This window comes from Aeromonas veronii bv. veronii (assembly GCF_000820225.1).
GTDB lineage: Bacteria > Pseudomonadota > Gammaproteobacteria > Enterobacterales > Aeromonadaceae > Aeromonas > Aeromonas veronii.
In genome coordinates this window covers 1-46536 of sequence record NZ_CDDK01000014.1, presented here as the reverse complement: position 1 = coordinate 46536, position 46536 = coordinate 1, and the positions used below count along the sequence as shown (strand labels likewise).

Annotated in this window: 33 protein-coding genes and 1 pseudogene; 10 read left to right on the top strand and 24 right to left on the bottom strand. The window is 59.8% G+C overall.

The features are described 5' to 3' along the window. Positions 1-1046, top strand: a pseudogene (locus tag BN1139_RS05875) (IS3 family transposase); the annotation flags it as partial. 88 nt (positions 1047-1134) lie between these two features. Here BN1139_RS05875 and xdhC read toward each other — a convergent pair. The 11 genes from xdhC to mocA all read right to left on the bottom strand — a co-directional run bounded on the left by xdhC (position 1135) and on the right by mocA (position 19071). Beyond that, entirely contained in the window at positions 1135-1620 is a 486-nt protein-coding gene (gene xdhC, locus BN1139_RS05870; protein WP_005352221.1) for a xanthine dehydrogenase iron sulfur-binding subunit XdhC, read from the bottom strand. Further along, the gene (gene xdhB, locus BN1139_RS05865) at positions 1617-2495 is read right to left on the bottom strand and encodes a xanthine dehydrogenase FAD-binding subunit XdhB (RefSeq protein WP_005352225.1); all 879 of its coding nucleotides are present in this window, start codon (positions 2493-2495) and stop codon (positions 1617-1619) included. The genes xdhC and xdhB overlap by 4 nt, the downstream gene beginning before the upstream one ends. After that, positions 2488-4806, bottom strand: coding sequence for a xanthine dehydrogenase molybdenum-binding subunit XdhA (gene xdhA / locus BN1139_RS05860; protein ID WP_005352228.1), 2319 nt, complete (start codon positions 4804-4806; stop codon positions 2488-2490). The genes xdhB and xdhA overlap by 8 nt, the downstream gene beginning before the upstream one ends. Positions 4807-5196: 390 nt before the next feature. Further along, positions 5197-6498, bottom strand: coding sequence for an NCS2 family permease (locus BN1139_RS05855; protein ID WP_180343373.1), 1302 nt, complete (start codon positions 6496-6498; stop codon positions 5197-5199). A gap of 397 nt (positions 6499-6895) precedes the next feature. Then, positions 6896-8212: a guanine deaminase gene (guaD, locus tag BN1139_RS05850; RefSeq protein ID WP_005336781.1), complete on the bottom strand. Its 1317-nt coding sequence runs from the start codon at positions 8210-8212 to the stop codon at positions 6896-6898. A 52-nt stretch (positions 8213-8264) separates the two neighbouring features. Beyond that, on the bottom strand, positions 8265-9788 hold the full coding sequence (locus BN1139_RS05845; protein ID WP_041202776.1) for a nucleobase:cation symporter-2 family protein: 1524 nt from the start codon (positions 9786-9788) through the stop codon (positions 8265-8267). Positions 9789-9883: 95 nt separating this feature from the next. Further along, positions 9884-12781 (bottom strand): molybdopterin-dependent oxidoreductase Mo/Fe-S-binding subunit, encoded by a 2898-nt coding sequence (locus BN1139_RS05840; RefSeq protein ID WP_005352247.1) that lies wholly within the window; start codon positions 12779-12781, stop codon positions 9884-9886. After that, the gene (ygfM, locus tag BN1139_RS05835) at positions 12778-13554 is read right to left on the bottom strand and encodes a molybdopterin-dependent oxidoreductase FAD-binding subunit (protein ID WP_005352249.1); all 777 of its coding nucleotides are present in this window, start codon (positions 13552-13554) and stop codon (positions 12778-12780) included. The genes BN1139_RS05840 and ygfM overlap by 4 nt, the downstream gene beginning before the upstream one ends. An 80-nt stretch (positions 13555-13634) precedes the next feature. Beyond that, positions 13635-14963: a putative aminohydrolase SsnA gene (gene ssnA, locus BN1139_RS05830; protein ID WP_005352252.1), complete on the bottom strand. Its 1329-nt coding sequence runs from the start codon at positions 14961-14963 to the stop codon at positions 13635-13637. Positions 14964-14993: 30 nt separating this feature from the next. After that, a complete protein-coding gene (gene ygfK, locus BN1139_RS05825) occupies positions 14994-18104 on the bottom strand; it encodes a putative selenate reductase subunit YgfK (protein ID WP_005352254.1) in 3111 nt (1036 codons plus the stop codon). Between the two features lie 319 nt (positions 18105-18423). Beyond that, the gene (mocA, locus tag BN1139_RS05820; RefSeq protein ID WP_085942030.1) at positions 18424-19071 is read right to left on the bottom strand and encodes a molybdenum cofactor cytidylyltransferase; all 648 of its coding nucleotides are present in this window, start codon (positions 19069-19071) and stop codon (positions 18424-18426) included. 1 nt (position 19072) lies between these two features. On the opposite strand from mocA, the gene yqeC reads away from it, so the two are divergent. After that, entirely contained in the window at positions 19073-19921 is an 849-nt protein-coding gene (gene yqeC, locus BN1139_RS05815; RefSeq protein WP_005352258.1) for a selenium cofactor biosynthesis protein YqeC, read from the top strand. 27 nt (positions 19922-19948) lie between these two features. Further along, the gene (gene yqeB / locus BN1139_RS05810; RefSeq protein WP_005352261.1) at positions 19949-21541 is read left to right on the top strand and encodes a selenium-dependent molybdenum cofactor biosynthesis protein YqeB; all 1593 of its coding nucleotides are present in this window, start codon (positions 19949-19951) and stop codon (positions 21539-21541) included. Positions 21542-21611: 70 nt separating this feature from the next. Here yqeB and BN1139_RS05805 read toward each other — a convergent pair whose 3' ends face one another. The 6 genes from BN1139_RS05805 to ygeW all read right to left on the bottom strand — a co-directional run bounded on the left by BN1139_RS05805 (position 21612) and on the right by ygeW (position 29190). Next, the gene (locus BN1139_RS05805) at positions 21612-22535 is read right to left on the bottom strand and encodes a DMT family transporter (RefSeq protein WP_041202710.1); all 924 of its coding nucleotides are present in this window, start codon (positions 22533-22535) and stop codon (positions 21612-21614) included. 225 nt (positions 22536-22760) lie between these two features. Continuing rightward, positions 22761-23693 carry a carbamate kinase gene (gene arcC, locus BN1139_RS05800; protein ID WP_005352264.1) on the bottom strand — a complete coding sequence of 311 codons (933 nt, stop codon included), beginning with the start codon at positions 23691-23693 and terminating at the stop codon, positions 22761-22763. A gap of 95 nt (positions 23694-23788) precedes the next feature. Next, positions 23789-25213 carry a dihydropyrimidinase gene (gene hydA, locus BN1139_RS05795; RefSeq protein WP_005352266.1) on the bottom strand — a complete coding sequence of 475 codons (1425 nt, stop codon included), beginning with the start codon at positions 25211-25213 and terminating at the stop codon, positions 23789-23791. Between the two features lie 109 nt (positions 25214-25322). Then, positions 25323-26540: a YgeY family selenium metabolism-linked hydrolase gene (locus BN1139_RS05790; RefSeq protein ID WP_005352268.1), complete on the bottom strand. Its 1218-nt coding sequence runs from the start codon at positions 26538-26540 to the stop codon at positions 25323-25325. Between the two features lie 125 nt (positions 26541-26665). Further along, a complete protein-coding gene (gene dpaL, locus BN1139_RS05785; protein ID WP_005352271.1) occupies positions 26666-27865 on the bottom strand; it encodes a diaminopropionate ammonia-lyase in 1200 nt (399 codons plus the stop codon). 137 nt (positions 27866-28002) lie between these two features. Continuing rightward, a complete protein-coding gene (gene ygeW, locus BN1139_RS05780) occupies positions 28003-29190 on the bottom strand; it encodes a knotted carbamoyltransferase YgeW (protein WP_005352275.1) in 1188 nt (395 codons plus the stop codon). A 607-nt stretch (positions 29191-29797) separates the two neighbouring features. On the opposite strand from ygeW, the gene BN1139_RS05775 reads away from it, so the two are divergent. Further along, entirely contained in the window at positions 29798-30391 is a 594-nt protein-coding gene (locus tag BN1139_RS05775; protein WP_005352278.1) for a hypothetical protein, read from the top strand. A 41-nt stretch (positions 30392-30432) separates the two neighbouring features. On the opposite strand, the gene BN1139_RS05770 is transcribed toward BN1139_RS05775, so the two are convergent. Then, positions 30433-31437, bottom strand: a complete 1005-nt coding sequence (locus BN1139_RS05770; RefSeq protein ID WP_005352280.1) for a Wadjet anti-phage system protein JetD domain-containing protein — start codon at positions 31435-31437, stop codon at positions 30433-30435. Between the two features lie 212 nt (positions 31438-31649). Here BN1139_RS05770 and BN1139_RS05765 point away from each other — a divergent pair, with 212 nt between their 5' ends. From BN1139_RS05765 to BN1139_RS05755, 3 genes are all read left to right on the top strand, one after another. After that, positions 31650-32891, top strand: coding sequence for an esterase/lipase family protein (locus BN1139_RS05765; protein ID WP_005352283.1), 1242 nt, complete (start codon positions 31650-31652; stop codon positions 32889-32891). Positions 32892-33370: 479 nt separating this feature from the next. Next, on the top strand, positions 33371-33574 hold the full coding sequence (locus BN1139_RS05760) for a hypothetical protein (protein WP_005352285.1): 204 nt from the start codon (positions 33371-33373) through the stop codon (positions 33572-33574). Positions 33575-33872: 298 nt separating this feature from the next. Then, complete coding sequence (locus BN1139_RS05755) at positions 33873-34499, top strand: heme-binding beta-barrel domain-containing protein (protein WP_005352287.1); 627 nt, start codon at positions 33873-33875, stop codon at positions 34497-34499. Between the two features lie 36 nt (positions 34500-34535). Here BN1139_RS05755 and BN1139_RS05750 read toward each other — a convergent pair whose 3' ends face one another. From BN1139_RS05750 to cmoM, 6 genes are all read right to left on the bottom strand, one after another. Beyond that, on the bottom strand, positions 34536-35063 hold the full coding sequence (locus BN1139_RS05750; protein WP_005352289.1) for a DUF6979 family protein: 528 nt from the start codon (positions 35061-35063) through the stop codon (positions 34536-34538). Positions 35064-35221: 158 nt separating this feature from the next. After that, positions 35222-35608 carry a septal ring lytic transglycosylase RlpA family protein gene (locus BN1139_RS05745; protein WP_005352291.1) on the bottom strand — a complete coding sequence of 129 codons (387 nt, stop codon included), beginning with the start codon at positions 35606-35608 and terminating at the stop codon, positions 35222-35224. Positions 35609-35867: 259 nt separating this feature from the next. Further along, complete coding sequence (gene mukB, locus BN1139_RS05740; protein ID WP_005352293.1) at positions 35868-40295, bottom strand: chromosome partition protein MukB; 4428 nt, start codon at positions 40293-40295, stop codon at positions 35868-35870. Between the two features lie 3 nt (positions 40296-40298). Beyond that, positions 40299-41018, bottom strand: a complete 720-nt coding sequence (mukE, locus tag BN1139_RS05735; RefSeq protein WP_005345759.1) for a chromosome partition protein MukE — start codon at positions 41016-41018, stop codon at positions 40299-40301. Further along, positions 40999-42333: a chromosome partition protein MukF gene (gene mukF / locus BN1139_RS05730; RefSeq protein WP_005345760.1), complete on the bottom strand. Its 1335-nt coding sequence runs from the start codon at positions 42331-42333 to the stop codon at positions 40999-41001. The genes mukE and mukF overlap by 20 nt, the downstream gene beginning before the upstream one ends. A 100-nt stretch (positions 42334-42433) precedes the next feature. Then, positions 42434-43210, bottom strand: a complete 777-nt coding sequence (gene cmoM, locus BN1139_RS05725; protein WP_041202711.1) for a tRNA uridine 5-oxyacetic acid(34) methyltransferase CmoM — start codon at positions 43208-43210, stop codon at positions 42434-42436. Positions 43211-43311: 101 nt separating this feature from the next. Here cmoM and elyC point away from each other — a divergent pair, with 101 nt between their 5' ends. The 3 genes from elyC to pfkA all read left to right on the top strand — a co-directional run bounded on the left by elyC (position 43312) and on the right by pfkA (position 46094). Then, positions 43312-44082 (top strand): envelope biogenesis factor ElyC, encoded by a 771-nt coding sequence (elyC, locus tag BN1139_RS05720; RefSeq protein ID WP_005352299.1) that lies wholly within the window; start codon positions 43312-43314, stop codon positions 44080-44082. 135 nt (positions 44083-44217) lie between these two features. After that, a complete protein-coding gene (tpiA, locus tag BN1139_RS05715) occupies positions 44218-44973 on the top strand; it encodes a triose-phosphate isomerase (protein ID WP_005336839.1) in 756 nt (251 codons plus the stop codon). A gap of 149 nt (positions 44974-45122) precedes the next feature. After that, entirely contained in the window at positions 45123-46094 is a 972-nt protein-coding gene (gene pfkA, locus BN1139_RS05710) for a 6-phosphofructokinase (RefSeq protein WP_005336840.1), read from the top strand. Positions 46095-46536: the final 442 nt, after the last annotated feature.

Here is a 46536-nt window from a genome sequence, read left to right as displayed (position 1 = left end):
AGCCAGGGGGCTTCTGTGCGCGCTGGCAGGAGCATCACCATGCCTGACCCCGACAACCAGACGCCCGAACAGCGCATCAAGGAACTCGAGCAACAGCTGGCGCTGATGAGTCAGAAGGCCCAGTTCTTTGAGGCCGTCGTCGATGTACTGAAGAATGACTACGGCGTCTCCATCGTAAAAAAGCGACCCGGCAAGTCCTCTCGCAGCGGCAAGTCGAGAGGCTGACCATTGTCAGGGCTTGCCTGTTTCTGGGGATAAGCCGGCAGGCTTACTACAAACGCAATCGGGTCGCCGACGAGCGCCATGCACAGGGATTGCAGGTGGTGCGCTTCGTGCGTCAGGTTCGACTGCGACAACCTCGGGTGGGCACTCGCAAGCTGCATTATCTGCTGCAGGGTCAGGAGGATGGCGGGCTCAAGGTCGGGCGGGACAGGCTGTTTCGGATATTGGCCGAGCACCGCCTGCTGGTGCAGCCTAAGCGGGCGTATCACAAGACCACCCACAGTTTTCACCGTTTCTACCGTCATCCCAACTTGCTCAAGGCGGGGCCAGAGCAGGTCACACCGGTAGCACCGGAGCAGGTCTGGGTCGCAGATATCACCTATCTGCCAGCCAGAAGCGGGCCGCTGTACCTGAGCCTGGTGACGGATGCGTACTCACGCAAGATAGTGGGCCATCACGTGCACGAAGGAATGCACGCCAAGTCGGTGGCGATGGCGTTCAAGAAAGCACTGAAGCAACGGCGTGGCGGCGGGGAGCTTATCCATCACTCGGACCGCGGCGTGCAGTATTGCTCGGGGCTGTACCAGTCATTACATGAACGGTACGGGGTGAAATGCTCGATGACGGATGGGTATGACTGTTACCAGAATGCGTTGGCGGAGCGGGTGAACGGGATTTTGAAAGGAGAGTTATTGTTGCAAAGCCCGCAGGATTTGGCGCAAGCGCGGGAGATGGTGCGTGAAGCAGTGGATATTTACAACGAGGAGCGGCCGCATCATGCGTTGAAATACAGAACCCCCGATGCGGTACATAGGGGGTTCTGAGTAGAGAAATGCTAGTTGAAAATGTGTAAACCTATTTCAGGACTAGACACTCACACAACAGCACGCACCACTCACGGCACCCGAACTATCACCCTTTGCAGCACTTCTTCACCGCCCGTACCACGTTCTGATAACCGGTACAGCGGCAGAGGTTACCCGACAGCCCACGGCGGATCTCCGCATCGGTCAGCGGACGGCGCTCGGTCTTGTCGAGCAGGGCCGCGCTCGCCATCACGAGGCCCGGGGTGCAAAAACCGCACTGCACCGCCCCCTCGTCGATAAAGGCCTGCTGCACGTCGGAGAGCTCATTGCCTTTGCGCTCCCCCTCCACGGTACGAATGGATTTGCCATCGGCCCAGACCGCCAGATAGAGGCAGCTGTCGATGGCGGTGCCATTCACCCGCACGGTACAGGCGCCACACTCGCCGACACTGCACCCCTCTTTCACGCTGATAAGCCCCTGCCCGCGCAGGAAGTGGAGCAGCGACATGGTGGGCGACACCGCATAGGAGTAAGGTTTGCCGTTGATTTCGCACTGGATCTCCACGGCGGGACAGGTTTGCGGTTGCATCATAGGATCTTGCCTCCGGCACGTTCGACTGCGCAGGCGACCACCCGCTGCGCCAGGGTTTTGATAAGGTGCAGGCGAAATTCCTTTTCTGCCCGCCAGGAGGATCGCGGTGCCACGTCGGCCACCACCGCCTCGGCAATGGCAGCCAGTGTGGCGCGAGTTAGGGGTTGCCCCTCGGCCGCGGCTTCCGCGTGAGGGGTGCGCACCGGGGTCGGGGCCGCCACACCATAAGCCAGCCGCAGGCTCTTGAAGTGGCCATCCTCAATCTGGCAATAGGCGGCGCAGCCGATGGTGGCGATATCCATGGCACCCCGCATGGCGTACTTGAAGTAGTGGGAGCCCACATGGGGGTGTGAGTCCGGGGCAAAGTGGAATGCCACCAGGATCTCCGCCGGTTGCAGCGCCACCTTGCCGGGGCCGGTGTGAAAACCGGCGATGGGGATGCGGCGTGTGCCGTTAGGGCCAGCAATCTCAAGCTCGGCCTCGAGCGCGACGGTAGGCGCCGCCGAGTCGGCACTGGTGGCGCCGTTGCAGATGTTGCCGCCATAGGTGGCGACGTTGCGGATCTGCGGGCCGGCGATGGTGGCAGAGGCTTCGGCCAGCATTGGCAGGCGGCGCTGCACCAGCTCGTTTTCGATGAGCTCGGTAAAGGTGGTGCCGGAGCCGATGCGGATCGACCCATCAGGCAACTCGCACACCCCTTTGAGTTCGGGCAAGTCGTGAATATCAACGATATGGCGATAGGCGGCGTTGAGGTGATGGAGCTGGATCATCACATCGGTGCCACCGGCCAGCAAACGCGCCTCGGGATCAGCCTGACGCAGGGCGACCGCCTCGGCCACGCTGTGCGCCTTGTAGTAACGGGCAATATCAAACATGGTGTTGCTCCTCCCCTGATCCCTCGCCAATCAAACCCGCCGCGACAAACTCCCGGAACAGGGTTTTGGGGGTGATGGGCAGCTCGTTGATGGCGACGCCGGTCGCCATGCGGATGGCGTTACGGATGGCCGGGCCCGGCGAAATGATCGGCGGTTCCCCCAGGGATTTGTGGCCATAGACCGATTGGGGCTCGTAGGTCTGCACGAAGTCGCATTCAAGCTCCGGCAAATCCAGCATGGTGGGGAACTTGTAGTCGAGCAGGTTGGGGTTGCGCACCACGCCGCTCTTGGCGTCGATGATCATCTCCTCGAACAGCGACCAGCCGATCCCCATCCCCATGCCGCCATGCACCTGTCCCTCCGCCAGCTGCGGGTTGAGGATCTTGCCCGCATCGTGCAGGTTGATGATGCGATTGATGGTCACCTTGCAGAGATCGATATCGACGCTGAGATCGACAAAGGTGCAGCCAAAGCTCGGCGGATTGGTGGTGGTCTTGTGGGAGACCTCGGAGGTGATCTGGCCGCCGATAGTGAGGTGGTAGTAGGCGTTGACCGACACCTCGGCGACGCTGATCAGCACCTTGTCCGGCGCACCGGCCAGCACCACGTAGCCGTCGATCAGGGTCAGCGATCCTACATCCTGATGGCAGAGTTGGGCCGCCAGCGACAGAATGCGAGCCCGCAACTGCAGCGCCGCCTGATGGATGGCAGGGGCCGCCACATAGCTCTGGCGCGAGGCGAACGAGCCCGGATCATAGGCGGTGATGTCGGTATCCTGGGTCGAGATGACCCGGATCTGCTCAAACGGAATGCCTAACGTCTGGGCCGCCATCTGGGCAAAGACGGTGTCCGACCCCTGCCCTATCTCGGTGGCACCGATCTGCAGATTGACGGTGCCATCCTGATTGAGCAGCATGCGGGCACCAGCAATTTCGACCCCCACCGGATAGGTGTTGGAGCCGTAGCTGAAACAGGCCACCCCAATGCCGCGCCGCACCCGGCTCGCCGGATCCTGCTCCAGACACTCAGTCTTGAGTCGATCCCACTCGAACATCTCGCGACCACGGATCAGGCAGTCGGGCAACCCGGCGCTGTAGATGGTCTTCTGGTTGACCTGATTGACGTCCCCTTCCCGCGCCACGTTGGCGATCCGCACATCAAGCGGATCCAGCCCCAGTTCGGCGCAGGCGTCATCCAGCATGCATTCGAGGGCAAAAATCACCTGGGGCGCGCCGTAACCGCGCATGGCACCAGCGGTGGGCAGGTTGCTGTAGAAGGTCTTGGCGTCATAACCGAAGGCGCTGCGCGGATAGAGGTAGCTGATCTTGTTGCCCCCGGCGCTGGCTATGGAGTGGCCGTGAGAGGCATAGCCGCCAGTGTTGGAGAGCACGTCGAGCTGATAGCCCTTGAGGGTGCCGTCGCGGTTGAGGCCCATCTTGCCATCGATGGCAAAACCGTGGCGGGTACGAGAGGCAAAGAAGCACTCCTCCCGGCTCAAGGTCACCTTGACCGGCACACCGCCGAGTTTGTAGCTCAAAAACGCCGCCATCGGCTCTTCCAGCACATCCTGCTTGTTGCCAAAGCCGCCGCCCATATAGGGTTTGATCACTCGCACGCTAGACCAGGGCAGGCCGAGGGACTTGGCCACCCGGCTACGCACTATCTGGGGGATCTGGGTGCTGCTGACGACGATGATGTGGTCCGGTTGATCCATGTAGGCGTAGCAGGTCACCGTCTCCAGATGGCAGTGCTGCACCACCGGCGTCCGGTAGTGCGCCTGAAATTGCAGGTCAGCGGAGGCAATGGCCTGCTCCGGGTCATTGGCGCGAAGCTGGCTTTGGCGCAGCAGATTGCCGCTCGGGTGGATGGGATAGGCACCGTCGGCCAGCGCGCTTTGGGCATCCGTCATCACCGGCAGCGGCTCGTAAGTCACCTTGACCAGCGCGGCCGCTTTTTCGGCCACCAGCGGATCGCGCGCCACCACGATGGCGACCCCATCACCAAAGTGGCGTACATGGTCGGTGAGCAGACGGCGGTCTTTCACATCCCGTTTCGCCTCATCGAGGGACCAGGCGTGACCGGCGGTGCGAAAACAGGTGGTAGGGACATCTTCATGGGTAAACACGGCTTCGACCCCGTGCAGGGCCAGTGCCTCGGTCGCATCGATGGCAAGCACCTTGCCGTGGGCAATATTGCTTCGCACGTACTTGGCGTGGCGCATCCCGAGCATGATGTTGTCATCGGTATAGCGGGCGCTGCCGGTCACCTTGGCCTCGGCATCCACCCGCTTGAGCGGTAATCCTATGGACATATGCAAGTCCTTTTTCGAATGGAAAAATCTGGAACCGGCATAAAAAACAGCAAGATATGCGCCTGTTTCCCGTCATCGTCAGGAGAATGGGGAGAAGTGTGAAGGGGATCCCATCTAGCCCGCTTTTGTTGGCCCGAAGCGACAAGCCAGGGGCAGCCCCTGAGCAAACGGGGCACATCAGCGGTGAAAAAAGCGGCAGAGCGAGGAGAGCAAGGGTGGGAGCCTATCAATCTGGTAGGAGGATTTATCAAAATGGTATCGCGATGCTCCCCAACTGCGGAGAAGGCCAAGGCGTGATAGCCAGCGTGGGTGGGGTGAACACCGCAGACATAAAAAGCAACAGACATAAAAATGGGGCCGCCAGTGCGGCCCCAAACGGGCGGGTTATCCCTAAATAGCCCACCCCCCAGCATAAAAGAGCACCAGCGCCAGGGCGATGACCACGGTGCCGACGTTGAGCTTGTGCCACTCCTTCGAGCAGATGCGGCCGATCACCAGCGAGCTGAAGCCAAGCATGATGCCGGTCACGATGTTGCAGGTGAGCACGATAAAGACGGCGCACACCAGCCCGGACATGGCCCCGACAAAGTCATCGAAATCGAGCTTGGTGACGTTGCTCAGCATCAGGAGCCCCACATACATCAGGGCCGGCGCCGTGGCATAGGCCGGCACCAGATAGGAGAGCGGCGAGAGGAACAGCATCAGCAGGAACAGGCCGCCCACCACAGTCGCGGTGAGGCCGGTTTTGCCCCCCGCCGCCGTGCCCGCCGCCGATTCGATATAGACGGCAGCCGGGGCCGCCCCCACCAGACTGGAGAAGATGCTGCTGACCGAGTCGGCACTGAGCGCCTTGCCGCTGTTGATGATATGACCATCCTTATCGAGCAGGTTGGCCTGCCCCGCCACGGCGCGGATGGTGCCGGTGGCATCGAATACCGCCGTCATCACCAGCGCCAGCACGCTGGGCAACACCAGCGGCGAGAGTGCACCCATGATATCCAGACTGAAGATGAGGGACTTGCCCTGATCATCCGAGAGGCTCGGCAGGGCGAACAGTCCCTGATACTTCACCGCCGGATCGAAGATAAGGCCGAAGATGGAGATGGCAATGATCACCAGCAGGATCCCCCCCGGTACTCTCAGCTTCTCCAGCCCGAAGATCACCGCAAGGCCGATCAGGGACATGATTACCGGCATGGAGGTGAAGGCCCCCAGCGCCACCGGCAGCCCCTCCAGCGGGTTCTTGATCACCAGCCCCACCCCGTTGGCGGCGATAAGCAGCAAGAAGAGACCAATCCCGATGCCGGTACCGTGGGCAATTCCCATCGGCAGGTTGTCGAGGATCCAGCTACGCACCCCGGTCACCGAGATGGCGGTAAACAGCACCCCCATCAGGAAGACGGCGCCCAACGCCACCGGAATGGGGATCTGCTGCCCCAGCACCAGACTGAATGCAGTAAACGCCGTGAGGGAAATAGCGCAACCGATGGCCATCGGCAACTTGGCCCAGAGCCCCATCAAGAGCGAACCGAACCCCGCCACCAGACAGGTGGCGACAAACACTGCGCCGGGGGGAAAGCCCGCCTTGCCGAGCATGCTCGGCACCACTATCACCGAGTAGACCATGGCAAGGAAGGTGGTGAGGCCCGCCAGCACCTCCTGTCTGACGTTGCTGCCCCGCTCGCTGATCATAAAGTAGCGATCAAGAGCCGTTAGCGGCTGTTGCTTTGCTGCGCTCTGGCTGGCGTCATCATTAGCCAGCTGTTCCACGCTGTTTGTCCTGCTGTTTGCTTGGGTCATACCCAACTCCTTCACACGCGCCTGAATGTTCCATGACGAAATGGCGACAGGATCTGCGGGTCTGCCTCGCGCCAGTCTGATGAGAAACAGGCGATGGTGGCAGAGGATGCGACAGACAGACCAGGGCAGGCAGCCTTGACTCAAACGTTTGCCTTGCTGGTCAAAAAAACCGGGCCATTTCACGTTCTATGCGGGGAGATCCCCTGTAGTGCGGCAAGACTGGCGCCCCTGTGGGGCACGCCAGCCGCCGTATTCGTTGGGGCTGCGCCGCGGCAGCCCACTCCAGCCCCTACCCCCGTTCATGCACCAGCTGGCCATCCACATAAGTGCGGTAGATGGATCTGTCATCCCCCAGGGTCAACAGCACAAAGAGCTTGTCCCGCAGGGTGGTGGAGTTGTCATAACGCAGCTGCTGCAGCGGGGTGGCGACCGGGTCGAGCACCACGAAGTCCGCCTCCTTGCCCACCGCAAAGCTGCCGATCTTCTCGTCCAGCCCCAGCGAATGGGCGCCGCCCAGGGTGGCCAGATAGAAAGCCTGATAGGCCGAGAGCCGTTCGCCCTGCAGTTGCATCACCTTGTAGGCCTCGTTGAGGGTCTGCAGCATGTTGAAGGTGGTGCCGGCGCCGATGTCGGTGCCCATCCCCACCTTCACCTGCTTGCGCCACGCCTTGTGCAGCTTGAAGAGGCCGCTGCCGAGATAAAGATTCGAGGTGGGACAAAACGCGATGGTGGAGCCGGTCTCCTTCAGGCAATCCCACTCCTGCTCTTCCAGATGGACGCAGTGGGCAAAGACGCAGTTGTGGCCGGTGAGCCCATGCTGGTGATAGACATCGAGATAGCCCTTGTGCGCCGGGAAGAGGGATTTGACCCAGGCGATCTCGTCCTTGTTCTCGCACAGATGGGTGTGCAGATAGGTGGTGGGAAACTCTTCGCGCAGTCGCCGCGCCATCGCCAGCTGCTCGGGTGTCGAGGTGGGGGCAAATCGTGGTGTGATGGCATAGAGCAGTCGACCATTGCCGTGCCAGCGCTCGATAAGCTGCTTGCTCTGCACATAGCTGCTCTCGGCGGTATCGAGCAGATAATCGGGCGCATTGCGATCCATCATTACCTTGCCGGCGATCATCCGCATATTGATACGGCTGGCCGCCTCGAACAGGGCGTCTACCGACTCGGGGTGCACTGTGCCGAACACCAGCGCCGTGGTAGTGCCGTTACGCAGCAACTGCTTGATAAAGAAGGTGGACATCTCGCGGGCATATTCGAGATCGTTGTAGCGCCGCTCGGCCGGGAAGGTGTGGCGGTTGAGCCACTCCAGCAGTTGCTCGCCATAGGCCCCTACCATCTCGCTCTGGGGATAGTGAATGTGGGTATCGACAAAGCCCGGCACTATCATCTTGCCGCGGTAATCCCGCACCCGCACCTCGGCCGGAATGCGATCCTTGCCCTCCTCCCACTCACCGAACCAGTCGATGCAACCGTTGCGAATGATCAGCAGACCATCCTCGATAAGGCGGGCGTTGGACTCAATCTCCTCGGGCTGATCCACCACCCGGGTGATATCGAAGAAACTGCCGCGTACCGCTTTGACAGAGTTGTCGTTTTTCATAACCGTTTCCCTGTTTTTCTTGTTCTGTTGACGTTTTTTGCCGGTTTAACCGTCAGATCCGTTCCACTTGTGGCGCCACCGCCTCCCCGGGCACTGGCTCTGGTGACCCCTCACCCTTGCTGGCCGATGGCTGGCCCGCACTGCGGGCGGTAAAGATCACATCCGGCTTGTCGCTCAGCTGGATCACTTCAACCGCCTCGGCATCCCTGACGGCCGCCTTGCGTTTGCGGCTTTGCGGCAGCACCAGATTCATGATGATGGCGGTGATGCCGCCGGCGCAGATGGGGTTCTCCACCAGCATGTAGATACCGGCAGGCAGCACCTTGAAGACGTTCGGATCATAGGAGACACCGAGCCCAAGACCCAGCGAGGTGGCGACAATCAGGGTCTCCCGCCGATCGAAACCGTGGCTGATGATGATGCGACCACCGGCGATGGCGATCATCGAGAACATGATGACCATGGCGCCCCCCATCACAGGTGACGGTATGGTGGTAAAGAAGCGCCCCACCACCGGGAAGAGCCCCAACAACACCAGAATGACGGCAATAAACTTGCCCACATGGCGTGAGGCCACCCCGGTCATCTGGATAACGCCGTTGTTCTGGGCAAAGGTGGTGAGCGGCAAAGAGCCGAGGGCCGAGGCGATCACCGAGACCAACCCATCAGCCAGCACACCGCCGGAGAGCCGTTTTTGAAACTCGGGGCCCTGAATATCCCGGTGGGAGACCATAGCGGTGGCGGTGATGTCCCCCACCGCCTCCAGCACGCTCAACAGATAGATGGTGCCCGCCAGCATAAAGGCGTGAAAATCGAAAGAGAAACCGTACTTGAACGGGATCGGTACCGTAATAAGCGGCAGATTCTCAAGGGCGGAAAAATCCACCATGCCGAGCATCAGGGCCACCGCATAGCCAACCATCAGGCCGATGGCAATGCCGCTCATCCGCAGCAGCGGACTTCGGCTGCAGTTGAAGGCGACGATAACGCAGAGCACCAGCAGCCCCAGCCCGATGTGCTCGTATTTGCCAAAGGTGCCGCTGCTCATGGCGGAGAAGCCGCCGCCAAAGTCGATGATCCCCACCTTGATAAGGCTCAGGCCAATCATCAGTACCACTACACCGCTCACGGTCGGGGTGATCACCCGCTTGAGGTAGGGCAGCACGAAGGAGGAGCCCATCACCAGAAAGGCGCCGACAAAGGAGACCCCGAGCAGGGTCGAGACAATCAGCTCCTCATGGATGCCATCTTTTTTCATGGCGCCGCCCAGGGCGATCATCACGGTCACGAAGGAGAAGTTGACCGACTGGATGGAGAGCAGCCCAGAACCGATGGGGCCATAACGGTTCACCTGCAACCAGGTGCCGATACCGGAGGCGATCATCGCCATGGAGACCAGATAGGCGGTGATCTCGGTAGAGAGGCCCAAGGCGCCGCCGACGATCAGCGCCGGGGTCACCATGGGGACAAAAATAGCCAGCAGATGGGTCACTGCTCCCATCAGGGTTTGATAAAACGGGGGTTTGTCTTCCAGCTCGTAAATGAGATCCGAGTGCTTGCGTGTTGTTTTAGACATCATGTTTGTCCCATCACACAGAATGTAGGCGGAGTACTCATTCCGCCGTCAGGCGCTGGGGGCGAGCTGGCGCCCGCCCCTCACCTTTTCTTTTGTTATGCCGACACGTTTTGCTCCAGCTTGCCCAGCTCGCGCAGGATCTGCTCCGGCGTGAAGTGCCACTTGCGCAGCCAGACACCGCAGGCGTCGTGGATGGCGGTGGCGATGGCGGGCGCCGCGCCGTTCACCCCGATCTCCGAGATGGACTTGGCGCCGTAAGGGCCGACCTTGTCATCACTCGGTACCAGGAAGGCCCGAAAGTCGCGCGGAATATCGCCAATCTTGGGCGCGCCATAGCTCTTGAGATCCCGGGTCAGCGGGATGCCCTTGCTGTCGTAGCAGATCTCTTCGGTCATGGTGTGGCCGATGGCCCGCATGGTCGCCCCGTAGATCTGGCCGAGGGCCAGCTCCGGGTTGATGGGAGTACCGCAGTCGAGCAGGGCGTAGAACTTGTCGAGGCGGATCTCGCCGGTTCTGACGTTGACCGCCACCTCGGCGAAGTTGGCGCCATACGGGAAGGCGAGCTCAGAGGTGATGTAGCTGGCGGTGCCCACCAGAATGCCGAAGCCGGTACCAGTCTCCGCCTTGTGGGCCAGCTTGGCGAAGCTCACCTCCCCCTGCTTGCCGCGCACGATCCCCGGGTGAACTAGCTCCACATCCTCCACCGGCTCGCCCAGCATGGCGGCGCCGTGGAACAAGATCTTAGCCTTGAGGTTCTCGGCCGCCATCTTGGCCGCATTGCCGGAGAAGCAGGTACCGGACGAGGCGTAGGCCCCCTTGTCGAACAGGGCGTGGTCGGTATCGCCAGAGATCACATGCACATCGCTGAGTGGGCAACCGAGCACTTCGGCGGTCAGCTTGGCCACCACGGTATCGAGGCCGGTGCCAATATCGGCGCCACCGGAGTGGACGATAAAGGTGCCGTCCGATTCCAGCTTGACCATGCAGTTGGCCTGATCGATGTCCGGGATCCCCGATTTTTGCATGATGATGGCGACGCCACGGCCGATGCGCCAATCCCCGTCTGCGGGTTTGGGGCTATCCCAGGCAATCTGTTCGCGACCCTGTTTGAGGATGGGCTCGAGGGCGCAGCTGGCGGCGTGGGGTACAGAAGTGGGCATCTTGCCCTCGCCGATGGCCCCCAGCACCTTGAGGATGTCCCCTTCATGCACCCGGTTGTGCTCCACCATGTCGAGCTGATCGATCCCCAGTTTCTCGGCAAGCTCGGCAATGGCCATGGTCAGCGCGAAGTTGCCCTTGGGCGCGCCGTAGCCCTGATAGGCGCCGGTCGGGCAGATGTTGCTGTAGTAGGTGTTGACGGTAAAGCACACGTTGTCGCACGGGTAGAGCGGCAGGGAGAGCGCCGGGCCGTTGCTCGGCACCGTCAATGAGTGGTTGCCGTAAGGGCCGGTGTTGGCACGAAAATCCATGTCGATGGCGGTGATGGTGCCATCTTTCTTGGCCCCCACTTTCACCTTCACCTTGGCCACGTGGCGGGAGGTGTTGCTGATGAACTCCTCTTCACGGGTGTAGCGGAAGGTGACCGGACGGCCGGTGACCTTGGTCGCCCAGGCGCACACCTCTTCCAGCAGGATATCCTGCTTGGAGCCAAAGCCGCCCCCTACCCGCTCCTTGATCACATGCACCTGATGTTGCTTGAGGCCGACGATGCGCGCCACCTGACGGCGCACGTGCCACGGCACCTGAGTAGAGGCGTGAATGACCAGACGATCCCCATCCATATAGGTGAAGCAGATGTGCGGCTCGGTCGGGCACTGCTGGGCCTGGGTCGATTCGTAGGTGCGCTCGACAATCTCGTCCGCCTCGGCAAAGCCCTTGGCCACATCGCCGATCTGGCCATGGACACTGGCGGCCAGGTTCTCGTGCGGGCGGGAACCAATGGGGAAGTTGATGATCATGTGCTCGTCGCCGCGGCGCACCGAGCAGGCGTTCTGCTGCTCGAGATCCGCAGGCGCACCGGCCATGTAGACGATGGGCTCGTCGTGCACCAACGGTGCATTGGGGGCCATCGCCTCATCGATGGTCATGACCGCTGGCAGCACCTGATACTCGACCTCGATGAGTTTCAGCGCCGCCAATGCGATGGCTTCGCTCTCGGCCACCACGGCGGCGACCCTGTCACCTACGTGGCGCACCTTGCGGCTGAACATACGGCGATCGAGCGGTGACGGCTCGGGAGCACTCTGACCACCCGGGGTGTAAAACACATCCGGGCAGTTGAGATAGGTAATGACATGCACTACACCCGGCAGCGCTTGCGCGCGGCTCACGTCGAGTTTGGTGATCACCGCATGGGGATGGGGGCTGCGCAGCATCTTGATGATCAGCGCATCTTCAGTAACCCGATCCTCCACGTAGCAGGGCTTGGCCTGCACCATCTTGGCGGCGTCCACTTTCGGACAGCTCTTGCCGATATGGCGCAAATCGTCGCGAAACTCCGGGGCGATCTGGCACAGGTAATCGGGATCCTTCATCCGTGAGCAGGCAAGCTCGATGGCCTGATAGAACTGCTGGTAACCGCCATCGCGGTGAAACAGGCCCGAGAGGGCATCGTCGATTTGATCACGGGTAGGTTCGGGGTGGCGATCAAGCAGGTCGGTGACGATGAGCGCCGCAGCCGGATCGTTGTAGCCTGACTGCACCACCCCCACGTCCACCATCGCCTGCTGCACCAGACTGAGCTGGTTCCAGCTACCGAGGGACTCGGCGGTGCGCACCTGCGCCCCATCCAGCTGGGCGGCGATCAGCAGAGAGGCGTTGATCACCTTGCCGTTGAAGAGAATGGCGTCGGAGCCGGCAAAGCCAAAACCGTCGTCGCTGTTGCGCACCGAGTGCATCCGGCACTGGTTGAACAGCACCCGCTGGGCATTGTCACCGGCCTTGCAGATGACGGTACGCAGGGCACCGTTCAGGGTAAAGTTGAGTTCCATCATGCTTGCACCTCCTGCTGCTGGCAATCCACCAGCAGATCCGCCACCACTACACCGGTGATATACCGCTTGTAACTCACGCTTCCCGCCAGATCCTCACGGGGCGCAATCAGCTCGCTCACGGCGGCCTCCAGCGCGGCATCGTGCAGTTCGCGGCGCTCCAGATCCCGCAGGCGCATCGGCTGCGGGGTAACACCAGCGACGGCCACCCGCATCTCGCCAATGCTGTCGAGGGCTACCGCGGCGGTCATTACCGCCAAGCCATCGGCGTTGCGGCTGATGCGGCGGGTGGCGCAGCGCAGTTCAGGCTCCGGCAGCACAATCCCCAGCACCAGGGCATTGCGCTGACCCGCCAGATAGGCGTCGATAGGTTGCAACAGGTTGTTCTCCAGCACCACCACGGCTTCGAGTACCAGCAGTACCGGCAGCAGCGGGGAGTCCTGCTGTTGGCAGGCAAGTTCGCCACCGAGGGTGGCCTGATTGCGCAGATGGCGGGAGTAGACAAACCCCAGCGCGTCGCACAGGGCGGCCGGGGTACGGGGATCCTCTTTCAGGGTCTGCAGGGTGACGGTGGCGCCGATATGGATCTGGCCGTGCTGCTGTTCAATCTGGTCAAGCCCCAGCTTGTCCAGTGAGATAGCGACCTTCTTGTCGGTGCGGGTCGGAGCGGCGTTAAGCTTGCTGCCGCCTCCCATGTAGACGGCGTCGTTGCCGAAACTGGCCTTGAGTTCCAAAGCCTGACCCAGTTGCTCGGGTCGGAAGAATTGCTCAATCATGTGTCGTCCTTACTCTTGCTGCCCGCCGTCGGGAAAATCCACAGGGCGGGCAATCCGGTCCAAAACTGTGGAGGGTGGCCTTAGGCCAGCTGATCCATCCGTTGCCACAGGCGGCTCGCCACCTTGCTGGCCTGCTCGTAAATGGGCGCGACATCGAACGGGAACTCGCGATCCTGATAGACCATGCGCCCCTCCACCATCACGCTGTTGACGCAGGCAGATCCCATGCCGAAGGCGAGATGGCCGCCGAGGTTGCGCGGCGCCAGCGGGGTCGGTGCGTCGTAGTCGCAAATGGTGAGGTCGGCCTTGTAGCCCGGCTCCAGGCGGCCAAATTTGGCGCCGAAGTTGCGTTCCAGCAGGGTGTTGCCGTTCCACAGGAAGCGGGCAAAGCTGTCGGGCCACAGGGCACCACCGGCATCCTTGTGCTTGAAGTAGGCGAACTTGAGCTCTTCGAGCATGTCGGAGCCGATGCCATCGGTGCCGAGCGCCAGATTGCGATACTCCGGCAGGTGCATGTTGTAGCCCACATGGTTGTTCATGTTGGATCGGGCGTTATGCACCAGGAAGGCATCGCGGCTGTTGAGCAGCTCGATGTCGGCCGGGCTCAGGTAGATACCGTGGGCGATCAGAGTCTTGCTGTCGATAAGGCCAAACTCGTCCAGCCGGGCGATGGGCTCCTTGCCATAGTGGTGGTGACCGTGGGCCATGTCGTAGCGGTCTTCCGCCACATGGATATGCAGCCCACGACCGGTGACCTGCACCGCTTCGCGCAGCATGGCGAGTCCCTCGTCGGGCACGGTGAAGGGGGCGTGGGCACCGATATGGGCTTCCACCAGATAGGGTTCGCTCCCCTTGGCTTTGGCCGCATCGATCTGTTGGGCGAACAGGATGTTCTCCTCTACCCCGGCCTGCAGCTCGGCGAGGCCGCCGTTGCGATCCGTGGTCTCGAAGCAGGTCATGCCGCGCAGGCCCGCCTCCATAAACCCTTTGCGCAGCACATTCAGGGAGCCCTTGATGAAGTTGGGCGACGCGTGGTGGTCGATCACCGCGCTGCAGCCGCTCTTGATCGCTTCCAGCGAGCAGATGAGGCCGCTGTAGTAGAGGGACTCTTCATCAAGCGCCCGATCCAGCCGCCACCAGAGGTTTTTCAGGGTGGAGATAAAATCCGGGCAGGGGGCGATATTGGCCATGATCCCCCGCGACAGGCCGGAGTAGAAGTGGTTGTGGGCACAGACAATGCCCGGCATCACCAGCTTGCCCCCCATCTCCCGATAGTTGGCCTCCGGGTAGAGGGCCCGCAGATTGGGCCCCACCGCTTTGATAAGCGATCCTTCGATGGCGATATCCACCCCTTCGAGCACCCGGGTCGGCTCCAGCTGGACAGCGGTGACGTTCTTCAGAATAAACATGGTTTGCTCCTTCGCTTATTCGTGGTTCGCTCAGGCCTCGACGGCCCCCAGCAGGTAGTGGTGATGAGCATGGACATGGCTGATGATCCGGCACATGTCGCCAAGGGCCGCTGGCGCATCCTTGATCCGGCTCTGGGCATCTATGGTCAGGCGATAGGTCTCGCCATCCTGACGCACCCGCAGTTCGCCGCCGTCAGCCAGATAGAAACCGGGGTTGCGGCTGTTGTCGAAGTCCTCGGGCAGGCTGAAGATGGTGACCTTGTCCTGATAGGGCTTGCCCTGCCACGGGCAGAACTGGGCGCAGTTGCCACATTCGTTGCAGTAGGCATCCAGGTGCAGGGTCTGGAACTGGTCTTTGAAGCCCGGCACCGCGATGGCGACGTTGGCCCGGTTGGGGCAGACATCCACGCACTTGCTGCAGAGGTAGTTGCACTCGAGGCAACGGTGCGCCTCTTGCGCCACGAAGGCATCGCGCTCGTTCTTGTCAACCATGGTGACGGCGATGCTCCCCTTGCGGCGGTAGATCTCATCCTTGCCCGACGGCTGGATGGTCACTTCACTCTGATGGCTGGCGATATGCTCACGAGAGAGCACCAGATCCGCGGCGCGGCGGGCACCACCGATGGCACCGACGATCGAGGATGGGCCGCTCTGCACGTCACCGATGAGGAAGACGTTGCGACGGCTGGTTTCGCCGGTCTGGCCATCCACCTCGGGCCAGCCATCGCTGCCAAGGGGAATACCCATAGCTTTGAGCACCTCGCAGTCAGGCTGCTCGCCAATGGCGGTGATCAGGGCATCCATCTGCATCACTTCGGTCTGCTCGGTGGGCACCGGACGGCGGCGGCCCTGCTCGTCAGGATCCCCCAACGCCATCATCCGCACAGTGAGCTTGCCATCTTTGTCAAAGCGCTCCGGATTGGTGAGGAAGCAGAAACGCACCCCATCCTCCACCGCTTCCAGATACTCCTCGCGATAGGCAGGCATCTCTTTTTCGCTGCGGCGGTAGATAACGGTCACATCGCTGACACCCGGCACCTTGAGGGCGGCGCGGGCGCAGTCCATGGCGGTGTTACCGGCGCCGATCACCGCCACATGGCGGCCGAGCGGCAGCGGTTTGCCCTGATTGAAGCTGCGCAGGAAGTTGAAGGACTTGTAGACCCGATCATGTCCCCCTTCGAGGCGCATGCCGCCATTCTTGTCGGCACCGATGCCGACGAAGACATAGGCAAAGCCCTGGGCGTGCAGCTTGTCGACGGTGAGCGCCGGATCGCAACCAAACTCGAACTTGACCCCGTGAGCGGCGACAAAGTCGATGTCGTGCTGGATAAGCTCGGCCGGAATGCGGAACTCGGGGATGATGTGTTTGACCACGCCACCGGCATCCGCTTCGCGCTCGAACACGGTGACAGGGTGGCCGGCACGGGCCAGGAAGTAACCAGCGGAGAGACCGGCCGGGCCTGCACCTATTACCGCAACCGGGTGCTTGTCACCGCTACCTGCCGGTTTGTGCCAGCGGGCCTTGTACCCTTCCCAGCCGCGCTCCAGCGCCACTTTTTTCAGCTCACGGATATTGAGCGCGCTGTCGTAGTCGAGACGGGTACAGTTGTACTGGCACTGGTGATCGCAGATATGGCCGGTGATGGCGGGCAAGGCGTTGCGCTGATAAATCAGCTCAAGGGCCGCCACATACTCCCCCTCGCCCATCAGGCGAATGTACTCGGGGATATCCTGATGCACGGCGCAGGCAGTGACGCAGGGTGCCACATAGCAGTCGGTCAGCGGCAGACCGCCCCCCACTTCGATACGATCGTCGGACTTCCACTCCTTCTGGGTGTAATCCATGGTGAGGGCCTTGGCGGCAAGCGCTTCCAGCTTGGTCACATCCACCTGAGCCATGCCCCAGCTGTCAGAAGTGTCGATCTCTTTGAGGCACTCGATCTGGCGCAGATAGCCACCCGGTTTCAGCAGGTCGGTGGCCATGGTGATGGGGCGGATACCGGTCTCGAAGATCTCGGCGATGTTGAACTTGCTGGCACCACCGGAGTAGGAGATGGGCAGCTTGCCATCGAAGGCACGAGACAGCACGGCCGCCACGTTGATGGAGAGCGGGAACAGCGCCCTGCCGGACATGTACATCTCATCCCCCGGCAGCGCCCCTTTGCGATTGATGGTGCCCAGGGTGTTGGTCAGCTTGACCCCGAAGGTGAGCCCCTTCTCGGCCCCCAGCGCCATCAGACGGGTCAGCATCGCCTTGGCCTGATCCAGCTTGAGGTCGTGATCGAACGACTCTTCGCTCAGACCAATGTAATCAAAGCCGCAGGTATCGAGGATCTCGCGCACCCGCGGGTAGCCCAGCAGGGTCGGGTTCAGTTTGACGAAGGTGTTGAGTCCCTTCTCCTCCAGCATGTAGCGGCAGATGGCCTCGATCTCGTTGGGCGGGCAGCCGTGCATGGTGGAGAGGGTGACGCCGTGCACCAAATTGGCCGGGATGCGATCCACCAGCTGTTGCAGGCGATCGCGGCGCGCTCCCAGCCCCAGCTCGGCGATAAACTGCCCGTCGGCCACCAACTCGCGCAGCACCTGCTGGTACTCGGCAAACTTCGGACTTTGGCTTGCATCCATCAGGCTGTGGATAAACTGCTGCATCGGTGGCTGTTTGATGCCATCGAGGTTGTAACCCACGCTCATGTTGAAGATAAAGGACTTGGCCTCTCCGTCGAGGCGCGGGTCGAACACCTCCTCCAGCAGGTAGAGAGCAAACCAGGCTTTAAGATACTCGTCGAACGCCTTGGGCAGGGTGAACTCGGTAGACCACTCGGTGTTGAAGCACTCGTCTTCGGCATCGATACAGGGCTTTTCCAGTTCGAGACGGTCCATGATCTGCACCGTCTTGAGCTCGATAAAGCGCCCGCCGGTCAGCCAGGAGGTGACGATATTCTGGGCCAACTGGGTATGGGGGCCGGCTGCCGGGCCAATGGGGGTCTCGCAGGTTTCACCGAACACCTTGATCTTGCGCTCGTCCTGCTTGCGATAGAATTGCGCGGCGGGAATACCGAAAATGCTCTGACTCTCTTTATATTCCGCAAAAATACGGGTCAGCAGGTTCTTGAACGGAACGGGTCGCATAATATCGCCCATGGCTATCTCCTTGCAGCTGTTCTGCCCATTGGCAGCATGAATAAATGGGGTATCCCGCACGGGTGTTCCCCCTTGGCAAGGAGAAGAGCAACAATCAGGCCACTACAGTTAAAAAACTATTTTTTACGGTAAAAGCGTGAGACAGCTCCAATTAATGGAGAGAATTTACGATGCCACCATTATGGGTACTGCGAGTAGTTATCAATCACTCTGGAATTTACTTAATGATCAGTTCAAAAAGAACTTGCCCTATCAGATCAAGTGCGAGAAATATCACTTTGATACGCCATTTATCTCCCCGTTATCTTTTTAAACTGGGTTATTTCGTGGGCTCGCTCTCATTTTCAAGAATGCCACCCAGCAGCGCCTGATAGCGCTCCGGGGTATCCACATCAAACAGGATGGCGGGGCTGTCAACTGGCACCATACGGTGCTGATGCCCGTGCAACCAGCGCCGTACCGACGACTGCACCGGGGCCGCTGCCAGCTCGCGGACAAGGGATTTTGGCAGCAACACCGGATGGCCCGCCTCCCCCTGCCAGGTGGGGAAAAGAGCCTCACAGCCCCGTGCCTGCCAGAGCTGTTGATAGACCTCGCGCGGGATACAGGGGAGATCCCCGTGGCTGATAAAGAGGTAGTCAGCGTCACTGGCCGCCAGAGCGCAGCGGATGGAGCTGCCCAGCCCCTGCCGATAGTCGGGGTTGTAGACGACAACAATATCCGGCCGTGATCCGTAGCGCGCTTGAAGCTCCTCGCCACGATGGCCCACCACCAGAATAACCCGCTGACAAAAGGCCTGGGCATTTTTGAGACTTGCATCAAGCATTGTCCCCTGGCAATAAGGTAGCATCATTTTCCAGGTGCCCATTCGGGAAGATAAACCCGCCGCCGTTATTATACAGTCACACTGCACTTGTTCCTGGCAACGTTGTTTTCCACTCCCTTTGATATTTATTTTGGTCGTCATTATGTCGCACCCACACGTTGTTGCTGTCGCATTTCCAGATATAGATCCGCTATTAAACTCGCTCACCAAAAATATTGATAGCCATACCACCTTAATTAGCCTCTGCGGGGCCGGTGGAAAAACCAGCACCCTGTTCTGGCTGGCGGAATATTTTTATCAACAGAGTAAAAGGGTGCTAATTACCACCACCACCCGGATGTTTCTGCCTGCCCCGTCACACTATCGGGAATTGATTATCGAGACGGATCCCGTTCGTCAACTTACCCGCTGTCAGCAACTGCCCGATGAGCCGACCCTGGTCGCCCTGTTCAGCCATATCGATCAGGCCAGCGGCAAGGTGGCGGGCCCCACACCCCAGCAGATTGATCTCATCAAGGGGCAGCAGCGCTTCGATCTCATCCTGGTCGAAGCGGATGGCGCCAATCACAAGTTATTGAAAGTGCCCGCTTTGCACGAACCTTGCATTCCCCAAAGCAGTGATTGGGTGATCGCCCTGACGGGCGGCGCCATGGTAGGGGCCAAGGCCGACCCGCAGCAGATCCACCGCTGGGCAGAGCTTCAGGCCCTGTGCGGGATAGTGGCCGGTGACCCCCTCGACTGGGCCCTGTTTCACCAACTGCTCTCCCACCCCGAGGGGCTGTTCAAAGGCACCCCGGCCAGGGCGCGCCGGATCTGGTTTATCAATGGGGATTATCAAAATGAGGCGTCGTGGCTCGATGAATTGATAAAGCTGCATAGCCGCCACCCCGAGATCTATGCCATCTGGCAGGGGGCGGTTCGCGAGCCACAGCCCATTCGCCACGCACTCGGTTACTTCGCTCATGATGGGGCACAGCCGCCTCGCCCATGATGGTTTAAGGATAAGAAGAGGTACCTTATGAATCTGTTTGCACACGCAGCCCGACTGGAACAGGAGAACACGCCGTTTGCCATGGCCCAGATCATCGAGAGCCGGGGCTCCACCCCGCGCCATCAGGCCCAGATGCTGGTGATGGCCGATGGCCAGATCCTCGGCACCATCGGCGGCGGCATGATCGAGCGGCTGGTGATCGAAGAGGCCATGGCGGCCATTGCCGAGCGCAAGCCGCGCATCTTCCACGGCCGGATGGCCCGCAACGGCGAACATGCGGTGGGGTCGGATTGCGGCGGCGCCATGTCGGTCTATATCGACGTCTACGGTCTGCGCCCCCGTCTGGTATTGATTGGCGCCGGTCACGTCAACCGGGCGCTGGCCCATGCTGCGGCCCCGCTGGGTTTTGATATCCATGTCGGCGACTGCTTTGAAGGGAGCCTCAACCCCGACCACTTCCCCGCTGGCACCCATCTCAAGCAGGCCGACTCCATCAGCGCGGTGATCGAGGCGCTGGCCATCGAGCCCGCCAACTTCGTCATCATCGCCACCAACCATCAGGACAAGGAGGCGCTGGATCGGCTCATCACCCGTCCCCTCGCCTATCTGGGGCTGCTCGCCAGCAAGCGCAAGGTACAGACCTTCACCCAGGCACTGCGCCAGCAAGGGGTGAGTCAGGAGCAACTGCAGCGGCTGCATGCCCCCATCGGCTACAACATAGGTGCCGAGACCCCCGAGGAGATCGCCATCAGCATCCTCGCCGAACTCTTGCAAGTGAAAAACGGCAAGGCAGGTGGCCTGATGCAGGACGATGTGCGCCTCAAGCGGGATCAACTGGTGGTGATGCGCGGCTCCGGCGATATCGCTACCGGCGTGGCGCTGCGCCTGCACAATGCCGGCTTCAAGGTGGTGATGCTGGATCTCGACAAACCCACGGTGATCCGCCGCACCGTCGCCTTCGCGCAAGGGATGTTTGATGGTGAAACCAGCGTCGAGGGTGTGAGCGCCAAGCGGGTCGAGAGCGTCGAGCAGGCGTTCGAGCAGCTGGATCGGGGCATCATTCCGCTGCTGGTTGACCCCGACTGTGCCACCCTCGCCGAGCTCAAGCCCCGCTACCTGGTGGATGCCATCCTCGCCAAGCAGAATCTCGGCACCCACAAGGAGATGGCCCCCATTACAGTGGCCCTCGGCCCGGGGTTTGAGGCGGGGCGCGACTGCGATGCGGTGATCGAGACCAACCGCGGCCATCATCTGGGCCGGGTCATCTATCAGGGCCCCGCCCAGCCCAATACCGGCATTCCCGGGGTGATCGAGGGGCACTCCGCCCGCCGGGTGGTGCGCGCCCCTGTCGCCGGGGTGATGAAGAGCATTATCAAGCTCGGTGATCTGGTGCAGGAGGGGGATGTGATCGCCCATGTGGGGGACGCTCCCATTATCGCGCCGCTCTCCGGCATGGTGCGAGGTCTGCTCAGCGATGGCATCGAGGTGACCGTCGGCTTCAAGATCGGTGACATCGACCCCAGAGGCGAGCGGGCCGACGCCACCACGGTATCGGACAAGGCACGCGCCATCGGCGGCGCCGTGCTGGAAGCCATGATGCATCTGGCCCAGCGCAGATAAGAGAGTGTTCTTAAAACCAAAAGGGCCCGCCATGATGGCGGGCCCTTTTATTTCGTTGCCAGCAATCGGCTCAACCGTGTTTGATGCGGGTCTCTCCTGCGACCGACACCACGGAGCGTTTGCCCTTGCGGCTAATCACCAACAGCGCCAGCACGATAAGGGCGATGCCGCTTCCTTCCACCGGCCCCGGATTTTCGCCGAGCAGCCACCAGGAGAGCAGCACACCGGTCACCGGCACCGCCAGAGTACTGAGGCTGGCAATCCCCGCCGGCAATTTTTTCAACACAAACAACCAGAGACTCCAGGCGATGGCGGTGGCGAAGATGGCGCTATAGGCCAGGGCGCCCATCACGTAGGGTTGCCAGTCGATGGGACGCTCCGGCACCAGCGCGGCCACCAGTGTCATCACCAGGGTGGCGTAGATCATCTGCCAGGTGGTGAGGGACATCAGATCCACCCCGGGATGGCGGGCATACATCCGCTTGGCGATGATGGCGCTGATCCCCCAGCAGATGCCGGAGAGGATCGCCAAGAGCGCACTCTTGAGGGACTCAAGATGCAGCAACCAGGGCTGGATCACCAACAGCAGGCCGCAGGCCGCCACCCCGACAGCCAGATAGTGCAGCTTGCGCATCCGCTCGCCGAGAAAGAGCGCTGCAAAGATCACCACCCAGAACGGCATGGTGTAACTCAGAATGGCCACCTTGCCCGCCCCGCCGCTGATCAGCGCCCATTGTGCCAACCCCACCATGCCGCAGGTCTGGAACAGGGCGATGGCCAGGGTATAGCGAAACGGGGTGGGTTTGAGATAACGGCGCCCGCGCAGGGCCAGCACCAGCAACAACACCAATGAACCGCACAGGCAGCGCAGGGCGGTGAACTCGAAGGCCCCCGCGTAGAGCATTACCTGCTTCATCACGATCCAGCTGTAACTCCAGATGGCGGTGAGCAGGACCAGTCCCCCCAACGCCGCCATATTGATCTTTCCACTCATCTCTCACCACGCATTGCTCTGCCTTTCGCCTCTTGTTCCGATGGGCCAACCCCTTATCGGGGTGGCTATCTTACCCCTGTGCTGGCGGGCTGCCCATTCCCTACGGGTGAATAGCCTATGGGCAAATTGCCTGTGAGCAAATCGACCTCAGCCACAGTAGCGCCCTAGCCAAAAACAGCAGGGGGCCAAGGCCCCCTGTCTATCAACCCGTCATCACGTTGCACGCTACAGGCTGATCACGGTACCGGTCTTGCCAGCGATCCCCTCAGCTGCCTTTTCCAGCAGGGTGATGAGGGATTTTCGCCCCGGCAGGGCGGTGGCGAACGAGAGCGCCGCCTCCACCTTGGGCAGCATGGATCCCTTGGCAAACTGCCCCTGGGCAATAAAGCTGTTGGCATCAGCCACGCTCAGGGTATCGAGCCACTGCACATCGGGCTTGCCGAAGTTGATGGCGACTTTCTCCACGGCGGTAAGGATGATCAGCATGTCGGCGTCGATCAGTTCCGCCAGTTTGGCACTGGCCCAATCCTTATCGATCACCGCACTGGCACCGCGCAGGTGGTTGCCCTCCCGCAGCACCGGAATACCGCCACCCCCGACGGTGATCACCACCTGACCGGCAGCCAGCATGGCAGAGACGGTCTCTTTCTCGATGATATCGACGGGTTTGGGGGATGCCACTACCCGGCGATAGCCGCGACCGGCATCCTCTTTGAGCCGCTCCCCCTTGGCCATCAATGCTTCGGCCTCCTCCTTGCTGAAGAAGCCGCCGATGGGTTTGCTCGGGTCGAGGAAGGCGGGATCGTTTTTATCCACCTCAACCTGGGTCACCAGAGTGGCGACCGGCTTGTGGATGCCGCGTTCAAGCAGTGCCTCGCGCAGGGCATTTTGCAGGTCATAACCGATATAACCCTGACTCAGGGCCACGCAGATCGACATGGGCAGATGGGGCGCCTTGGGATCGTGGCGGGCCGCCACCTCGAACGCCTGCTGGATCATCCCTACCTGCGGGCCGTTGCCGTGGGTCACCACCACCTCATGCCCCTGGGCGATCAGGTCGGCAATGGTGCCCGCCGTGCTCTGCACCGCCTTCATCTGCTCGGGCAGGTTGTTGCCCAGCGCATTGCCACCAAGGGCCAGTACGATTCTCTGTTTCATCTTGTTATCTCCAGTGATGGGACAAGCCGGCGCGATACCGGCCCACCTTTCGTTGTTCACATAAGCTTGCTGCTCTGCGTGTTTCGAACGGATTGTCAGCCTGCAGCCGCGGGGCAAGGCGAGTGCAGCTCCGGCGCCAACGCCGGATCAAAGGGTGCCCTGGCCAGAAAGCGGCCATGACCACGCCGCCCCAGAAACTCGCCATCGCGAGCGACTATCTCGCCACGGCTCAGGGTCATTCTGATCTGGCCGGGGCAGCGCATCCCCTCGTAAGGGCTGTAGTCGCCGTTGTCGTGCAACTGTTGATGGGAAATCAGGGTGTCACCACGGGGATTCATGATCACCAGATCGGCATCAGACCCCGCTTGCAAGTTGCCCTTGCGCGGCCAGAGGCCAAACAGGCGCGCCGGGTTAGCGCTGGTGAGGGCCACGAAGCGGGACGGCGAGATGCGCCCGCCCAATACCCCGTGGGCAAACAGCAGCAGCATCCGGTTCTCGACGCCCGGCAAGCCGTTGGGACAGCGGCTGAAATCGCCACCCGAGAGGGTCATGCGCTGGGCGTGGGAGAAGTTGCAGTGATCGGTCGCGACGGTGTCGATGTCGCCCGCGGCGATGCCGACCCACAGCTTGTCCAGCTCGCTGCGCCCACGCAGTGGCGGGCTCAACAGGAAGTCGACTCCGTCTTCGCGGTAGTAGCAGGCGTCATCGAGCAGCAGATACTGCGGGCAGGTCTCGACCCAGACCGGCTGACCCTGACGGCGCGCCAGCTTGAGGTACTCCAGCCCCAGGCCGTTGGAGAGGTGGACGATATAGAGCGGCGCACTGCCCGCCAGATCCGCCAGATTGATCATCCGGGCGATCGCCTCCGCCTCGCACTCCAGCGGACGGCTCTGCGGGTGATACCAGGGTTCATGGTGGCCGGCGGCCAACAGGGCCGCCCGGCGCGCCGCGATGGCGGCGTCGTTCTCGGGATGGACGGTGGCGAGCGCCCCCACCTCTTTGAGGCGGGCCAGCGCGCGCAGCACGTCATGGTCCCCCAGCTTGTACTGGTAGGTGAGATAGAGCTTGAAGCTGCTGATCCCCTCCTCCTGCACCATGGCGGCCATTTCGTCCAGGATGGCGTCATCCACATGCTGGATCACGCCGTGAAAGCTGTAGTCGATCACCGCCTGATCGGCGGCGTAGTCGTGATAGCGGGCCAGCTGGTGATGCAGATTGCACCCCGCCGGGCCAAATCCCATGTGGTCGATGATGGAAGTAGTACCACCACAAGCGGCGGCACGGGTACCGCTGAAAAAATCATCGCAACTGCGGGCGATGCCCACATCGATGTTGAAGTGGGTGTGGACATCGATGCCGCCCGGCATCACATAGCAGCCGCTGGCATCGATCACCTCGGTCTCGCCATCGGGCTGGATATCGGCAGCACGGGCGCGGATCACCCCGTTATCGATCAGCAGATCCTGACGATATTCCCCTTGTGGATCGACCAGCACACCGTTTTTTATCAGCCGTTTCATCCCCACCACCTCGAATGCTTTTGCCTTCAAACAGCAAGGCCCCGCCTCAATGGAGACGGGGCACTTTCAACAGCTGGGCGGCGATGGCAGTCACCACCCGGCAGACCCCTTACTTGTCCAGCTCGGCCAGATAGAGCATGGGGATCACGGCGTACATGGCGGCGCACTTGACCAGATGCTCTTTCCAGGTCTTCTCGTTCGGGGCGTGGGCTTCCGGCTCTTTACCCGGGCCAAAACCGATGACCGGAATACCGTGGCGACCCATGATAGAGACCCCGTTGGTAGAGAAGGTCCACTTGTCGACCACCGGCTCTTTGCGGAACAGCTCGCGATAGGCCTTGGAGAGGGTCTTGACCGTGATGTGATCCTCTTCCACTTTCCAGGTCGGGAAGTAGCACTCGGTCGGGTAGACCAGACCGGTGTAGGCCGGACGATCATACTGGTACATGGAGACTTCGGCACCGGCCGCTTTTACCGCAGGCAGGGCGCGGATCTCGTCCAACGCACCTTGCCAGGTCTCGCCCCAGGTGAGACGACGGTCGATGGAGACAGCACAGCTGTCGGCCACGGCGCAGCGGCTCGGGGAGGTGAAGAAGATCTCGGAGACGGTCAGGGTGCCCTTGCCGAGGAAGTCGTCATTGCCAAGGTTGTGGCTGAGCTCCTGCAATTCGCCCAGGATCGGGCCCATCTTGAAGATGGCGTTGTCACCGCGCTCCGGCGCAGAGCCGTGGCAGCTCACCCCTTGCACCTCGACGCGGATCTCCATACGGCCACGCTGGCCACGGTAGATCTGACAGTCGGTCGGCTCGGTACTGACCACGAACTCGGGGCGGATCTTGCTCTGCTCGATGATGTACTGCCAGCACAGACCGTCGCAGTCCTCTTCCTGCACAGTCCCGGTCACCAGCAGGGTGTACTGATCTTCCAGCCCCAGATCCTTGATGATCTTGCCGGCATAGACCATGGAGGCCATGCCCCCTTCCTGGTCGGATGCGCCACGGCCGCCGATGATCTCGTGATCTTCCATGCCCTCATAGGGGTCGAAGGTCCAGTTGGCGCGGTTACCGACACCGACGGTATCGATGTGGGCATCCATGGCAATCAGGCGCGGGCCATGGCCGATATAGCCCAGCACATTGCCCATAGGGTCAATCTCTACCTTGTCGAAACCAACCTTCTCCATCTCCTGCTTGATGCGCAGTACCACCCGCTCTTCATCGCAGCTTTCGCTCGGGATAGCGATCATGTCGCGCAGGAACTGACTCATCTCGGCCTTGTACTGGTAGGCCTTCTCCAACACCATTTCAAACGGAATTTGCTTGCTCATTGTGATTCTCCATAACAACTGAGAGTGCGCGGCCTGTTCGTCGGCAGCGCCCTGTGCCCGTTACCGCACCCCGTTGGCGAGGTGCGATCAGTTCTTCAATTCGTGTCTCTGCTCTGGCGGGAGAGTTAGTCGCAGGCAGGATGTTTGCCTTCCCACACCACTTCCCGGTAGTGGGTCACATCGGTGTCCCCTTCGGTGTTGATGATGAGTACGACCGAGTTGCTATCCAGCCCGAGGCGAGCCATCAGCGCCGCGCGATCCGGGTGGTGACGCACTGCCGCCAACACGCCGGTACCGACCGAGCCGGATTCGCCGGAGATGATGCGCGGATCATTGCCCAGGGGGTTGCCCAGCACCCGCATACCCAGCGCCGACACCTTGTCGTGGCAGGAGATGAACTGGGTGGTGCAGCTTCTGAGCAGCGGCCAGCCGAGCGGATTGGGTTCACCACAGGCGAGACCGACCATGATGGTGCGCATATCGCCTCCCACGTTGACCATCTCCCCCGCCACACCGGAGCGGTAGATGCAGTCGGCCTGAGCCGGCTCGACCACTATGCTGTGGAGGTTTTTCGCCCCGAAGCAGTCCACCAGATAACCGAGCACCCCGCCCGCCAGCGCCCCTACCCCGGCCTGCAGCAGCACGTGGGTCGGCTGCTTGATGCCCATATCCTGCATCTGCTCGACTGCTTCGTCGGCCAGGGTGGAGTAACCCTGCATGATCCAGGTCGGGATCTTGGTGTAACCCTCCCAGGCGGTGTCCTGCACTATGTGCCAACCGCGCTCTTCGGCCATTTTCATGGTCAGACGCACGGTGTCGTCATAGTTCATGTCGGTGACGATGCACTCGGCACCGAGATTGAGAATGTGGTCAACCCGCTCCTGGGCGGAGCCCTTGGGCATGTAGACCACTGCATGCTGACCCACCTGTTTGGCGGCCCAGGCAACGCCACGACCGTGGTTGCCATCTGTGGTGGTGGCGAAGGTCATCGGCTCCTTGATGGTGCGTTTGATGAGATCGAAGGAGAAATCCTCGATGGCCACCCCGTACTTTTCACAGAGCAGGTTGGCGATGGCGTAGACGCCACCCAGCATCTTGAAGGCATTGAGGCCAAAGCGCTTTGACTCATCCTTGACCAGAATATTTTTTACCCCGATATAGGCGGCCAGATCTTTCAGGTCGCACAAGGGGGTCGGTTCATAACCGGCCAGTTTTTTATGAAAAGCGCGAGCCTTTTGTGCTTCGGCGCGAGAAAACAGCGGAGATGGCTCGGCAGTAAAAAAGCGGTTATCGGCAATATCCATCTTCAAAGAAAATTGGGACATGCTTACCTCACTAGGCGTTACCTGACAAAGAGCTGCCTCGCCGGGAGATCCGTTATTCAGATACCACGGAGAGAAAACTCAAAATAATGGGTTCGACAGTGTGGGCAGGATGAATATTCACCCTGCCCTGCCGTTATTTATTTCACCCGCTTTTGCGCCTCTTTAATCAGATTTTCCAGGGTTTCTGCCGGGGCGGAGAATTTACGGGCCATGATCATGGCGGCGATAATATAGGGCTTCCAGCTCGCCTCTTTGTAAGTGGCGATACGGTATTTCTCGAATACCCCTTCGGTTACTTCGCCCTCTTTGCAGGAGACGCCGGAAATATCGGCGGGCAGGCAGTGCATATAGAGCGCTTCGCCACCCTTGGTAAGCTTCATCATCTCCTCGGTGCAGTGCCAATCCTTGTGCTTGGCGTTCTGCTCAAGACAATGTTTCTCCAGCTCCTTGAGGCCAGCGTGGTCATTGGCACGCAGCAACTCGGTGCGCTGCTCCATCACCTTGTAGGGGGCCCAGGACTTGGGATAGACGATATCTGCATCCTTGAACGCCTCTTCCATGGAGGTGACCTGACGGAAGCTGCCACCGGAGGCCTTGGCATTCTCTTTGGCCACTTCGATCACGTCCGGGATCAGGTCATACCCTTCCGGGTGGGCCAGGGTCACGTCCATACCGAAACGGGTCATCAAGCCGATGATGCCCTGCGGCACGGAGAGCGGCTTGCCGTAGCTCGGGGAGTAAGCCCAGGTCATCGCAATCTTCTTGCCCTTGAGGCTATCCAGGCTGCCGAAGTGCTCCTGCAACCAGGCGAGATCAGCCATGGACTGGGTCGGGTGATCAATGTCGCACTGCAGGTTGACCAGCGCCGGACGCTGGGGCAGCACTCCCTTCTCGAACCCTTCATCCAGTGCGGCGCCCACCTCGCGCATGTAGGCGTTACCGGCGCCCAGATACATGTCATCGCGGATCCCGATGGCATCGGCGCAAAACGAGATCATATTGGCGGTTTCACGGACGGTCTCGCCGTGGGCGATCTGGGATTTGCCCTCATCCAGATCCTGCTGGGCCAGACCGAGCAGGTTCAGGGCAGAGGCGTAAGAGAAGCGGGTTCGGGTGGAGTTATCGCGGAAAACCGAGATACCGAGCCCGCTGTTAAACAGTTTGGTGCAGATATTTTCGGCGCGCAGTGTCTTGAGGGATTCGGCCAGTTTCAATACCAGCTCCAGTTCCTGAGGCGTTTGCTCCCAGGTCAGCAGAAAATCTTTTTCATGCAGGTTGGATTTGAGTGCTCTGATCTCTTTGATTAATTCGTTAACTGCTTTCATCGTTCGCCCCAATCATTGGATGAGATATGGATAGCTCCCCTTTCACTCACGATGTCACCAGCATCCCGGTTGTGGGTGAGCGCGTCGGTTAGCGTCGATATGAGGCAATCAATAACCGTGCCAAACCAATAAAATGCAGGCAGATACTAAAAAATGGCGAAAGTGTGTGATGCCACCCACAAAATCAGTGGCTATTTAAGCGGTTTATTTAATAAAAAGGTGAGCGGATCAACCAAGCCATAAAATAGCAAGGTGATAATAATCAGAGGCGATATCTCGGCATCGGTGATAATTATCATCAAAGGTCAGTTTCAAGGGCTGAAATGATATCAGTGGGGCTGTCGTTATCATTATGATAATGCCGTGCAGCGACTTGCTCTTTTGTTACGACCTCTTCTGCAGAAATGTCTCGGCCATCTCGCCTCCCCTGCACTCCCGTATCACCTCTCGCCTTATCTTCCGGCCACATCGCTAGGCGCGGTTGGCCCAAGGTGCTAACGTGAATACGCCAGCTGCGCATCTGTATCGGATGCTCAGGAGAGGCCGACGTTCACTGCCGCAACTGCGCGGATGAACCAGCATGACTTACATCTTTGAGGGATTATCTATGTCCAGGAATGCTGCTCTGCTCATCACCCTGACCCTGCTCGGTATAGCCCCTGCCCAAGCCATCAGTGCCAAATATGCCGAGCAACTGGAGCGATCCGGCTGCACCCAGGTCACCGAGGCACAGGGCTGTGACATTCACAAAACCAAAGCGGAAAATGCCAAGGCGGGATTTGGCACGGCCGCCCCGGCCGCGGAGGGCGGTCTGAATCTGAGCTATGAGCAGAAGCTGGAGCGCTCGGGCTGCACTCAGGTGAGCGAGCTTAATGGCTGCGATATCAACAAAACCAAGGCTGAGAACGCCGCAGCCGGTGTTGGCAATGCTCCGGCCGCAGCAACCAGCGCCAGTCCCTATGCGGGCAACTGGATCGCCACCTTCCCCCAAACCGGCGCCACCGTGGCCAATATCCGCATCGATGGCAAGGATCAGGTGTGGGTCAACGACAAGAAGGTCAATGCCAAGAAATCTGATGGCGCGCTGGTGTTCAAGGATGGCATGGTCATCTACACCATTCAGGGGGATCGCCGCATCAAGGGTGAAGATGGCTGGGTCGATAATGATGCCGGCACCAAGGGGCCCATCAACGCCAAGTAAGCAGCTGACCACGAAATGACGGGGAGCGCGGGCTCCCCGTTTCACCCCTGATTGCCCATCGCGTCCAATGACCAGCTCCGCCAGTGAGGGGCCAGAATCAATACCTCCTGCTCCAGCCAAGTCCCGTCTGTGATCAGTTTATCGAGCCAGGGAACGCCTGCCGGCGCGCCATGACCATCAACCTGATCAGCCTGCGTCGTCACACGCCAGGGCACCTTGCCACTGTCCGTTGCAAAGGTGCGAACAGGGCGGGCATAGTGCTCCAGATAAGGTTGCAGCTCACAGGGAAGCCAGAGCATGGCCGGTCGATTTAGCTCACGCGCCAGCTCGATGGCAATATCGATACCCCGTTGATCGAGATCGCCAAAATGGGCCCACTGCACGCCTGCAGGCAGCAGCGGGATCAGCTGTTTGGCCAAGGTGGTATTGCGACCGGGGGCAAAGAGCAGCAGTTGCCCGGGTTGCAGCGGGTAGTCGACAAAGGCCCCCTTGTTCTCCACCGTAATCACAAGCTCCCCTTGCCAGCCGATGGCCGCCAGCGTGCCCAGAGTCCGCTCCGGCAACGCCAATTCCCCCAGCAGCGCCATCATTGCCGTCATATCGTGCTGCTGACCCTGCTGATCGACCAGTGAGAGCGGTTCGAGGGTACGGATGCGGATCACCTCATCCTGCGTGAGCGACAATTCCACAAGCTGTGGCGCGGCAAGGGATGCTGACCGCGAATGCTTGCTGTCCCCATGCCAGAGGGCATAAAAGCAGGCCTGATTGAGCCGTGCAGGTAAACTCACTCCCATTCGTTGCAGCTGCTCCCCCTTGTCCGGTTCGGGGGGCGCAGCCCGTGCCAGTTGTCCGGTCAGAAAAGTCCGCCCCGCGTCGGTCAACACATAATGAGCACCACGGCCAACCGGCTTGATCCCGCCCACCGCCTGCAACAGATCCTTCAACTCCCTACCATGCCGGCTCTCAAGGGAGCAGCCCTTCTCGTTCTGGCTATCGAGCAACCGTGCACACAAATCCTGTACCCGCACCTCATTAAACAGCGACATCCTCACCTCTCCATGTGGCTTCATATGACGAAGTAGAGGTGATTTTCCCTGTCATTACCGTGACCGGCTTCGCAAGCGGTTCTTATCAACCCCGCCATGCATGGCCCGTTACTGGTAAACCCGCCACAAAGGGCGCAAGCTGGTTTGATATAGAGATACGCTGCACTCTTCGCGGCACGACAACGCGATACCCGCTTCCACAAGGGCTTGCCATGACCGACGCCACAGACCCCTCGCCATCCTCTTCCTGGCATCTTTCGGATATCCGCGAGCTGGCGCACCTGCTGACTCTGGCGCTGCCCGCCGCGGTAGAGATCACCGAAGCGGTACATCAGGCGGTACTGAGCGGTATGGGGCTCAAGGGACGGGATGAGGGAAAAACAGCCGGGATCACCGGGCTGGTCTACAAGGGGGTACATGGCACCGCCAACAACCTAAGCAGCGGCATCAACCATCTGCTCAGCCGCCTGCCAGCCACACCGCCGCCCCACCAGATCCCCGAAACCCCGAAACGCGCGGCCCTGATCGCCACCCTCAACGGCGTGTTGGGGGACAAGCTGGTCGAGCACCACAATGCTCTCGCCACACCCATGACCCTGCGCTATCAGGGCAAGCCCCTCGATTGGCAGGCGATACCGGAGGATCTACTCCGCGAGGGACGGGTGCTGCTGATGATCCATGGCCTCTGCATGAACGATCTGCAGTGGCAGACCGAACATCAAGGCAAGCCGGTCAATCACGGGGAGCAACTTGCCGCCGTGCTTGGCTATCAGCCTCTTTACCTGCGCTACAACTCGGGCCTGCCCATCACACAAAACGGGCAGCAACTTGCCCTGTTGCTGGAGCAACTGTTCGCCCACTGGCCGGGAGAGCTCAAAGAGATAACGATAATTGGCTACAGCATGGGCGGACTGGTTGCCCGCAGCGCCTGCCACCATGCCGGCGTGACCGGGCTCACCTGGCCTGTACGCCTTGTCAACCTGATCTTTCTCGGCACACCACACCACGGCGCGCCGCTCGAACATGCAGGTCACTGGCTGGAGCAGTTGCTGCCCGCCACCGCCTACAGCGAGCCCTTCGTCAGGCTGGCGCGGCTACGCAGTGCAGGCATCAAGGATCTGCGCCACGGCAAGGCGATCGAGACGCTCGCCCCACCCAACCCCGCAGTGCCCTTGCGCGATCCCCGCGTTCCACTCCCCTTACCCTGCAGCGTCAACTGTTATGCCATTGCCGCGACCACTGCCGCCAAGCGCAGCCTGCTGGCCGACCGGCTGATTGGCGATGGACTGGTGCCGCTACGCAGCGCCCTCGGCCAGCACAGCGAGGCGCGCCATCAGCTGGCTTTTCTTCCTGCCCATACCCTGATTGTCTATCGCACCAGCCATATGGCCCTGCTGGCCAGCCCGCAGGTTGGCCAGCAACTGCTGCGCTGGCTCAGCCCCTTGCAGTTATAGCGAACTGGCTATTAAAGCAACAGAGTGCTGGTTCACAAGGTATCCCTGTGGCACTCTGGGACGTCAAAGGGAAGACCCACACTGACATCTGATGTGTCCCCACTGCAAAGGAGCGCCACCGATGGCCAAAGCAAGCAAGAAAGAGATCAAGAAGAAGATCGCCGCTCGTCTTGAGAAAATTGCCAAGCATGAAGGCAAGATCAAGAAGCTGAAGAAGGCCCTGAAGTAGGGCCCATCGAATAAGAAAAACCGCCAATAGGCGGTTTTTTTATCCCCCTTTCGCCCCTTTACCATCGTTTTGATACCAATGGCCTTGATGTAAACGCCTCAAGCGCACCTCAGCAGAACAACCCGACTGAAGCCATACGCGTTCTCATCACCGCTATTTGGTCTAACAGCGCCAATCGGGCGCCGCGCGCCCCCTTGCCAGCAACTACCTTCAACGGAGTGTTTGATATGAGCCAGCAGTGGAGCGCCATATGTACTCTTACACCCTCACCTTCAAGGAAGATGTCGATCGCCTGACCGCCCCCGAGCAGGAAATCACCTTGCAAAGCCCCGCTCAGGCGGGGGATTTTATTATCCTCTCCGACGGCAGCCGCCATCAGGTGATGTTTGTCACCCACCGCGCCCACTACAGCAGCCTCTATCTCGATAAAGGGGTCAGGGTGCCGCAGAGTTAGTGGCTATCGCCTTCAATTGATGGGGCTGAGTGAAATATTCACGCTGTTGACATAATAATCATCGCATCATGTCAATGTTCCTTTATCTCTATCACGATATATCTGAGGAAACGCGATGAAAAAATACAACATTGTCTTATATCAAATTCAATTTATTTAGCCACGAAAAAGCAAATCATACCTCACAAAAACGAACCACCATCACTCAATATCATTGACCACATCCTTGGTCCGTTATAACAATTACTTTGCTGAACATATTTATTCGCAAGTCATTATTAGTGATGGAGTTATCATAATGAATAAAGTTATCTTACCCATAGCATTAATTACCTGTGCCACGCTCGCTCACGCAGAGTCCAGCACTATTATCAACGGTCTGGATTTTGGTCCATTAGCTCAGTTGGCTGGCACATGGAAAAGCACCGATGCTGGTGGTGTAGATGTAGCACCCGGCCAGGAGGGTAGCAAAGTTGGCAAAGGGGGGCCGGCAGTGGAACCCTTTTACGAAGTCATTACTTTTGAACCGGCTGCCGATGCTAAAAATGCCAGCGAACAATATCTGGTAGCCATGTATTACAAGCAGGAAGTATTCAGAAAAAGTGATAATGGGAAATTTCATGACCAACGCGGCTATCTGATTTATGACAAGACTAATCAGCTTGTTTACAACTCATACTGTATACCCCGTGCAGTCTGTGTGGTCACTGAAGGCAAAGCGGGTAACAAAATCGAGTTCAAGGCGGGCAAGCGCGGTATTGCGGAAAGCAATTATATGACCATTAATGATTCCACCACGGATTTCTCGATGACTCTGGACTTCTCAGAGAAAGATCTCCTCAAATACAGTCAAACCACCAACCTGATGGTGTATGGCAAGCCATTTGCACACTCCGATAGTGCATCCCTGACCAGAACCAATTGATGTTTCATGGCCAAGGTATTCATTACCTTGGCTTTTTTATATTCGTCGATAGTCTATCCTGATGGCATCCCTATCCCACTCGGGATTAAGCACACCGGCATACCAGAGTGTCAGAATGACATCCATCTGATTGTTATGCTTAACAACCTTGCCGCTCTTACAGGCCGAGATCACCTCCAGCCATAACTGCTCGGGATTGATCGGCTTGGTAATATCCTTGTGTGACAATAAATCAATGGCAGCTAACACATATGCTCTGGTTTTGGTCGCAGCTACATAATGAACTGGCATGATGCAACTGATACAACCAAGACTGCAAAGAGTCAAAAAAGTTACCTTTGGATTATTTTTGAATTTTCCTGTACTGATATCACCACCAAATGCTTCAGCAATAGCCATATCCCAGGCGGTGGCATGCCCATAATTATTCTGCACCATCAGATGAACAGCTCTCAGCGCTGCACCACCATATTTACCATAGATAATCATCACTAACCCCTCCTTTTGCCCCATAGTAAGGCCGAACAGGCGAGATAAGCTAAAATAAATATCAATCACGATCATCGATTTTTTCCATTGATAACAAATCCATTTTTAGCTGAATTAAATATTGATCCATATCAATGTTATATCTTTATCCACCGAAAGGCTGACTGGTCGATGTCAGCCTGCCAATATCATTCATCAACATCCATTTTCGTGTATAAACGGGTTCACCCAGCCTAGAGCACCTCTATTTTTACTTTGATAATCCCGTCACGAATATTGCCGATGGTGCTAAAAGCCGATTTGGAGAGATCGATAATACGCCCTTTTTTAAAGGCGCCACGGTCATTGACCTTGACCACTACGCTCTTGCCGTTGGCGAGGTTGGTGACCCGCACCATGGCGCCAAAGGGCAATTCCATATGGGCGGCGCTATTGAGGTTGTTGCGATAGATCTCGCCGCTGGCGGTCTTTTTGCCATGATAACGGTCGGCATAATAGCTGGCATAGCCGGTTTCGCTATAGCCGCGCCAGCTGCCGCCGTGGCTCTCGTCATAACGGCTGCTACAGGCCGCCAACAGTAGGCAAAGAGATAACAGCAGCCCTTTCTGGATATGTTGCACCTTTCCCCTCTCCTCTCTTCTTCTTTTCGCTATGCGCAATTTTTCTTCTTCGATACGGCAGGTGACGCTTGCGACACGTTTGCAGGCGGTAGATCTCACCTTGCCATAGCTCCAAGGCACTCACCATGTTACTCGCCTTGTTGTACGGCAGCAGCGACCGTGCGGCTACTTTGCCATATCTTCCATGTAAAAAGGGAGGCAAATGCCTCCCTTTCAACTAGTTACCGGTCATCCTGTGCCGGGATGAGCCAGAGACTTCTCAGGCGATCAGCTTGTCATCGGCAAAGCCGAAGCCGCGCAGGCCTACCACATGCACATGCTCGTGCTTGCCCTGTACCTTGCGGATGAGCTTGTAGGTGGTGCCCTTCTCGGGGCTGATGTTCTCGGGCGCCGCGATAAGCAGCTGCATATCCTGCCGCTCGCACAGCTCGAACAGGGTGGCGATGGATTTGCCATCCAGACGGGCCGCTTCGTCGAGGAACAACAGACGGCAGGGGGCGATATCCTTGCCGCGCAGACGGCGGGACTCCTCCTCCCAACTGATCAGCACCATCAGCAGGATGGCCTGACCGGTACCGATCGCCTCGCCGGTGGAGAGCGCACCGCTCTCGGCCCGCAACCAACCATCGGCCCCGCGCTGCACCTCAATCTCCAGCTCCAGATAGTTGCGATAGTCGAGCAGCACGTCGCCCATCACCTGATAGCTGCGATCCCCCTGTTCTATCTGCGGGTTGAGGCGCTGGAACAGCTTGGCCATCGCCTCGGAGAAGCTGAGCTCCTTGTCGGCGAACAGATCGTTGTGCATGGCGGTTTGATCGGCCAGCGCCGTCAGCAGACGGGTATGGGCCTCGCGGATATTGACGTTGAGGCGCACTCCGCGCACCAGACCAAAGGCGATGTTTTGCAAGCCCTGGTTGAGCACCCGGATGCGGTTCTGCTCGCGGCGGATGATGTTGGTGATCTTGGCCGCCACCTCGTGAGAGGAGAGCGACAGATGGGTTTCCCGCTGCTTGAGCTCGTCAGCCAGACGGGCCAGCTCGATCTCCATCTCCTCGATCGCCTCGACCGGATCATCGGAGCGGATGATGTCGTTGCGGATGCGATCCTTGAGGTAACGGTAAACCTGCACGTAGAAGGCCACCTTCTGCTCGGTGCTGCGATTACCCTCGGAGAGACGCAGCGCATCGCGCAGGGCTTCGTCGTGGGCCACCGCCACCCGCAGGGCGCCGAGGGCCTTGTCCGACATGGAACGCAACTCGTCGCTGTCGAGATAAGCCAGCTCGCGCTTGTTGAGGCGCTTCTCGACATCGGTCTCCCGCGCCAGGCGCACCACCCGTGACCAACTCGCCTTGTGACCCACCAGAGATTTACGGGCGCTGTAGTAATCCTTGCCTTCCAGCTTGAGACGGCCGCCAAGGGATTCGATCTCTCGCTTGGTGACCTGCAACTGGGCCTCGGCGCTGGTGCGACGGGAACGGGTGCGGATCAGCAGCTCTTCAATCTCTTTCTTGTGGGCGCGCGCCTTCTCTTCCATATCGTCAGAGAGGGTCAGCCCCATGGCCGCCAGCTCCTGCTCGAACTCGGTCAGGGTCTGCCGCTTGGCCTCGACGCTGGAGTTCAGCGCAGTGCGCAACTGCAACGCCTCGGTGTGGCGCTGGGCAATCTGCTTGTGCTGCTCGCCAGCGGTGCGGGCCGCCAGCTCAGCCGTTTTCAGCTTCTCTTTGAGTCGCTCACTCATCTCGGAGGCCTTGCCCAGCAGGTCTTGTGCATCCTGATAGGCAAAGTGCGGCAGACGAGCCACCAGCTGATCGAGGGCGTAGCAACGGCGCTTCTGCTCGGCCAGCAGGTCGCTCACCTCATCATAAGCCGCCTGCAGCGCGGCCAGATCCTGCGGATCCTGACGCAGCACCTGCACCATGGTTTCCAGTTTTTCCAGCGACTTGCCGTGCTTGGCGATAAAGGCTTCGGCCTGTTTCAGCGCTTCCACATCGGCGTGAGCCGCCTCGAGGCGGGCGGCCAGGTCTGTCTCGGCAAACAGGTGGGCAAAGGGCAGCATCCCCTGCACCAGCTGGATATGGCGGGTCAGCTGGGCGGCCGCCGCTTTGGCCTCGGCCAGCTGCTTGTCGCACTCGCCAATGGCTCCTTGCAGCGCGCGCAGCTCGGCCTGCTTGCCCTGCACTTCGGCTTCCGGGTCGGGGCGGAAGGCGATATCCAGATGCTGACCGATAAAGTCGCGGAAGTGACCGTAGAGACGGTGATACTTCTGTTGCTCGAAGGCGGCCTTGGCGTAACCCTCGATGAGCCCTTCTCGCTCAAGGTCGAGCTGCTCGATCCGTTTTTCCCGCGCCGCGCGGCCAAACAGCGGCAGCTCGGGGTAGCGGGAGAAGCGCACCTGACGCTTGCTGGTGCGCACCAGCACGGCATCGCCCAGCTCGTCCGCTTCCACCAGATCCTCGTCAAAGGAGTCGGGGTTGCCCTGAATCAGGTAAATATCTTCCGGGCAATCTTCCAGCTTTTTCAGCCGCTCGATGGCACCCTCAAGGTCCAGCACCACCAAAGCGCTGCGAGCCGGGCCGTAGAGCGCGGAGTAGTAAGGGGCATCGTCGATGGAGATGTCGTCGTAGACATCGGAGAGCAGCACGCCCCCCACCTGCTCGGCGATACGAGCAAGACGGGGATCCGCCTCACCAGCACCCAGCTGCAGGTTGCGAATTTGCAGCTCCAGCGCTTGTTTCTGCGCCGCGATGCGGTTGCTCTCCTGCTCGAACTCGCGCTCCTTGTCGAGCACTGTCTGCATACCGGCCGAAAGCTCTTCGGCGGTGGCGAGCGGCAAACCGCTCTGCTCGCGCAGCTGCTCGAGTTTTTCAAAGGATTTCAGCCAGCGCGGCGCAAGCTTGGTGAGCTCCGCAATATCACGGCCCAGCTGGGTGCCTTGATGCTCGAGGCTGGCGCGGCGCTGGTTCACCTCCGCCTGCTGCTCGGAGAGCTCCTCCTGACGAGTGCGCTGGGCTTCTAGGAAGATCTCCAGCTCATCGCTGCTGGCGATAAGCTGGCCAGAGGCCTGCTGCAGCTCGTCACGCAGCTTGAAGAGGCTCTTCTGGCTTTCGCTCTCTTTCTCGAGGCGAGCCAGCGCTGCGCGCAGCCCCTGCCCCTGCGCGATGCGAGCCTTGTCTTCGATGTGACGCTTGAGCAGCGCCTGCGCGGTGAGCCAGGCGGCCTCGCGTACTGTTTCCGGAGCGATGCTGAGCAGCAGCGCCAGCGCTGCTTCGTGCTCGGCCACTGCAGCCTTGGCCAGTGCCAGCTGTTGCTCGGCCCCCAGCACCCGGCTGGTGAGGCTCTGCTCGGCGGCGCGGAACTGGTGCAGGGTGTCGCTCGCCTGTTCGGCGGTCAGCCCCGGCAGCTCGCACTGCTCGCGGGCAGCATCGAGGGCCTGCACCGCCTGACGGTACTGGATAGCGCGGGTCTGCTGGATATCGAGCGCCTGCTGGTAGTCGGCCAGCTGGGTCTTGAGGCTGTCGACTTCTGCCTGTGCCAGCTCCTTGCGCTCTTCTACTTCCAGCAGCTGGCCGTGGATCTCTTCCACTACCGCCTGCTGCTGTTCGAGTTTGTCAGAGAGATCCGCCAGATCGGCACGGTACATCTCGATCTTCTTCTGCAAACTGACCGCCGCCATCACCTTGGCCAGATGCTCGGAGGCAGACTCCAGCTCGTCGGTCAGCAGTTTCTCGCGGTTGGTGAGCTGCTCCACCTCATCCGCCAGATAGATAGCGCGCTGCTTCTCTTCGGCCAGAATGCGGCGCTTGTCGGCCAGCTCCTGGCGCGCCTTGAGGGCCAGCTCGGAGAGGCGACTCTTCTCGGCGGCGTTACGCACATAGTCCGCGGCCACATAGTGGGTGGTCTCGGTGATCAGGTTCTTGAACAGATCCCGCTGACCCTGGGTCTCCTTGATGGCTTCCAGCGTGCGGCGGTTTTCATAGATGGCCGCCTCCATGTCTGCAAACGCCTTGCGCACCCCGGAGTTCTCCGGCAGCAGGTACTCTCGCAGGGAACGGCTGATGGACGAAGAGATGCCGCCGTAGAGGGAGGCTTCGATCAGGCGATAGAACTTGCCGCGATCCTTCTGGTCACGCAGCTTCTTCGGGGTGATGCCGAACTCGAACATGAAGTTGTGATAGTCGGTCACCGTATTGAATTTGGCGACTTTCATCGCCCCCAGCTCGGCGGCCGCCCCTTTCAGGTCGGTAAAGGCGCGTACCCGCCCCTTGCCGCCATCAAGCTTCTCCAGCAGCAGATCGGTCGGTGCCAGATTCTCCGGCACATCCACCAGCGCAAACGGAGTGATGTTGACCTTGTTGTCACGGTTGGCCACCTGCTCGAGGTGGACGCCGACCCAGATCCGCTGTTCGCGGCTGTTCATCACTTCCAGCAGGGAATAGCAGTGACCGCGCTGCAACTTGCCGTAGAGCCCCTTGTCACGGGAGGCGCTGCTCGATCCCGCTTCCGTGGTATTGCGGAAGTGAAGCAGCGACTGGTCGGGGATGAGTGCCGCGATAAAGGCCGCCATGGTGGTGGACTTGCCCGCACCGTTGCCGCCGGAAAGGGTAGTGACCAGCTGGTCGAGATCGAAGGTCCGGGCAAAGAAGCCGTTCCAGTTGACCATGGTCAGGGATTTGAACTTGCCTCGCACCGGTTATACCTCCAGATCCAGTTGTTCTTCATCGAGATCCGCCTCGATATCATCAAAGAGCGAGTCGCTGCTCGGCATTTCGTCGTCGTGGAAGATGGCTTCACCCTCCTGGATCATCCGCAGCTGGACGGCGCGCGGATCTTCATCGGAGCGCACGTCGGCGGCGAAACGGAATACCGATTCGTTGACCCGGAATTTATCCCCGTTGCCAAGAGCGGTGATCATGCCGAGGCGGCGCAGACGGCGCATGGAGGTGCGGATCTTTTCGAGCAACTTCTTCTTGTCGAGATCGGTACCGCCGGAGCGGCTGTTGACCATCCGCAGCAGCTGCTTCTCGTCGGCGAGGCTCAGCACCTCTTCCTGCAGCTCGGCCATGGCGAATACCCCTTCCGAAGCCAGACGATCCGGGCTCAGGTAGAGGTAGCAGAGCACCTTGCCCACCAGCATATCGAGCTCGGAGAGCACAGTGGTGCCGATGTCGGAGCTCGGGCGCGGACGCAGATAGAAGAAGCCTTCCGGCGCCTTGATCAGCTCCACCTGATAGCGGCCGTAGAAGATCTCCAGCTCGCTGTGATATTCGACCAGCGCCGAGTGCTGCTCGAACTCGTCGGCACTGATGTGACGACCGGAGCGCAAGGCGGTGTCGATGCGCGGAAACAAGGGGTTGGCAATCGCCTCTGCGAGCCGCAGCGGCAAGGGAAACTCAGTATTGATCAATGACATAGGCCTGAACCTTGGATCCAGCTTGGTTAATGGGTTTCCATGCGGGTTGGCGATGCAGTTCGCGCTCGCCGCTGGCATGGCCCAGGCGCACGGCCTGGTCGATCAGAAGACGCGCCACATCGAAGTGGGCATGAGCCGGGTAGTCCAGCAGGTATTCCCGCAGCACATCGGCCAAGTCCAGCTGCTGCCCCTGCTCGGGGTAGCGGGCCAGATAGCGCTCGATGCGCTCGGCCAACTCCTGGTTGATGTCCACCATCTCGACGTACTCCATCTCGAGGGGCACCTCACCGGTCACCTCCTCGTCGTGGATGGCGATGGTTTCGTCGCGCAGCTCCAGCAGACGGGGCTCTTCGGCCACCCGCAGCTGCCAGTTGTGCTGCTCGAAGTTGCGAATGGACTCGCGCAGCCGCTGGCTGAAGGCGCGGTTCTTGTCCATGTCGATGGCGTTGCGGATAAATTTGTGGACGTGTCTGTCGTAGCGGGACCAGAGCTCGATGCACTGCTGACCCCAGCTGGTGATGACGTCAAGACGACCTTGCAAGGCGTGAGTCAGCTCCTCGACGTGAAACAGGTCATCGCGCCCCTGCGCCGCTTCCTGAATGTTGAGCAGCCCCGCCTGCAGGCGGTGGCCGGCAGCGTCCAAAGTATCTTGCAGCTCGCGCAGGGTCTGGCCGGTCTCGTGCAGCAGCTTTTCGCAGCTGTGAATGGCATCGACCCAGTTCTGGGTCAGCAGGGCCGCGATTTCGCTTTTGACCTGATTCTGCTGCTCATCCATAGCGCGCTGGGTGAGATCGATGCGCCCCAGGGTTTCTTCCAGCGAGAAGGTGAGGCGCGGCAGCACCTCCGCATCCCACTGCTCGCGGGTGTTGGTTTCAAGCGCCGCCTTGCGGGCTGTGTCGAGCTCGGCAGCCAGGTGTTCGAGCAGAATTGAGAGCTTGATGGAGTCAACCTGACGCTGATCCATAAAGAAGTCGACGATGCTCACACCCAGGCGCGACAGGCGGTAGAGGCTCTCCCCCGCCACCATGTCGGTGTTGAAACGCGACAGCAGTTGTTGGCGAATAAGATCGTTGATGGCGTTGTTGGCGCGACCGGTGAGGGTCTCGTCCATCTGGCCGAAGGCGCTGCTGACATAGCCAAAGGCGTCGTGCAGCGCCGCCTCCGACAGATCCGACTCATCTTCGGACAGGGTCTTGATTGCAATCAGAAAGGCCAGCCGGTCGGTCGGCAGGCTCAACGCCAACCCCTCCTGCCTGACCCACCCTACTAGCTCCGGCAAAGAACGCTCTGGCAGGGTACGGGATGTACTCATCATGATGTTGTCATCTCGTTGTTGTATTGGGCGCAAAATCGTGCGCGCGGCTACATCCGGTAGCATCGAAAACATGGTTCACATCGACGTGAACAGCGAGCAATCAGCTGGCCGGCTTCTGGGCCATTACATGGATATAGCGGCCGAGGGAAACAAAAGGCTCCTGACGGCAATATTGATGCTCCATGGCCAGCAGATCGTCGAACTTCTCCACCTGATCCTGCTTGTGACGCATATAGTCGTGGATCACCCGCACTCCGGTCTTGCCGATGATGCGCAGCCCCCCGCGACCAATCCAGTCATAGACCTGCTCCGGCAATTGGGGATTGGTGGGCGTAAGCGCAGTCTGGCGCTTCTTGCGAAGACCAAGGCGCACATAGTCAAAATTGCCCACCACCAGGCTCTGGAACAGCAAACCATGACGGTTGTAGAAAAGCAGCGACAGTATGCCCCCGGCATTGACGAAAGGGAACAGACCCAGCAAGGTCTGGCGCGGCTCGGCGAGCCACTCCAGCACCGCATGGCAGAGCACCAGATCAAAGGTACCGGTCACGTGTTGCTTCAGATCCTGAATGGGGCAATGGATGAGACGGATTTTGTCTTCCAGCCCCTTCTCGGCGATCTGGCTGCGGGCCAGTTCCAGCATTTCTGCTGACAGATCGCACAGCTCCACCTGATGGCCCATGGCCGCCAGCTTCTGGGCGAAATAGCCAAAACCGCCCCCCGCATCGAGGATGCGCAGCGGTCGGTTGCCAAGGCGGGCCAGGCAGGCTTCGATGTCGCTCCAGACAATGGTGGTGCGGATGCGCCCCTTGGTGGAGTCGTAAATGTTGCGGGCGAACTTGTCGGCGCGCCCGTCAAAACTCTGATCGTGCTTCAAGGAGAAACTCAACATTAGCGCCACAGGGTTGTGGCCATCCCAAAAAAGAGAGGTATTCTGTCACATCCCGAATTTGCTGAAAACTCAAGGAAGTGTCTGCCGTGTTTGTGATTAAAAAGTGGCTGGGTCAGCTGCTGATGCCGCTCCCCTTCTCCCTCTCCCTGCTGCTGGTCGCCCTGCTGCTGCTCTGGTTCACCCGATTTCAGAAAACCGGCAAGCTGCTGGCCACTCTCTCGCTGCTCATTGTGGCCCTGATGGGGATGCGGCCGGTGAGCTATGAACTGGCCCGCGGGCTGGAGCAGACCTTCCCGCCGTTCGAGGCGAGCCAGCATCCCAACATCGAGGCCATCGTGGTGCTCGGCAACGGCCATGTCAGTGATCCGGCGGTGCCGATGCGCAGTTGGCAGAACAATATCTCGTTGGCTCGCACTCTGGAGGGGGTTCGCCTCGCCCAGGCCTATCCGGACGCCGAGCTGGTTTTCTCCGGCTATGTGTCGGGGGATACCCTCTCCAATGCCGAGGTCAATGCCCGGATGGCCGAGAGTCTCGGCATACCCCGTTCGCGGATGACGTTGTTTGAAAACAACAAAGACACTCATGATGAAGCGGTCAGTATCAGCCGCCATCTGAAAGGAAAAGAGGTGGCGCTGGTCAGTTCGGCCACTCATTTGCCACGTGCCATGGCCCTCTATCAGGGTCAGGGACTCAAGGCCGTGCCGGCCCCCACCGACTACACCGCCAAGCAGAGCCAGGTACCCCAGCCGCTCTACAGTTATTTACCCAAAGGGCGTTATCTGATGTATTCCGAAGCTGCCATCCACGAATGGATTGGGGTATGGTGGGCTCGCTTGCGGGGGCAGGTTAACGAATGAGCGATCAAGCGTTTCATTCCTGATTTGGATCAGGAAAGCGAAAAAAAATTACGTCATTTGCCGCCGGGTCAGCTATCTTGGGCTCGGTTCAATTCATATAATGTCGCGCAATCAAATGCCTAGGAGATATACAAGATGAGACAGCACCTGGTAATGGGTAACTGGAAACTGAACGGCACCAAGGCTTCTGTAGAAGCTCTGATCAAAGGACTGACCCCGGCTGCTGCCGCTCATCCTTCTGTGCAAGTCGCCGTCTGCCCGCCGGTTATCTTTTTGGGTCTGGTTGAACAACTGACCGCTGGCAGCAAGATTGCCTACGGTGCCCAGAACGCTGACGTTCACGAGTCTGGTGCCTTCACCGGCGAAAACGCCCCCTCCATGCTGAAAGCCTTTGGTTGCACCTACTCTCTGGTCGGCCACAGCGAGCGTCGCACCCTGCACGCAGAGACTGACGACGTGGTTGCTGCCAAGTACGAAGCGATCCAGAAAGGCGGCCTGGTGCCGGTTCTGTGCATCGGTGAAACTCTGGAGCAGTTCGAAGCCGGCGTGACCAAGAACGTGGTTGAGACCCAGCTGAAAGCCGTTATCGACCGTTGCGGCATCGCCTCCTTCAACAACGCCGTTATCGCTTACGAGCCGGTATGGGCCATCGGTACTGGCAAGACTGCCACTCCGGAGATCGCTCAGTCCGTTCACGCTCACATCCGTCAGTACCTGGCCGGTTTTGATGCCGCTGTTGCTGCCAAAGTACAGATCCTGTACGGCGGTTCCGTCACTGGCGCCACTGCAGCCGACCTGTTCGGTCAGCCGGACATCGACGGTGGCCTGGTCGGTGGTGCGTCCCTGAAAGTGGACGACTTCTCCCAGATCATCGCTGGCGCTGCCAAGTAATCGCTGATTACGGCAAAGAGAGGGGCTCGTCCCCTCTCTTGTATCGCTTTTCCTATGGTGGCCCCCGTATCCCATATGAAAGCCGATATAGTAAAAGTGGCTTGTCTATTTAAACATTCGTATTTGACAACTCAGATCCAGAGGCACTCATGACCAAACAAATCAAACGTATTGGTGTTTTGACCAGTGGTGGCGACGCACCGGGTATGAACGCAGCCATTCGCGCCGTGGTTCGCGCCGGTTTGCATCATGGCCTGGAAGTTTACGGTATTTATGATGGCTACCTCGGCCTGCACCAGGATCGCATCGTCAAGCTGGAGCGTCACAGCGTTTCCGACGTGGTGAACCGTGGTGGTACTTTCCTCGGCTCCGCCCGTTTCCCTGCCTTCAAAGACCCCGCAGTGCGCGCCGAAGCGATCGAAAACCTGAAAAAACACGGTATCGATGCGCTGGTCGTCATCGGTGGTGACGGCTCCTACATGGGTGCCAAGAAGCTGACCGAAGAGGGTTTCCCCTGCATCGGCCTGCCGGGCACCATCGACAACGATATCGCCGGTACCGACTTCACCATCGGCTTTGATACCGCTCTGAACGTGGTTGTTGACGCCATCGACCGCCTGCGCGACACCTGCAGCTCCCACCACCGTATCTCCGTGGTCGAGATCATGGGTCGCCACTGTGGCGATCTGGCCATGTCTGCCGCCGTTGCCGGTGGTGCCGAGTATGTGATCGTGCCGGAAGTAGCCTTCGATAAAGAGAAGCTGCTCAAGCAGATCAAGGAAGGCGAAGCAAAAGGCAAGAAGCACGCCATTATCACCATCTGTGAGCACGTAACCGACGTGAACGCGCTGGCCAAGGACATCGAAGCCCTGACCGGTCGTGAAACCCGCGCCACCATCCTGGGCCACATCCAGCGTGGCGGTGCCCCGACTGCCCGTGACCGCATCATGTCCAGCCGTATGGGTGCTTATGCCGTTGAGCAGCTGCTGGCTGGTCACGGTGGTCGCTGCGTCGGCATTCAGCGCAACGAGCTGGTACACCACGACATCATCGACTGCATCGAGAACATGAAGCGTCCGTTCGATCAGGAGCTTTACAACCTCTCCACTACCCTGTTCTAAGCCACGCGGCTTTTAATCGGCTGTTGATGACAAAAACCCTCCATCGGAGGGTTTTTTAATATCTTACACACACTGGTGCATCCGCACGCTGTGTGCCCCTCACCATAAGGGTTGCCTGATTCCCAAGCCTTGCGCCATCTTACAGATCACTAGCCTTCCCCTCCTCACAGCAACCGGCTTCAGCCTACGAACAGAGTTCCGGTATTGTCGTGAATGTTTTATCACTGCGAACCGGATTGCGTTGACCTGTGCTCTGTCGACCCTGAAACGAGCTTGTTCAGCCTCCTCGTCATACGCCGCTTTTTATATCTCAATCTTGCAGAAGGGATTCAGATATCTTCCCCAACCATGCTCCGGCGCAGTGCTCGTATTGCACTCACATGACTCACGCAGATGCACCGGCTACGCAAATCGCTACTCGCGCCCAGCCCAGCCCAGCCCA

Coding starts and splice junctions, on each gene's coding strand:
- xdhC (WP_005352221.1), bottom strand. CDS start 1,620: ATGATGCAACCGCAAACCTGTCCCGCCGTGGAGATCCAGTGCGAAATC.
- xdhB (WP_005352225.1), bottom strand. CDS start 2,495: ATGTTTGATATTGCCCGTTACTACAAGGCGCACAGCGTGGCCGAGGCG.
- xdhA (WP_005352228.1), bottom strand. CDS start 4,806: ATGTCCATAGGATTACCGCTCAAGCGGGTGGATGCCGAGGCCAAGGTG.
- BN1139_RS05855 (WP_180343373.1), bottom strand. CDS start 6,498: ATGATCAGCGAGCGGGGCAGCAACGTCAGACAGGAGGTGCTGGCGGGC.
- guaD (WP_005336781.1), bottom strand. CDS start 8,212: ATGAAAAACGACAACTCTGTCAAAGCGGTACGCGGCAGTTTCTTCGAT.
- BN1139_RS05845 (WP_041202776.1), bottom strand. CDS start 9,788: ATGTCTAAAACAACACGCAAGCACTCGGATCTCATTTACGAGCTGGAA.
- BN1139_RS05840 (WP_005352247.1), bottom strand. CDS start 12,781: ATGATGGAACTCAACTTTACCCTGAACGGTGCCCTGCGTACCGTCATC.
- ygfM (WP_005352249.1), bottom strand. CDS start 13,554: ATGATTGAGCAATTCTTCCGACCCGAGCAACTGGGTCAGGCTTTGGAA.
- ssnA (WP_005352252.1), bottom strand. CDS start 14,963: ATGTTTATTCTGAAGAACGTCACCGCTGTCCAGCTGGAGCCGACCCGG.
- ygfK (WP_005352254.1), bottom strand. CDS start 18,104: ATGGGCGATATTATGCGACCCGTTCCGTTCAAGAACCTGCTGACCCGT.
- mocA (WP_085942030.1), bottom strand. CDS start 19,071: ATGACGACCAAAATAAATATCAAAGGGAGTGGAAAACAACGTTGCCAG.
- yqeC (WP_005352258.1), top strand. CDS start 19,073: ATGTCGCACCCACACGTTGTTGCTGTCGCATTTCCAGATATAGATCCG.
- yqeB (WP_005352261.1), top strand. CDS start 19,949: ATGAATCTGTTTGCACACGCAGCCCGACTGGAACAGGAGAACACGCCG.
- BN1139_RS05805 (WP_041202710.1), bottom strand. CDS start 22,535: ATGAGTGGAAAGATCAATATGGCGGCGTTGGGGGGACTGGTCCTGCTC.
- arcC (WP_005352264.1), bottom strand. CDS start 23,693: ATGAAACAGAGAATCGTACTGGCCCTTGGTGGCAATGCGCTGGGCAAC.
- hydA (WP_005352266.1), bottom strand. CDS start 25,213: ATGAAACGGCTGATAAAAAACGGTGTGCTGGTCGATCCACAAGGGGAA.
- BN1139_RS05790 (WP_005352268.1), bottom strand. CDS start 26,540: ATGAGCAAGCAAATTCCGTTTGAAATGGTGTTGGAGAAGGCCTACCAG.
- dpaL (WP_005352271.1), bottom strand. CDS start 27,865: ATGTCCCAATTTTCTTTGAAGATGGATATTGCCGATAACCGCTTTTTT.
- ygeW (WP_005352275.1), bottom strand. CDS start 29,190: ATGAAAGCAGTTAACGAATTAATCAAAGAGATCAGAGCACTCAAATCC.
- BN1139_RS05775 (WP_005352278.1), top strand. CDS start 29,798: ATGTCCAGGAATGCTGCTCTGCTCATCACCCTGACCCTGCTCGGTATA.
- BN1139_RS05770 (WP_005352280.1), bottom strand. CDS start 31,437: ATGTCGCTGTTTAATGAGGTGCGGGTACAGGATTTGTGTGCACGGTTG.
- BN1139_RS05765 (WP_005352283.1), top strand. CDS start 31,650: ATGACCGACGCCACAGACCCCTCGCCATCCTCTTCCTGGCATCTTTCG.
- BN1139_RS05760 (WP_005352285.1), top strand. CDS start 33,371: ATGTACTCTTACACCCTCACCTTCAAGGAAGATGTCGATCGCCTGACC.
- BN1139_RS05755 (WP_005352287.1), top strand. CDS start 33,873: ATGAATAAAGTTATCTTACCCATAGCATTAATTACCTGTGCCACGCTC.
- BN1139_RS05750 (WP_005352289.1), bottom strand. CDS start 35,063: ATGATCGTGATTGATATTTATTTTAGCTTATCTCGCCTGTTCGGCCTT.
- mukE (WP_005345759.1), bottom strand. CDS start 41,018: ATGTCATTGATCAATACTGAGTTTCCCTTGCCGCTGCGGCTCGCAGAG.
- mukF (WP_005345760.1), bottom strand. CDS start 42,333: ATGATGAGTACATCCCGTACCCTGCCAGAGCGTTCTTTGCCGGAGCTA.
- tpiA (WP_005336839.1), top strand. CDS start 44,218: ATGAGACAGCACCTGGTAATGGGTAACTGGAAACTGAACGGCACCAAG.
- pfkA (WP_005336840.1), top strand. CDS start 45,123: ATGACCAAACAAATCAAACGTATTGGTGTTTTGACCAGTGGTGGCGAC.